The sequence below is a fragment of the Nostoc linckia z4 genome, assembly GCF_002608075.1.
GTDB classification, from domain to species: domain Bacteria; phylum Cyanobacteriota; class Cyanobacteriia; order Cyanobacteriales; family Nostocaceae; genus Nostoc; species Nostoc linckia.
The window spans coordinates 1-57,226 of the sequence record NZ_LAHA01000023.1 but is presented as its reverse complement, the minus strand read 5'-3'; the positions used below and the strand labels follow the sequence as shown (position 1 = coordinate 57,226).

The 57,226-nt window shown below is 41.9% G+C and carries 59 protein-coding genes (1 of these 59 cut by a window edge); 34 read left to right on the top strand and 25 right to left on the bottom strand.

The features are described from left to right. Positions 1-782 carry the 5' portion of a serine/threonine-protein kinase gene (locus tag VF06_RS42780; RefSeq protein WP_244918002.1) on the bottom strand. Its footprint begins 1,144 nt before the window's first position, so only the first 782 of its 1,926 coding nucleotides appear in the window; its start codon is at positions 780-782; its stop codon lies off the left edge, out of view. A 431-nt stretch (positions 783-1,213) separates the two neighbouring features. On the opposite strand from VF06_RS42780, the gene VF06_RS18740 reads away from it, so the two are divergent. Beyond that, the gene (locus VF06_RS18740; protein WP_099069487.1) at positions 1,214-4,834 is read left to right on the top strand and encodes a HEAT repeat domain-containing protein; all 3,621 of its coding nucleotides are present in this window, start codon (positions 1,214-1,216) and stop codon (positions 4,832-4,834) included. A 414-nt stretch (positions 4,835-5,248) separates the two neighbouring features. Here the strand turns inward: VF06_RS18740 and VF06_RS18730 are convergent, their stop codons facing one another. Continuing rightward, positions 5,249-6,046 (bottom strand): Rpn family recombination-promoting nuclease/putative transposase, encoded by a 798-nt coding sequence (locus VF06_RS18730; RefSeq protein ID WP_099069489.1) that lies wholly within the window; start codon positions 6,044-6,046, stop codon positions 5,249-5,251. Between the two features lie 252 nt (positions 6,047-6,298). Here VF06_RS18730 and VF06_RS18725 point away from each other — a divergent pair, with 252 nt between their 5' ends. From VF06_RS18725 to VF06_RS18685, 9 genes are all read left to right on the top strand, one after another. Then, on the top strand, positions 6,299-6,775 hold the full coding sequence (locus VF06_RS18725; protein WP_099069490.1) for a hypothetical protein: 477 nt from the start codon (positions 6,299-6,301) through the stop codon (positions 6,773-6,775). A gap of 1,113 nt (positions 6,776-7,888) precedes the next feature. Then, positions 7,889-8,638 (top strand): serine O-acetyltransferase, encoded by a 750-nt coding sequence (gene cysE / locus VF06_RS18715; protein WP_099069491.1) that lies wholly within the window; start codon positions 7,889-7,891, stop codon positions 8,636-8,638. 145 nt (positions 8,639-8,783) lie between these two features. After that, the gene (locus tag VF06_RS18710; protein WP_099069492.1) at positions 8,784-9,044 is read left to right on the top strand and encodes an Asr1405/Asl0597 family protein; all 261 of its coding nucleotides are present in this window, start codon (positions 8,784-8,786) and stop codon (positions 9,042-9,044) included. Between the two features lie 292 nt (positions 9,045-9,336). Further along, complete coding sequence (locus tag VF06_RS42100; protein ID WP_180267342.1) at positions 9,337-9,513, top strand: hypothetical protein; 177 nt, start codon at positions 9,337-9,339, stop codon at positions 9,511-9,513. Positions 9,514-9,547: 34 nt separating this feature from the next. Further along, positions 9,548-9,745 carry a DUF2949 domain-containing protein gene (locus tag VF06_RS18705; RefSeq protein WP_099069521.1) on the top strand — a complete coding sequence of 66 codons (198 nt, stop codon included), beginning with the start codon at positions 9,548-9,550 and terminating at the stop codon, positions 9,743-9,745. Between the two features lie 387 nt (positions 9,746-10,132). After that, positions 10,133-11,263 carry a homocitrate synthase gene (gene nifV, locus VF06_RS18700; RefSeq protein WP_099069493.1) on the top strand — a complete coding sequence of 377 codons (1,131 nt, stop codon included), beginning with the start codon at positions 10,133-10,135 and terminating at the stop codon, positions 11,261-11,263. After that, the gene (locus VF06_RS18695) at positions 11,253-11,540 is read left to right on the top strand and encodes a nitrogen fixation protein NifZ (RefSeq protein WP_096534564.1); all 288 of its coding nucleotides are present in this window, start codon (positions 11,253-11,255) and stop codon (positions 11,538-11,540) included. The genes nifV and VF06_RS18695 overlap by 11 nt, the downstream gene beginning before the upstream one ends. Then, positions 11,515-11,718 (top strand): putative nitrogen fixation protein NifT, encoded by a 204-nt coding sequence (nifT, locus tag VF06_RS18690; RefSeq protein ID WP_099069494.1) that lies wholly within the window; start codon positions 11,515-11,517, stop codon positions 11,716-11,718. Before VF06_RS18695 ends, nifT begins: the two co-directional genes overlap by 26 nt. A 120-nt stretch (positions 11,719-11,838) precedes the next feature. Next, positions 11,839-12,390: a (2Fe-2S) ferredoxin domain-containing protein gene (locus tag VF06_RS18685; RefSeq protein WP_099069495.1), complete on the top strand. Its 552-nt coding sequence runs from the start codon at positions 11,839-11,841 to the stop codon at positions 12,388-12,390. Between the two features lie 73 nt (positions 12,391-12,463). Here the strand turns inward: VF06_RS18685 and VF06_RS18680 are convergent, their stop codons facing one another. The 3 genes from VF06_RS18680 to VF06_RS18670 all read right to left on the bottom strand — a co-directional run bounded on the left by VF06_RS18680 (position 12,464) and on the right by VF06_RS18670 (position 15,389). Next, positions 12,464-13,033 (bottom strand): carboxymuconolactone decarboxylase family protein, encoded by a 570-nt coding sequence (locus VF06_RS18680; protein ID WP_099069496.1) that lies wholly within the window; start codon positions 13,031-13,033, stop codon positions 12,464-12,466. A 16-nt stretch (positions 13,034-13,049) separates the two neighbouring features. Next, positions 13,050-13,613, bottom strand: a complete 564-nt coding sequence (locus VF06_RS18675; RefSeq protein WP_099069497.1) for a cupin domain-containing protein — start codon at positions 13,611-13,613, stop codon at positions 13,050-13,052. A 384-nt stretch (positions 13,614-13,997) separates the two neighbouring features. Beyond that, the gene (locus VF06_RS18670; RefSeq protein WP_099069498.1) at positions 13,998-15,389 is read right to left on the bottom strand and encodes a lysophospholipid acyltransferase family protein; all 1,392 of its coding nucleotides are present in this window, start codon (positions 15,387-15,389) and stop codon (positions 13,998-14,000) included. Between the two features lie 250 nt (positions 15,390-15,639). Here VF06_RS18670 and VF06_RS18665 point away from each other — a divergent pair, with 250 nt between their 5' ends. Then, positions 15,640-17,448, top strand: a complete 1,809-nt coding sequence (locus VF06_RS18665; protein ID WP_099069499.1) for a proline--tRNA ligase — start codon at positions 15,640-15,642, stop codon at positions 17,446-17,448. On the opposite strand, the gene VF06_RS40970 is transcribed toward VF06_RS18665, so the two are convergent. Next, on the bottom strand, positions 17,414-17,542 hold the full coding sequence (locus VF06_RS40970; protein WP_143874628.1) for a histidine kinase: 129 nt from the start codon (positions 17,540-17,542) through the stop codon (positions 17,414-17,416). The genes VF06_RS18665 and VF06_RS40970 overlap by 35 nt on opposite strands. Before the next feature lie 226 nt (positions 17,543-17,768). On the opposite strand from VF06_RS40970, the gene VF06_RS18660 reads away from it, so the two are divergent. Beyond that, entirely contained in the window at positions 17,769-18,380 is a 612-nt protein-coding gene (locus tag VF06_RS18660; RefSeq protein WP_099069500.1) for a GerMN domain-containing protein, read from the top strand. 169 nt (positions 18,381-18,549) lie between these two features. On the opposite strand, the gene VF06_RS18655 is transcribed toward VF06_RS18660, so the two are convergent. The 3 genes from VF06_RS18655 to efp form a co-directional block, all read right to left on the bottom strand. Continuing rightward, positions 18,550-18,897 carry an ArsR/SmtB family transcription factor gene (locus tag VF06_RS18655; protein ID WP_099069501.1) on the bottom strand — a complete coding sequence of 116 codons (348 nt, stop codon included), beginning with the start codon at positions 18,895-18,897 and terminating at the stop codon, positions 18,550-18,552. Between the two features lie 63 nt (positions 18,898-18,960). After that, complete coding sequence (gene accB / locus VF06_RS18650; RefSeq protein WP_099069502.1) at positions 18,961-19,518, bottom strand: acetyl-CoA carboxylase biotin carboxyl carrier protein; 558 nt, start codon at positions 19,516-19,518, stop codon at positions 18,961-18,963. A gap of 109 nt (positions 19,519-19,627) precedes the next feature. Continuing rightward, positions 19,628-20,185 carry an elongation factor P gene (efp, locus tag VF06_RS18645; protein WP_099069503.1) on the bottom strand — a complete coding sequence of 186 codons (558 nt, stop codon included), beginning with the start codon at positions 20,183-20,185 and terminating at the stop codon, positions 19,628-19,630. 415 nt (positions 20,186-20,600) lie between these two features. Here efp and VF06_RS18640 point away from each other — a divergent pair, with 415 nt between their 5' ends. The 3 genes from VF06_RS18640 to thiL are packed head-to-tail and all read left to right on the top strand — an operon-like array spanning position 20,601 to position 22,856. Then, a complete protein-coding gene (locus VF06_RS18640; RefSeq protein WP_180267615.1) occupies positions 20,601-21,707 on the top strand; it encodes a peptidylprolyl isomerase in 1,107 nt (368 codons plus the stop codon). Positions 21,708-21,733: 26 nt separating this feature from the next. Continuing rightward, entirely contained in the window at positions 21,734-21,838 is a 105-nt protein-coding gene (locus VF06_RS39305; RefSeq protein WP_143861797.1) for a histidine kinase, read from the top strand. Next, the gene (gene thiL, locus VF06_RS18635) at positions 21,831-22,856 is read left to right on the top strand and encodes a thiamine-phosphate kinase (protein WP_099069505.1); all 1,026 of its coding nucleotides are present in this window, start codon (positions 21,831-21,833) and stop codon (positions 22,854-22,856) included. The genes VF06_RS39305 and thiL overlap by 8 nt, the downstream gene beginning before the upstream one ends. Before the next feature lie 102 nt (positions 22,857-22,958). Here thiL and VF06_RS18630 read toward each other — a convergent pair whose 3' ends face one another. Beyond that, positions 22,959-23,972, bottom strand: a complete 1,014-nt coding sequence (locus tag VF06_RS18630) for a type I glyceraldehyde-3-phosphate dehydrogenase (protein WP_099069506.1) — start codon at positions 23,970-23,972, stop codon at positions 22,959-22,961. 126 nt (positions 23,973-24,098) lie between these two features. Continuing rightward, positions 24,099-24,716, bottom strand: a complete 618-nt coding sequence (nadD, locus tag VF06_RS18625; protein ID WP_099069507.1) for a nicotinate (nicotinamide) nucleotide adenylyltransferase — start codon at positions 24,714-24,716, stop codon at positions 24,099-24,101. A 406-nt stretch (positions 24,717-25,122) separates the two neighbouring features. On the opposite strand from nadD, the gene murC reads away from it, so the two are divergent. The 4 genes from murC to VF06_RS18600 all read left to right on the top strand — a co-directional run bounded on the left by murC (position 25,123) and on the right by VF06_RS18600 (position 28,874). Then, positions 25,123-26,583, top strand: a complete 1,461-nt coding sequence (gene murC / locus VF06_RS18615; RefSeq protein ID WP_099069509.1) for a UDP-N-acetylmuramate--L-alanine ligase — start codon at positions 25,123-25,125, stop codon at positions 26,581-26,583. A 120-nt stretch (positions 26,584-26,703) separates the two neighbouring features. Continuing rightward, a complete protein-coding gene (murB, locus tag VF06_RS18610; RefSeq protein WP_099069510.1) occupies positions 26,704-27,705 on the top strand; it encodes a UDP-N-acetylmuramate dehydrogenase in 1,002 nt (333 codons plus the stop codon). A gap of 258 nt (positions 27,706-27,963) precedes the next feature. Further along, positions 27,964-28,314: a YbaB/EbfC family nucleoid-associated protein gene (locus tag VF06_RS18605; RefSeq protein ID WP_099069511.1), complete on the top strand. Its 351-nt coding sequence runs from the start codon at positions 27,964-27,966 to the stop codon at positions 28,312-28,314. A 74-nt stretch (positions 28,315-28,388) separates the two neighbouring features. After that, positions 28,389-28,874, top strand: a complete 486-nt coding sequence (locus VF06_RS18600; protein WP_099069512.1) for a low molecular weight protein-tyrosine-phosphatase — start codon at positions 28,389-28,391, stop codon at positions 28,872-28,874. 199 nt (positions 28,875-29,073) lie between these two features. Here the strand turns inward: VF06_RS18600 and VF06_RS18595 are convergent, their stop codons facing one another. Beyond that, a complete protein-coding gene (locus VF06_RS18595; protein ID WP_099069513.1) occupies positions 29,074-29,757 on the bottom strand; it encodes a response regulator transcription factor in 684 nt (227 codons plus the stop codon). 791 nt (positions 29,758-30,548) lie between these two features. Between VF06_RS18595 and smpB the strand changes: the two genes are divergently transcribed. Next, positions 30,549-31,016 (top strand): SsrA-binding protein SmpB, encoded by a 468-nt coding sequence (smpB, locus tag VF06_RS18590; protein ID WP_099069514.1) that lies wholly within the window; start codon positions 30,549-30,551, stop codon positions 31,014-31,016. A gap of 180 nt (positions 31,017-31,196) precedes the next feature. Further along, positions 31,197-31,472 carry a WGxxGxxG family protein gene (locus VF06_RS18585; protein WP_099069515.1) on the top strand — a complete coding sequence of 92 codons (276 nt, stop codon included), beginning with the start codon at positions 31,197-31,199 and terminating at the stop codon, positions 31,470-31,472. Between the two features lie 105 nt (positions 31,473-31,577). On the opposite strand, the gene VF06_RS18580 is transcribed toward VF06_RS18585, so the two are convergent. After that, positions 31,578-32,993: an IctB family putative bicarbonate transporter gene (locus tag VF06_RS18580; protein ID WP_099069516.1), complete on the bottom strand. Its 1,416-nt coding sequence runs from the start codon at positions 32,991-32,993 to the stop codon at positions 31,578-31,580. 346 nt (positions 32,994-33,339) lie between these two features. After that, positions 33,340-34,890, bottom strand: coding sequence for a GAF domain-containing sensor histidine kinase (locus VF06_RS18575; RefSeq protein WP_099069517.1), 1,551 nt, complete (start codon positions 34,888-34,890; stop codon positions 33,340-33,342). A gap of 863 nt (positions 34,891-35,753) precedes the next feature. Here VF06_RS18575 and VF06_RS18570 point away from each other — a divergent pair. Continuing rightward, entirely contained in the window at positions 35,754-36,917 is a 1,164-nt protein-coding gene (locus VF06_RS18570) for a DegT/DnrJ/EryC1/StrS family aminotransferase (RefSeq protein WP_099069522.1), read from the top strand. A gap of 142 nt (positions 36,918-37,059) precedes the next feature. Continuing rightward, entirely contained in the window at positions 37,060-37,947 is an 888-nt protein-coding gene (gene crtB, locus VF06_RS18565) for a cyanoexosortase B (protein WP_099073002.1), read from the top strand. Here crtB and VF06_RS40965 read toward each other — a convergent pair. Further along, on the bottom strand, positions 37,901-38,062 hold the full coding sequence (locus VF06_RS40965; RefSeq protein WP_180267614.1) for a hypothetical protein: 162 nt from the start codon (positions 38,060-38,062) through the stop codon (positions 37,901-37,903). The two genes, crtB and VF06_RS40965, sit on opposite strands and share 47 nt — an antisense overlap. 373 nt (positions 38,063-38,435) lie before the next feature. Here VF06_RS40965 and VF06_RS18560 point away from each other — a divergent pair, with 373 nt between their 5' ends. From VF06_RS18560 to VF06_RS42775, 5 genes are all read left to right on the top strand, one after another. Continuing rightward, entirely contained in the window at positions 38,436-39,161 is a 726-nt protein-coding gene (locus VF06_RS18560) for a cyanoexosortase B system-associated protein (protein ID WP_099073003.1), read from the top strand. Positions 39,162-39,392: 231 nt separating this feature from the next. Beyond that, on the top strand, positions 39,393-40,745 hold the full coding sequence (locus tag VF06_RS18555; RefSeq protein ID WP_099073007.1) for a polysaccharide biosynthesis/export family protein: 1,353 nt from the start codon (positions 39,393-39,395) through the stop codon (positions 40,743-40,745). A 20-nt stretch (positions 40,746-40,765) separates the two neighbouring features. After that, the gene (locus VF06_RS39300) at positions 40,766-40,885 is read left to right on the top strand and encodes a histidine kinase (protein WP_143861799.1); all 120 of its coding nucleotides are present in this window, start codon (positions 40,766-40,768) and stop codon (positions 40,883-40,885) included. A gap of 15 nt (positions 40,886-40,900) precedes the next feature. After that, positions 40,901-43,069: a GumC family protein gene (locus VF06_RS18545; protein WP_099073005.1), complete on the top strand. Its 2,169-nt coding sequence runs from the start codon at positions 40,901-40,903 to the stop codon at positions 43,067-43,069. Further along, positions 43,059-43,193, top strand: a complete 135-nt coding sequence (locus tag VF06_RS42775) for a hypothetical protein (protein WP_257207695.1) — start codon at positions 43,059-43,061, stop codon at positions 43,191-43,193. The genes VF06_RS18545 and VF06_RS42775 overlap by 11 nt, the downstream gene beginning before the upstream one ends. On the opposite strand, the gene VF06_RS18540 is transcribed toward VF06_RS42775, so the two are convergent. The 3 genes from VF06_RS18540 to VF06_RS18530 all read right to left on the bottom strand — a co-directional run bounded on the left by VF06_RS18540 (position 43,190) and on the right by VF06_RS18530 (position 45,786). Beyond that, positions 43,190-43,861 carry a rhomboid family intramembrane serine protease gene (locus tag VF06_RS18540; RefSeq protein WP_099073006.1) on the bottom strand — a complete coding sequence of 224 codons (672 nt, stop codon included), beginning with the start codon at positions 43,859-43,861 and terminating at the stop codon, positions 43,190-43,192. The genes VF06_RS42775 and VF06_RS18540 overlap by 4 nt on opposite strands. Before the next feature lie 348 nt (positions 43,862-44,209). Then, positions 44,210-44,926, bottom strand: coding sequence for a rhomboid family intramembrane serine protease (locus tag VF06_RS18535; RefSeq protein WP_099071163.1), 717 nt, complete (start codon positions 44,924-44,926; stop codon positions 44,210-44,212). Positions 44,927-45,018: 92 nt separating this feature from the next. After that, entirely contained in the window at positions 45,019-45,786 is a 768-nt protein-coding gene (locus VF06_RS18530) for an SDR family oxidoreductase (RefSeq protein WP_099071164.1), read from the bottom strand. Positions 45,787-45,922: 136 nt separating this feature from the next. Here VF06_RS18530 and VF06_RS18525 point away from each other — a divergent pair, with 136 nt between their 5' ends. Beyond that, positions 45,923-46,543: a tetratricopeptide repeat protein gene (locus VF06_RS18525; protein WP_099071165.1), complete on the top strand. Its 621-nt coding sequence runs from the start codon at positions 45,923-45,925 to the stop codon at positions 46,541-46,543. Positions 46,544-46,661: 118 nt separating this feature from the next. Here VF06_RS18525 and VF06_RS18520 read toward each other — a convergent pair whose 3' ends face one another. The 6 genes from VF06_RS18520 to uvrB form a co-directional block, all read right to left on the bottom strand. After that, entirely contained in the window at positions 46,662-47,021 is a 360-nt protein-coding gene (locus VF06_RS18520) for a DUF5615 family PIN-like protein (protein WP_244918001.1), read from the bottom strand. Continuing rightward, positions 47,018-47,365 carry a DUF433 domain-containing protein gene (locus tag VF06_RS18515; protein WP_244918000.1) on the bottom strand — a complete coding sequence of 116 codons (348 nt, stop codon included), beginning with the start codon at positions 47,363-47,365 and terminating at the stop codon, positions 47,018-47,020. Before VF06_RS18515 ends, VF06_RS18520 begins: the two co-directional genes overlap by 4 nt. Before the next feature lie 4 nt (positions 47,366-47,369). Further along, a complete protein-coding gene (locus VF06_RS18510; protein ID WP_099071167.1) occupies positions 47,370-47,951 on the bottom strand; it encodes a Uma2 family endonuclease in 582 nt (193 codons plus the stop codon). Between the two features lie 69 nt (positions 47,952-48,020). Beyond that, a complete protein-coding gene (locus VF06_RS18505) occupies positions 48,021-48,248 on the bottom strand; it encodes an addiction module protein (protein ID WP_099071168.1) in 228 nt (75 codons plus the stop codon). A gap of 147 nt (positions 48,249-48,395) precedes the next feature. After that, positions 48,396-48,956 carry a Uma2 family endonuclease gene (locus VF06_RS18500; protein ID WP_099071169.1) on the bottom strand — a complete coding sequence of 187 codons (561 nt, stop codon included), beginning with the start codon at positions 48,954-48,956 and terminating at the stop codon, positions 48,396-48,398. 10 nt (positions 48,957-48,966) lie between these two features. Further along, positions 48,967-50,964 carry an excinuclease ABC subunit UvrB gene (gene uvrB, locus VF06_RS18495; protein WP_099071170.1) on the bottom strand — a complete coding sequence of 666 codons (1,998 nt, stop codon included), beginning with the start codon at positions 50,962-50,964 and terminating at the stop codon, positions 48,967-48,969. A 248-nt stretch (positions 50,965-51,212) separates the two neighbouring features. On the opposite strand from uvrB, the gene VF06_RS18490 reads away from it, so the two are divergent. From VF06_RS18490 to VF06_RS18470, 5 genes are all read left to right on the top strand, one after another. Continuing rightward, a complete protein-coding gene (locus VF06_RS18490) occupies positions 51,213-51,680 on the top strand; it encodes a hypothetical protein (protein ID WP_099071171.1) in 468 nt (155 codons plus the stop codon). Between the two features lie 322 nt (positions 51,681-52,002). Further along, on the top strand, positions 52,003-52,185 hold the full coding sequence (locus tag VF06_RS18485; RefSeq protein WP_099071172.1) for a CsbD family protein: 183 nt from the start codon (positions 52,003-52,005) through the stop codon (positions 52,183-52,185). A 369-nt stretch (positions 52,186-52,554) separates the two neighbouring features. After that, positions 52,555-52,995, top strand: a complete 441-nt coding sequence (locus tag VF06_RS18480; RefSeq protein WP_099071173.1) for a hypothetical protein — start codon at positions 52,555-52,557, stop codon at positions 52,993-52,995. Positions 52,996-53,090: 95 nt separating this feature from the next. Beyond that, positions 53,091-53,612, top strand: a complete 522-nt coding sequence (locus tag VF06_RS18475; protein ID WP_099071174.1) for a hypothetical protein — start codon at positions 53,091-53,093, stop codon at positions 53,610-53,612. A gap of 516 nt (positions 53,613-54,128) precedes the next feature. Further along, on the top strand, positions 54,129-54,767 hold the full coding sequence (locus VF06_RS18470) for a histidine phosphatase family protein (RefSeq protein ID WP_099071175.1): 639 nt from the start codon (positions 54,129-54,131) through the stop codon (positions 54,765-54,767). Positions 54,768-55,056: 289 nt separating this feature from the next. Here the strand turns inward: VF06_RS18470 and VF06_RS18465 are convergent, their stop codons facing one another. After that, entirely contained in the window at positions 55,057-56,799 is a 1,743-nt protein-coding gene (locus VF06_RS18465) for a serine/threonine-protein kinase (RefSeq protein WP_099071176.1), read from the bottom strand. Between the last annotated feature and the right edge of the window lie 427 nt (positions 56,800-57,226).

The window sequence follows — 57,226 nt, the reverse complement described above, 5'->3', positions numbered from 1 at the left end:
ACTGGTTGTTGCAAATATTGTCGCCAATTAGTAACCCAACCATAACCTTGTCTTTGCCAAAGTTCCCAAGGGTGAATTCCACTCAACAGGTGAAAGCAAGTTGCACCGACACCATATAAATCACTGGCTGGGTAAGCTTCACCACCTTGCATTTGTTCCAGTGACGCATAACCAAAAGAGCCGATGGTTGTTCCTATTTGCGTTATCACCGTTGCAGTCAGTTGCTTGGATGCACCAAAGTCAATTAGTACCAATTTTCCATCGCTGCGACGAATGATATTCTCTGGCTTGATATCCCGGTGAATAACTTTGTGTTGATGAACTGTTTTGAGAATATCTAACAAATCCAGTAATAATTGTTTTATTTTTTGCTCGTTGAAATTTCCCTGCTGTTGCAATTCTGTCAATAAATTCTGTCCGTCGATAAACTCCTGCACCAAATACAGGTGATTATCTTCCTTAAAATAAGCTAACAGCGTGGGAATTTGAGAATGTTTTCCTAACTGTTGCAGTCGCTTTGCTTCTTGCTCAAATAGTTCTGTGGCTTTGTTGAGTGCATCTGTACCCTGCATTTGCGGTGCAAACTGCTTGATGACACAATGCTCCTGAAGTTTATCGATATCTTCTGCTAAATAAGTTTTACCAAATCCCCCGCCACCTAATGATTTAATTGGGCGATAGCGGTTTCTCAGCACTACCAACCTTGTACCGCATTTGGAGCAAAACAGGGTGCCATCGGGATTGGGCGGATTGTGGCAAACTGGATTTAGGCAGCAGGTCATAAACTATGCTTCTGTGGGGAAATGTATCTATTATGGCTTAAGCACAACCCACTGTTTATATAGCAATCCGATTTGATTTGTGAACTTACTTGTGAAACTCCAAGGCAACTTGGCGGGGAAAAGGGGAAGGGGGAAAGGGAAAAGGTTTTTTCTTCCTTCCCCTTTTCCCTTTAACCTTTACCCAATCTCCACCCACAATAGCGGATTACTTACCATCATCCCTCTTTTTTCCCTTTCCCTTTAACCTTTACCCAACTCAACCTCCGTCTAACATTTTTGGGTTGGCAGACTACTAGCTTCACAATAATTAAATAGGAGTCCTGTAAGAAACGCAAAATTAAGGTTTATTTCGACAATAAGTCTGAAATTTGGAAATATTACTCTAGCTGGTGTATATACTCGTAATCAAAATCTCAACAGACGCGAGTATTATGCTGGATTTGTTAGCTATTTGGGGTGTGACTCAAGCTGCTGGGTTGATTTTTAAACCCATTCTCGAAGACTTAGCCAGAGATGCTGCGAAAGATTGGGCTAAAGATTTATTAAAAGGCATCCCCGGCAAGATTTTTCAGAAACTTCAGAAAGAAGATATAGAAATTGCTGCGGGGAAAGCATTAAAGGAATTTTTACAACTGGTGCAGCAGCAGTTAAAGGTTCGTTGCAAACTTAGTGAAACTGAAATTAAAAATTATACCAAAGACCTCAAAAAATTTATCAGCGATAAGTTAGTTATAGAAATTTTGGGCAAGGCTTTTGATATTAACTGTGAATCTTTAGACGCTAAAAAGCTGGAAGAAAGTTGGAAGAGACTGCAACTACAACCTCTACCACCTAAGTTTAATTGGCAATCTATTACGGAACAGTATTTGACACAAGTCCAAGAACTGCTTTTAGATTCCCAAGAATTACACCATATCTTACAATTACAAAAATTATCTAGCATTGAAACAAATATCAAACAACTTTCTGGTGTTACTCCAGATTTTAATTTAATTAAATATCAAGAAGGAATTCTAGAACGTTATGGCAATGTTAAATTAGATAGCTTAGATACTAGCGGCTATGCCTATAACGAACTGAAATTATGGCGGATTTTCACGGCTCAAAATGTCCGGGAAACTCATCAAGTTTTACCACAAGTTCACGAACTGCCGAAAGAACATCTTAGAAGGCTGCGAGAAAGCGACCAAGTAGAAGCAGAAATTGAATTAGCAGAATTAGAACGCCACAAACGAGTTTATTTTGAACAGCCGATATTTTGTGTTTTAGATGTTGTCAATAAAAAGCAAGATTATAAATATATTGTGATTTTGGGCGACCCTGGTTCTGGGAAGTCTACTTTGTTGCAATTTCTCGCTTTGAATTGGGCACAGTCACCGCTAGATAATGCGATATCTTTACCAATTCCCTTGCTCATTGAGTTACGCACTTATATGCGGCGACGGGAAGATAAAGAGTGCAAGAATTTTATCGAGTTTTTTCATCAATGTAGCGGTGCAATTACTCATCTCAATCAACTTGAATTAGATGAACAATTAAAAGCTGGTAATGCCTTGGTGATGTTTGATGGTTTAGATGAAGTCTTTGACCAAGGTCAGCGAGAAGATGTCATTACTGATATTCATCGCTTTACTAATGACTATCCCAACGTGCAGGTAATTGTCACTTCTCGGATTATTGGCTATAAACCCCAACGATTGCGCGATGCTGAGTTTCGCCACTTTATTTTACAAGATTTAGACTCAGAACAAATTCAGGATTTTATCAACCGTTGGCATGAGTTAACTTTTTCTGATGCAGCAGAAAAAGTGAGAAAACGGGAACGGTTGCAAAGAGGAATTGCAGCTTCCAAAGCTATTGCAGAATTGGCGGGTAATCCTTTGTTGTTGACGATGATGGCAATTTTGAATCGCAATCAAGAACTGCCAAGAGATAGAGCCGAACTTTATAATCAAGCTTCGCGGGTACTGCTACATCAATGGGATGTGGAACGCGCTTTGACAGAAGATAACAGGTTAGATCCGAAGACGATTGATTATAAAGATAAACAAGCGATGCTGCGTCAGGTTGCTTATCAGATGCAGACAGGTGAGAAAGGTTTGGCAGGGAATTTAATTAATGAAAATGATTTAGTCAAAGTTCTGATTGATTATCTCAAAACCATAGAATTTGATAAACCCAGAGAAGTAGCGCGGGTGATGATTAATCAACTGCGGACTCGCAACTTTATGTTATGTTTCCTGGGTGCGGATTATTATGCTTTTGTGCATCGGACATTTTTAGAATATTTCTGTGCTTGGGAGTTTGTCTGGCAGTTTAAAGAAACGCAAACGCTGAGTATTGAGGAACTGAAGAATGAGGTTTTTGGCAAACACTGGCAAGATGAAAGTTGGCATGAAGTTTTGCTGTTAATTGCAGGAATGATTGAGCCAAGATTTGTTGGTGAAATTCTGGAATATTTAATGGCGCAAGATGGCGAAGAGGAAAAGTTTGTCAATCTCTTTTTAGCGGCTAAGTGTCTTGTAGAACTGAGAAATCGTTCAGTGATTGCGTCAATAGCGAATAAATTACTTGACAAGCTTAAAGACTTAACTAAATATGACCTCTGGTATTATTACAACCCCCGGCTATATAAAGAAACAAAGCTAGTTCGAGAAATTCGCACTCAAGCAGTTACAGCAATTGCATCTACCTGGCAAGAATCTCTCGTCACCAAATCCTTCCTCAAAGAACGCGCTACCCAGGATGATGACAACGATGTGCGAAGTGCAGCAGTCAAAGAATTAGCCAAAAACTTCAAAGATGACCCCGACACCAAAATTTGGCTCAAAGAACGCGCTACCCAGGATGATAATGAATATGTGGGATATGCAGCAGTCAAAGAATTAGCCAACAACTTCAAAGATGACCCCGACACCAAAATCTGGCTCAAACACCGTTCTACTCAGGATGATAAGGAATATGTGCGATGTTCAGCAGTCCGAGGATTAGCTAAGAACTTCAAAGATGACCCCGACACCAAATCCATCCTCAAACAACGCGCTACCCAGGATGATGACTGGGATGTGCGGCGTGCAGCAGTCCATGAATTAGCCAAGAACTTCAAAGATGACCCCGAAACCAAATCCTTCCTTAAACAACGCGCTACCCAAGATGATAACTGGAAGGTGCGACGTGGAGCAGTCCAAGAATTAGCCAAGAACTTCAAAGATGACCCCGAAACCAAAACCTGGTTCAAAGAACGCGTTGCCCAGGATGATAACTGGGATGTGCGAGATACAGCAGTCGAAGAATTAGCCGACAACTTCAAAGATGACCCGGACACCAAATCTATCCTCAAACAACGCGCTACTGAGGATGATAACAACAATGTGAAATATACAGCAGTCCGAGTATTAGCCAAGAACTTCAAAGATGACCCCGACACCAAAACCTGGCTCAAAGAACGCGCTACCCAGGATGATAACGACGAGGTGCGACGTGCAGCAGTCGAAGGATTAGCCGACAACTTCAAAGATGATCCTGACACCAAATCCATCCTCAAACAACGCGCTACCCAGGATGATAACGACGAGGTACGACGTGCAGCAGTCCAAGGATTAGCCGACAACTTCAAAGATGACCCCGACACCAAATCCATCCTCAAACAACGCGCCAAGGATGATAACTGGGTTGTGCGAGATGCAGCAGTCGAAGGATTAGCCAACAACTTCAAAGATGACCTCGAAACCAAAACCTTCCTCAAACAACGCGCTACCCAGGATGATAACTATAATGTGCGAGGTGCAGCAGTCCAAGAATTAGCTAAGCACTTTAAATATCAGCTTGAGTTGTTTGAAATTTACTACCACTGCGCTGTTAATGACCCCTTTAAGGATAGCCATGAGCCTTTCTTTAAACCCAATCCTCGGCGCATTGCACTTGAGATAATTATCAAGCAATTTCCTCAGCATGACCAGACTTTACCACTGTTGCGCGACAGAGCAGAGAATGACCCAGATGAGCAAGTGCGGGAATTTGCTCAGAAGAAGTTGGCAGAATTAGAGAAGTAAAAGAGTGGTGATACCAATTCTGTATGAAGATGCACCAAACTATATGAGGAACAAACCGCAAAGGGCGCATTCGCGCAGCGTCTCGTCAGAGAAGGACACAAAGAAAGAAAGAAAGAAAGAAAGAAAGAAAGAAAGAAAGAAAGAAAGAAAGAAAGAAAATTTGGCGCAGCCTCACAAAGAAATGGTATGAAAATATGAAAATTCGGTCTGATGTATAGAAGCCCTGGCGAATGAAATTCGCGGCTATACAGACAAAACCCACACTTCGAGTGAACTTCAGTGGCCGCCTCCGTGGGTTTCAAATTCTTTGAGTCGGCGCAGGCGAATTTGTTTTGTGTAGCTGCGATTTCTAATCGCTTGGTATATTTGGTATTGCTCATCGACGAGAAGCTTATAAATTGCTTGAGAGTGCGTTCAAATTCTTTCTTGTTGTGCTACTTCTTGGACTTGTGCAAGATCTAAATCTAAAGCCTGTGCTATCTGTTCTACAGTTAAACCCAATGCTAAAAGCTTAGGTACAGCTTCTAATTTTGCTTGTATGCGTCCTTTTTGTTCACCTTCTTCTCTAGCTTCTTGATAAACCCGCGTTTGCTTCAATTCACTTAATCCAAACATTGCTTCTATCTCCTTTTGACTCATCTGCGGAAATTTGTAAACTAAGATTGTCTCTATTAATTCTAGTAATTGTTTTTGTGGTAGTTGCAAATCTACCGCTTGCTGTGTACGGTTGATTAATTCTCTGGCGGTACTAATGGCTGTATCTTCGTGTTCAATGATTAATTTTATCGTAGCAATTCCTATCGGCAAGGATGCAGTTGAGCCTAATTCATCTAAGTAAATTACACGAATACGCTGGCTGTGAAAAAATTCTATGAAATCTTCTTTCTCACCTATATCGATATCTGAGGTTGGATAAATCACTACTCCTCGCCAAGGATTTTTACGTTGATTTTGGCGTAAGTATAAAGAAATTTCTGAAATCAAGCGCAAGTAAATTTCTGCATCTGGTTGAAATTGAACTTCCACAAAATAAATCGGACTTTTTTCATCTGGGATGGGAAGAAATACACCGTCGATTCTAAAAGCTGTTTGTTTGATTTCAACTGAAGCAAATTGATAGATGTTGGCAGTTTCGGGAGGGTTACCAATTAGTTCAAAGAAGATGCTAGGAAATTCTTGAAATAGGCGATAAAATATGCTGTCGGTTTTCACGCAGAGGTTTCAGCAGATGTTTGACTATGCTGATTTTACCAATAGCAGGCAATAGGCAAATAAAGTCTGTTGGCATTGGGTTTCTTACAATTAAAATATCCCCGTGTCACTGTGTCCCCGCGTGGGTGCGTCGGTCTAAACAATAAGTTTTCAAGTAAACTCGATATAATGTGCGATCGCTCTTACTAATGGGAATTATATACTTAGCAAATTTTGCTACTTCACCATCTTCATTCCCAAGGTAAATATACGATGGCTTCTCAAAATATTACAGGCTCGCTTTCGGCACAAGATATCCAAGAAATTAAAGTCGCGCTACAAAAAATCGAACAGAAGCTTCCTTTTTTAGTCACTCTCAGTCCTGATGAACGGCGCAAGTTAGTCAAAATGGGTGATAAAAGCCTCGCTTTTGTCAACAATAGCATTACGGCTGCTCAATCTAACCGGGAAATTCTACCAGCCACTTTTGATGTTGATGAACTTGTTCGGGATTATCAATTAGCGACTGCGTTGACTGAGCTTTTAGTTTCTATACAGCAACTTAGCGAACAAGTAGATGATACCCTAATGGCTGTCGGTAGTGAAGCTATGACTGGCAGTTTAACTGTTTATGATTACGTCAAGACTGCATCAAAAAAGACTCCAGGGTTAAAGGTTGTCGCTGAACAGTTAGGCGAACGGTTTAAGGCTATCAAAGGTAGACCTAATAAAGTTGCGTCTGGTTCTTAAAAAATTAAATTAACTTGCACAAGAATAAACTACTGTAGGGGCGCATAGCTGTACGCCCCTACGATATTTTAATTTTTAAAGGTGTATTTTATTGAATTGAAAATCGCTGTAATGGTTGTTAATGAGGCTCTGAACTCCATTAATGAGTATTTGAACTCCGTTAATGAGTATTTGAACTCCATTAATGAGGCTTTGAACTCCGTTAATGAGTATTTGAACTCCATTAATGAGTATTTGAACTCCATTAATGAGGCTTTGAACTCCGTTAATGAGGCTTTGAACTCCATTAATGAGTATTTAAACTCCATTAATGAGGCTTTGAACTCCGTTAATGAGTATTTGAACTCCATTAAGGGATTAGCAAGAAATAAATTATTCAATCTTGTGGGGTGGACATCTTGTCCGCCCTTCTTTACGGGCGGGCGAGACGCCCACCCCACAAGAAAAGTTGAATATTTTTCTATTTGTAAGTTTTTTAATGAGTCTTTAAAAGTTTTGTGGCTAGGTTAGCATGGCTTTACGCCTCTACAGCAATTAGTTATTGTTCAACTGCTATGAGAATATTTACTTATTATACAGTTCTGAAATTTTGTGTTGGCTATTCCCACACATCTATATAATAAGAAAACATCTCTGATGAGCGATAGCGATATTTGAAAACGTATATATACATACAGACAGCAAATCATAAAAGAAAATAAAGAAACTTGTTTTTTATTGAGGCAAATATTAAGATACTAATAGTAATACGAGATACAGAAATTTGACTTTTATCCTTATCTAAGGTAGATTTGAGTGCATTTGAGTACAGCTTAATAAATCTCAAAATATAGTGCATAAATCTTTGTAAAGTCTTACAAGTAAAGTTTCTTGTAGCGAGTACAGAAAATCTTAAACCCTGCCCTAAAAATACCAGTACCCCTATCATTAAATACTAGTACCCCTACCCCAAGAGAAATTTTTAATTGATTTGAGGTGGGGGTTTTGGTGTTTGAGTACAACCTTAATAAATCCAATAAATCCAATCAACATTGGGTTCGCTAGGGAGTTGGAAGTGGCCTGATATAAGCATAAAAATAGCACATGGCTCTTTTAACCAGATAGACACTAGCGATGCAACAGTCTTTAGACAGAATTACGAATCCTCAAACTTTGAAAATACAGGATTCAAAACAGAAATCCTTGCTCAAGACATTACTCTCTGGAGATTTTTTTGAGCCATTATTGAGTGATTTTCGCATTATCTTTGAGCGCGATCCAGCTGCACGCAATTGGTTAGAAGTTGTGTTTTGCTATCCTGGGTTGCACGCATTGTGTTTGCATCGTCTTGCTCACTGGTTACATTGTCGAAGAGTAGCTTTTATTCCCCGTTTAATTTCTCACTTGGGACGATTTTTAACCGGAATTGAAATTCATCCAGGTGCAGAGATTGGGAAGGGTGTATTCATCGACCACGGAATGGGAGTTGTGATTGGCGAAACTGCGATTGTGGGAGACTATACGCTGATTTATCAAGGCGTCACCCTTGGCGGAACTGGTAAAGAAAGCGGTAAGCGTCATCCCACAGTGGGTAAAAATGTTGTGGTGGGTGCGGGTGCGAAGGTTTTGGGTAATCTGCAAATTGGCGATCGCGTCCGGATTGGCGCGGGTTCCATTGTTTTGCGGAATGTACCCAGCGATTGTACTGTGGTGGGAGTTCCCGGCCGAATTATTTCTCGCGATGGAAACGCCAGCGTTTCTCCTTTAGAACATGGAAAGCTACCCGATGTAGAAGCAAGCGTGATTCGTTCTTTGCTTTCGCGCATCGAACAACTGGAAAAACAACTGCAAACTTTAAGACAGGAGTTAGGAGTTAGGAGGTAGGAGTTAGAAGTTAGGAGTTAAGAGTTAGGGGTTAGGAGTTAGTAATTATTCTGTCCGATCTCCCACTCTGCGGGTTCGCGCTAGCGTCTCTCAAAGAGAAGCTCAAGTTACATCCTTCTCATCTTCCTTATCCCCTTTTGCCACTATGAAAAAATTAAATCCTTCACAAATTAATTCCGAGCCTTCAGGCGAACAAGTTTTGCAGATTCCTTTGAGCGATCGCTGGCGAATTTATCACCGTTTGCAAGAATTAAAAATTCAAAGTTCCTGTCTTCCGGATGGTTCTTTACGGGTGCAAGTCAATAATTTGCTAGAAGGGATTCTAATTCGCAGTACGGTTATGCAATTTCTCGCTTCTCGTCACGAATTAGTCGAGTGGTTAGAGCGTTGCTGGCAATATAAGTGATGAGTGTTAAGTCATAAATATTGTTGACAAACATTATCTAGACCAATAAGCTATGAGGCTTTTAAATTGCACAGTTATTTTCTAAGTTTGTTGACCCCTAACCATTCACTGTCAACAGTTAACAACCAAGAGCAAAAGATGTGCAAGGTCAAATCTACTAGAGCTTATTAATCTTGAATTCATCACACAAGCATAGCTCTTTGCAGGGATGCATAAATATTGAATAGGTTTAGAAGTTGAAGTTACTGTCTGCTAGCAAATTCTATTGCAAACTGAGAAGAATTCCTACTGCATGGCGGAAGTAAAGGAGAATTCAGAATTCAGAATTCAGGAGTCAGGAGTCACGAAAAACTTTCTGTTTCTCTTCTGTCCCATGCCCAATGACGCCACTTGCTCCACTTGGGGAGACCCCAAGACCGCAGTGGCTCCCCAATGCCCCATCCCCCATGCCCAAGCTAGGAATTTTTAATTCTTTTCCAACTGAAGAAATTGAAAGTTCAACTATGTCAACTCGTAACCGAGATATTCAACTCATCAAATTTTTACACCATGAACTTGAACTTTCAAATGCTGATATTGCTGTAGCGCTACGACACCGTGAGTTAAACAATGGCCCGTTACCGATGCTTCTCTGGCAGTATGGTTTAGTTAACTTAGACCAGTTAGGAAAAATTTTTGACTGGTTAGCAGAACAAAGTTAACTAATTTGTAACTGAGAATTCATGATTGAGAATTCAGAATTCTTTTTTACTGAGATTAAACTACACACCAATGCTATAAAAAATATGAGGTTCCTGAGATGATTACTACATTAATTGCTGGGTTCTGTATGTTAATTTTTTCCGGGCTTGCTAATAGCTATATTAGTTATTTACTACTTGAACAATTTACAACTGACATCGGTAAAAAAGATTAGTAAATTATACCAATTTTTAGTTCTTTGTCATACAGATGTGATATTGCTAAATGAGCAATAATTGAGGATCATGTATCCTGCTTATGTATTGTGATATTTTTAGCATTTACCATCACTAAGAATTGTAGAGAGAAAGGATATTGAGAATACTTCCAAGAGAGGGATATTTGCAATGAATCAAATCATAATTAATGACACTACATTGCGTGATGGTGAACAAGCGGCGGGTGTTGCTTTCAACTTAAAAGAAAAAGTAGCGATCGCCAAGTTTCTCGATGCCATTGGTATCCCTGAATTAGAAGTGGGGATACCAGCAATGGGTGGTGAAGAAACACAAGCGATTGCTGCAATTTCTGACTTGGGTTTGCAAGCAAAACTGTTGGGATGGAACCGCGCTGTAATCTCAGATATTAAGGCTTCCATCGCCTGCGGTCTCAACCGAGTCCATATTGCCATCCCCGTCTCTGGTATTCAAATTGCCACTAAATTTCATGGTCAGTGGCGGATAAGTTTACAAAAACTCAAAGATTCCATCAGCTTTGCTGTCGATCGCGGTCTTTGGGTAGCAGTGGGAGGAGAAGATTCTTCTAGAGCTGATGAAAGTTTCCTGTTGGATGTAGCACTTTCCGCCCAAGAATGGGGTGCATCTCGCTTCCGCTTCTGCGACACCGTAGGAGTTCTCGATCCCTTCACCACTTACACAAAGGTGAAGCAACTCGTTTCGGCTTTGACAATTCCTCTGGAAATTCACACCCACAATGATTTTGGTTTAGCAACCGCCAACGCCTTGGCGGGGATCAAAGCCGGAGCCACATCTGTGAATACCACAGTCAACGGCTTGGGTGAAAGAGCGGGAAATGCAGCCTTAGAAGAAGTTGTTATGGCCATCAAACGCATCTATGGCGTTGATTTAGGCATTGACACATCTCATTTGCTGGGACTGTCTCAACTAGTTGCTTCTGCATCCGGCGCTGAAGTACCACCTTGGAAAGCGATCGTTGGGGAAAACACCTTCGCCCACGAATCCGGAATCCATGCTCACGGCGTCCTGCACAATCCCCTCACCTACGAACCATTTGCCCCCGAAGAAGTCGGTTGCGAACGCCGCTTAGTAGTGGGTAAACATTCTGGAAGACATTCTGTTTCCAACTTACTACAACAGCATGGAATTTTCTTGAACCCACAAGAAACCCAATCAGTTTTAGATGCAGTGCGCCATCAGTCAGTAAAGAAAAAACGTAGTTTAACCACAGAAGAAGTCTTAAATTTGGCCAGAGAACAGAGGTATTCTCATGCAACGTGATGAATTAGAGTTAGACTTACCACCTGCTTTTGAAATTGGTGAAAAAGTCAGACTTCGCAAACTAATTAAAAACGATGGTACCTTTCCTGGTAAAGAAATCGGCCAAGTTTTAGCTAAGAAAGGAGATATCGGCTACATAGCAAGTATAGGCACATATTTGCAGAGTTCCTATATATATGCTGTGCATTTCATAGAAACAGGGATTGTCGTCGGCTGTAAGAAAAAAGAACTAGAATCTGTTGAGGAGTCTCATGAAAGTAATGTTACGCGTGAATGATGCCGGCACTTTAGTAGTCTACGTTGCTAAAAAAGACCTGGAAGAAGAAGTAGTCAAACAAACTGATGGCAGCGAAGGTAAGATTTTGACCTTAGCAAATGGCTGGGAATTAGAATTTCGTGAATTACCAGATGTAGCCAATCTACCGCAAACTGTGGAAGCAAAACGCCTCGCGTAAGAGGCAGGGGACTGGGGGAGACAAGGGGGACAAGGGGACAAGGTAGCAATCTTTCTCCCTCTCCCTTGTCTACCTTGTCTACCTTGTCCTTTTTCCATGCCCAATTACTTTTAATCAATCATGGGTAGAAAGTATTTTACGTTATCAGAATTGAACCTTGAAGGACAGTTTTTAGGTTTTGTTGGTGCAGAACCCAAAAAATATAAATATTTGCAACTGGCAGTTTCAGATGGAACTATGGAAATTAAATTGCCAAAAGAGTTGCGTCGTCCTCTGAGTTTGTTGTTAGTTCCTGGTGAAGAAATTCGCGTTTTTGCTTATAGTGAGTTAGACTCGCACACAGGTGAAATTAAAATCAAAGCCTGTCAAGTCACGCCAATTGGTACTTGTCCAATTCAAAATTTGCCACTCACACCAAAAGCCAAAATTATGGTGTGTCAAAAGTCCGGTTGTCTCAAACGTGGCGGTAAAGGCTTATTATCAGAATTAGAAAAAACTTTGTGCGATCGCGGTTTGTTAGACAAAGTTACCATCGAACATACCAGTTGCCAAAAATGTTGCAGCAGCGCTCCCAACTGTGTTTTACAGCTTGGTAAAAAGAAATATAAGAACATTCATCCAGAAGCGATCGCATCTTTGCTAGAAACTCATTTAGAGACTTCCAAAGAATAAAAGGCGTTGCTGATCAGAGTATGAATTGACATTTTTGATATAACTACATGCTTGGATGAAAGCAAAACCCCGGTCAGGAATCGACGCCGGGCACTGGCACGTCGAAGCAGTTCAAAACCATTGCGATGAGAGAGTAACCGCCGATCAAAAACACAAGTTCGCCGACTCCATCCCGGCCCAACAATTCCGTTGCGCGTTCATAGGTAGAGGCTGGCAAGATGTGTCCGGCAACCAACGCCCGTGCAACATCGTGGGCGATGGCTTCTTCGTTGCTCAGATCCGTAGGCCGTCCACCAGCCGCCAATGTCGCAACTTGAGAGGGCGACAGGCCAACTTCCGCAGCCGTGATTTCGTGCGCGTAGAGTTCGTAGCGGGCGCTATAGGCTCCGCCGACGGTCAGGATTGCTACCTCGCGGACTGTTTTGGGGAGGCACGCCTCGGCCGCGAGTGCCCTTTGGAGCAGCATGGCTGGCACACCGAACTTCGGGAAGTGCAGCATAGCCGGGAACGGGCCGATCAATGCGCCCTGTTCGTTGAGGATGACGATCCGGCTCTGTTTTTGCGAGACCAAGCTGGCGATGCCGTCATGTACCTCGCGGAGTTGAGGACTCAGGTTTTCAGGAAGAATCGGAGGTAGACGCATGAAAGGCTCCTGTGAATCATAATCCGTCCGTGAACTGACCGTCGATCAGGATAAAGGCGACACGGCAGTTCTTGTTCGAGCGGTTCGCCCATGCATGATTGGTTCCGCGCTGGATCACGATGTCGCCCGCGTGGATGGTCGTCTCGCCGCGATCCACAACCAGCGTCAGTTCACCCTCTAGCACGATCGCGTAATCGATGGTCTGCGTGCGATGCATCAAAGGATGCGGAGCGCCTGCCTTGGATCGCGCGGCGTCAGCGCCACCCATCTCGCCAAATTTCTCGGCGGCTTCGGTCTCCGTCAACTTGCGAATCGCGTCGCCTTCAGGCGGGAAGTCCATGACGCGGATGCGTGTACCGCCCTTGGGAGGAGCCAGCACCAAGCCGCTTTCGGCAGGCTCACCGGACTGCCGATCGATGATGGCGGGTGTTTCGCGAGTGCTCCACACTTCAAAGAAAGTTGGGCCACCTGGGCCACCCACTTGTTGCACGCGGGTGGGTGGCGCGTCTGAAACAATCACTGCGTGGCCAGCGTCGTCATGGCCGGTCACGATTCTCCGGAATGTTTGAGTTGGATTCATACCGATTCGCCTAGTCTTGAATCTATGCAAGCACCCGCCAGAAAGAGGATGTCTTAGCTGTAGTTGAAGGTTAAGACGGCGAGCTAGGTAGATGTTACCTTGCCTTCCTGTCTTTGGCAAGAGCAGAGCATTGTTATTGTGCGTTTTTCCGCCCCAGATACAGAAAAATCAGTAAGTATAGGTAAATAAACTAGACATAACTTGATGTTTATATGAGTCAAAAATAGTCTTAGATTTAAACCCCATTAAAAGTTTACTTGACATCAAAGAAAGATTAACTGTTACGATTAGTATCCCAAGCATAAGCTATTTCCTCAGCCGTCGATTGGATTTTAACTTTCATACGATAAGAGCCAATAGTAGTCAATACTGTAATTTTCCTTTTTAAATCAATTTTTCCAACCCTTGTTGCAAATCATTGGTTACATCAGCAACAGCTTGTCTAGCACCCAAACGATTTTCTTTATATGCTGGGTAACGTTCAGAAATAGATATAGGTTCGCCCACAGTTAATTTGACTTTTTCCTTTCCTAAATTAGGACGTTGGAGAGCTTTATCGCCTTGAATTTTAGCAATCATTTTCCATAAAATTAGAGTTGTTTCGGCAAATCTTTCTACCGTTGGTTTTTCTTTAATATAATTACCAGAAACCGCCACAAAGCTTTCCACTAAACGCATGTGCCACATTCTTGCATTGGCTTCTTCGGCAACGCGATCGCCTAAAGCTTTTTCCACAGCAGATACTCCTTTCACATCCTTAAATTCTTCTCTAAATATATAATTCCACCCTGCTTGTTCTACTCGCCGACAACGGTCAGTTAAAGTACCTTTGGATTGCAAATCAAAATATTGTTCTGATATTAACAGGGCTGCATTCAACAAAGCTTGTAAACGCACTGCTAACGCTTGATTTCTATCTGGAATTTGCTCAGCAACAGTTTTGGCATCTGGTAGTTTTTGATGATAGAAACGCGTGTAAAATACTTCCATCAGCGAAAGTAAATGTTCTGCCAAAGTTAATAATCGCGGATATAGCGTTTCTACAGTAGCAACATTACCTGGTTGTGGTGCATTTACAGGTAAACCACTAGCAGCTTCTAATTCACCTAAAAGATTAGCGATCGCATCCCAAGGAGCATCAACATAACTATATTTAATTCCAACTGGTACAATTAAAACCTGTTCGTCCCGTCCAGCTTTTTGCAAATCCTCAGCACACCAAAAGCCTAACTGGGCAATACCTGGTTCTAGGGGGCTGATAATCTCCGACAAACCATTGGTAGCGCCTTCTGGCGACGCAGCCATTGGAAATTTTCCATTAGCAAACAAATCACGCGCCGAACGTAACCCAGTCCAATCAGCCTTACCCCGTTGAATCGGAGTACCACCCAAACCAGACATAATCCAGCCAAGGTGAGAACCAGCCCATAGAGGAATACCGCGATCGTAGATAAAATGAGCGTGAATCGGAAATTGTAACGCTGTACCTTGCGATCGTGCTACCTTTGGCACGAGTTGAGACAGCAAGTAACCCAAACCAAAGGGATCGTCAGTTTTAGGATGGCGAAAAGCCAGCAGAAAACGGATCTTACCCTCCTGGAACTGACGATACAGGTCTACCAGAACTTCTACATTGTCTGCTTCAATTTTGGTAATGGGTGTTTGCCATTTGATGAAACTTGGTAACAACAAATGAACAACTCGTAGGAATAACGGGTTGAATGCTGGAGGAATAAATTCTAAAGGTGGCTGTGCTTGATAAATTACATTAGACAAGGTTGTTTTCTCCTAAAGTGATTGGGGAATGGGGAGATGGCTTCGGGTAGGGGAAAGGATCAAGGGAAAAGGAGAAAGGTAAAACGAGGGGTCTTTGCTTCTTCCTATGACCTTTGCCCTTTTCCCTACCCGAAGGGTTTTGCCCTTTTCCCTACCCGAAGGGTTTTGCCCCAGTCCCTTTGTACTTTATCCTTGATAATTCAAACTTTAGTTGACATAGAAATTAGCGATTTTGGAAAGGTAATAAACGATGCGACTATCACAAATGTTATTTGTTACACTGCGGGACGATCCAGCTGATGCTGAGATTCCCAGCCATAAATTATTACTCCGTGCAGGTTACATTCGTCGCATCGGTAGTGGTGTCTATGCTTATCTCCCCTTAATGTGGCGGGTACTGCAAAAGGTTTCCCAAATTGTGCGTGAAGAAATGAACGCTACAGGCGCACAAGAATGTCTTTTACCGCAATTACAACCAGCTGATTTATGGAAGGAATCGGGACGTTGGGATACTTACACCAAAGCTGAGGGAATAATGTTTTCCCTAATTGACCGCCGCGAACAACAATTAGGATTAGGCCCGACTCATGAAGAAGTAATCACAGCGATCGCTCGTGATATGATTCGTTCCTACCGCCAATTACCTCTGCATCTTTACCAAATTCAAACTAAATTCCGCGATGAAATTCGTCCCCGCTTTGGTTTAATGCGCGGACGCGAATTCATTATGAAAGACGGCTACTCCTTCCACGTCGATGAAGCTAGCCTCAAAAAAACTTACGACGATATGTATCAAGCTTACAGTAATATGTTAAGGCGTTGCGGCTTGGCTTTTCGGGCAGTGGAAGCTGATTCTGGCGCAATTGGCGGTTCTGGTTCCACAGAATTTATGGTGTTGGCGGAAGCTGGCGAAGACGAAGTTCTCTACACTGAAGATGGTAAATACGCCGCTAACGTAGAAAAGGCTGTTTCTTTACCAGCCGATATCGAACCCTCACGGTTTACAACCTACGAAAAACGCGATACACCTGGAACAGAAACCATTGAAACAGTTTCGAGATTCCTCCAATGTTCTCCCACCCAAGTGGTGAAAAATGTCCTTTACCAAACAGTATATAACAATGGTGTGACGGTATTGGTTTTGGTGAGCATCCGAGGCGACCAAGAAGTTAATGAAGTCAAATTGCAAAATGAATTGACCAAATTAGCTTCTAACTATGGCGCTCAAACCATTCTCAATTTGAGCGTACCAAATTCCCAAGTGCAGCAAACATGGACAGCGAAATCTCTGCCTTTAGGCTACATTGCGCCAGACATTCCAGATGACTATATTGCCGCTAATAAACAGATTCATCCTCAATTTTTGCGCTTGGTGGATCGAACAGCCGTTGATTTAAAAAACTTTGTCACAGGGGCGAATGAAACTGGCTATCACGTAGTAGGTGCGAACTGGGGCGAGCAATTTAAATTACCAGAATTAGTCGTAGATGTGCGTAAATCTAGACCAGGCGATCGCGCCATTCATAACCCAGAACAAACCCTACAAAGCGCTAGGGGAATTGAAGCAGGTCACATCTTCCAATTAGGCACTAAATATTCCCAAAGCATGGGAGCAACTTATACCAATGAACAGGGTGAAGAAAAACCACTAGTCATGGGTTGTTTTGGTGTAGGCGTATCGCGTCTAGCCCAAGCTGCCGTCGAGCAATCTTATGATAAAGATGGAATTATTTGGCCAGTAGCGATCGCACCTTATCACGCCATCGTCACAATTCCTAACATTAATGATACTCAACAAGTGGAAATTGCCGAAAAACTTTACGCCCAACTCAATCAAGCCGGCATCGAAACCTTACTCGATGACCGCGACGAACGAGCTGGAGTGAAATTCAAAGATGCAGACTTGATAGGCATCCCATACAGGATTGTAACCGGGCGAGCGATCGCCAACGGCAAAGTCGAAGTAGTAGAAAGAGCAACCCGTAAATCCCAAGAAATTCCCATTGAAGAAGTTATCGCAACCCTCAAACAGTGGGTTGAAGAGGCAATAGGCAAATAGACAATGGGCATGGGGCATGGGGCATTGGGCATTGGGCAGAGGGTAAAAACTCATCTCCCCACCTCCCCACCTCCCCATCTCCCCACCTCCCCATCTCCCCACTCCCCATCTCCCAAAATTTAAACAATTCGACAGTGACGGACTAGAAGTGCAAATTCTAAAATTGAATTAGGGACTTGCAGGATTAAAAAAATAATCGGATTTTGAGGCACGAAGCCTCGTCTAAATTGTGGGAAACTCTCCACATGTCAGTATCGTCTTTAACCAGGCTGCTCCTCACATAACTACCATCTCAGCCCTCAGTCAGGAAGGTTTTGAACATGAAAGACCAACAAGGATCTAATCGTATTTCTTCAGGCATAATTGCAGGTGTCGCAGCAGCAGTTGTAGCGGTAGGTGGCGGTGTGGCTTGGTTAACTTCACAATCTAACAATACCCCTACACCGTCAAAACCCTCTCAAGGTATTGAACAGCCAGGACAGCCATCAACTAGACAGCCAGCTAATGAACAAACTGCCAATGTTTATTGGCTAAGACCAAAGAATAAAAATATTGCTTTGGTTCCCCATTCTGTGAAAGTAGCTGCTGTACGACCCAACCAAGCTTTAGAAGCAGCTTTTGAAAGCTTGTTAGCAGGCCCAACAGAAGGAACAGATTCCACAACTATTCCCAAGGGAACTAAATTATTAGGACTGAAAGCGGACAGCGATGAAGTTCGCGTGAATTTATCTGAAGAATTTACTCGCGGTGGTGGTAGTGCCTCAATGATAGGTCGTGTGGGGCAAGTTGTTTATACTGCAACAAGTTTAAATCCAAAAGCCAAAGTTTACATCGACGTGAATGGTAAACCCTTGGATGTTTTGGGTGGTGAAGGTATAGAGTTACAGCAACCACTAACTCGTGAAAGCTTCGACAAAAACTATCCGCTTTAAAAAAGTTAAGAGTTAGGAGTGAGAAGTTAAGAGTTAGGAGTTAGGAGTGAGAAGTTAAGAGTTAGGAGTTAGGAGTGAGGAGTTTTAACTCACAACTCATAACTTACAACTCACAACTCATAACTCATAACTCACAACTCATAACTCATAACTCATAACTTTTTCAGACTTACCGTTTGGTATTCAAGACACGAAAATTACGGGCTTGCTGTTCTAACCTTGTGGCGAGGCGATCGCAAACCCGATTACACAACTCAAAAATCGTTTGATCTTCTACCCTGTAATAGGCGCAAGTCCCTTCACTGCGGCGGCTAAGGATTCCTGCTTGCCACATTATCTTCAGGTGTTTTGACACATTTGCCTGAGAAGTCTGTGTTGCCTCTACCAACTCTTGCACGCATTTTTCTTCATCCCGCAGTAAGTGTAGCAGCCGTAGGCGCATTGGCTCACTTAACAGGCCGAAGTATTCAGCTACTTGTTGCACCACTTCTGGTGGTAAAGGCAACGTTTGTTTCATCAGGATTAACCCGCAAGGATTGAAAGTTTTAACAATGACTCACTTCATAATCTAGATTAATACTTAATCAGGGTTTATTCGCATCAAAGGTTGACCATATTCTACTGGTTCGCCATTTTGGAGGAGAATTTCCATCACTTGCCCTGATACTTCGGCTTCGATTTCATTCATCAGCTTCATGGCTTCGATGATACAGACTGTTTGACCCTTGCGGACGCGATCGCCCACTTCTACAAATGGTGCTTCACCTGGTGCAGGAGCGCGATAAAATGTTCCCACCATCGGAGAAGGCACCTCTACTAATCTCTGGTCAATGGTTGAGGGGGCATTAACTGACAACTGCAATTGCCCTCCTGTTGCAGCATTATCAAACAGGCGACCTGTAGCCACCTCTGTTACCTGACTTGTAGCCACTTGGTTTGCCGTAGCTAAACCCGATGACAAGCCCGAACCTACCACACCGCCTAAGGTCGCTTGACCTACCGACAACATATGATTGCTGAGGCTCACAGCCTTACGAACTGTTAGTTCAAAATCATCGCTTTTGAGCGTGACTTCTGCAATGTCAGTTTGTGCGATAGTTGCCAGTAATTGGCGGATTTCATTAAAGTCCAATGGCACAGTTTTTATTACCTCGACCTATCCGTAAATTAGCATTTTTAAGTGTGGCAGGGATTTAATCCCTAAAGAGGGATTTAAATCGGGATTTGTTTGAGAGCGAAATCCAAACTTATTCCCTGCCTAAATATTTATCATCACGGGTATCAATTTTGATGCGCTCCCCTTGAGAAATAAACAAGGGAACCATCACAGTTGCACCAGTTTCGAGAATAGCTGGCTTAGTACCACCTGTTGCAGTGTCACCTTTTACACCAGGATCTGTTTGTACAACTTCTAGAACCACAGAGTTGGGCAGTTCCACTTCTAGGACTTGTTCGCCCCAACGAATGACATTAGCTTCCATACCTTCCTTGAGGTATTTTACGCGATCGCCAATTTGTGCAGCACTCAATCTGCCTTCTTCATAGGTTTCCATATCCATAAAGACAAACTCATCGCCTTCTTTATAGGTATGCTGCATCGTACTTTTTTCTAAAGTGGCTTGGGGTACTGTTTCCCCTGCCCGGAAGGTTTTTTCCACCACACTCCCATTCTGAACATTTTTCAGTTTGGTTCGTACAAAGGCAGAACCTTTCCCTGGCTTAACGTGGAGGAATTCCACCACTCGCCATACAGATCCATCTAATACAATTGAGACACCAGGTCGAAAGTCGTTGCTGGAGATCATGAAACTTTCAAGTTTTGGAAGACAATCGGCATTTATTGTACCCTTCAAGCGGAGTAATTAGTTATTCATTTTGGGCATTGGGTATGGGGCATGGGGCATCGGGCATGGGGGAAAGGGGAAAGGGGAAGGGGGAAAGGAAAGATTTCTCTTTACCCTTTAACCTTTACCCTTTAACCTTTAACCTTTACCCTTTCCCCTTTACCCTTTAACCTTTACCCTTTAACCTTTACCCTTTACCCTTTACCCTTTAACCTTTACCCTTTAACCTTTACCCTTTAACCTTTACCCTTTCCCCTTTACCCTTTGCGAAGCCATGTCCCCAGTCAACACTCTGCACTGGGCACTCCTACTGTGGGAAGATTATTGATGGGTTACGTCCAGTTAACAATAATCAATGCTGCATTTGAGTTATTCCATGTTTAAGTTATTAAAATCCTGGCTGAAGAACAGCCTAATGGCAATACTCCTGGTAACAATATTTTTAGGCATAACTACAGCTGGGTGGACTCCCTCTAGTAGCGCCGCGCTGCCAGCTGGCAATGCAATTACTGACGGTAATGCTTTGTTGCGGTATGCACTCCCGATAAATAACAAACCTGTGCGGCAATTACAAGCCTCTTTAGAGGACATCTCTAACCAAATGCGGGCAAATCGCCGCTGGGGTGCTGTTTCCAAAGATATCAGCCAAGCATCTCGCATTCTCGATAAACCCTCCCAAATCCTAGCAAGTGTTCCCGAAGAACGCCAACCCCAAGCAGAAGCTTGGATTAACGAATTAAAATCTGGTGTGCTTCAACTGCAAGAATTGGCAAACAATAAAGATAAACAACAAATTTTGCAGCAGAGAACTAAATTGCTGAATCTTGTCACTCAGCTAGAAGAATCAATGGTCAAGGAATTTCCCTTTGAGGTTCCTGCTGAGTATAGTAATTTGCCACAACTTAAAGGTCGTGCCACTGTGGAATTAAAAACCAACAAAGGCGACCTCACCCTTGTAGTAGATGGTTACAGCGCCCCCGTCACTGCTGGTAATTTTATAGATTTAGTGCAGAGGGGTTTTTATAATGGCTTAGAATTTACCCGTTCTGAAGAATCTTACTTTCTGCAAACCGGAGATCCACCAGGAAAAGAAGTCGGTTTTATTGACCCAAAAACAGGCAAATACCGCGCTATCCCCTTAGAAATCTTGGTTGAAGGCGACAAGGAGCCTACCTATGGCATTACCCTAGAAGAAGCTGGTCGTTATATTGATATGCCAGTTCTACCTTTTTCTGCTTTTGGTGCAGTAGTTATGGCTCGTCCTGAAAGTGAAGTGAACGGAGGTTCTTCACAATTTTTCTTCTTTCTCTTTGAACCAGAACTTACTCCCGCCGGACGGAACCTACTAGATGGTCGCTACGCCGTTTTTGGCTATCTCACTGAAGGCAAGGAAGTTTTGGATAAACTCAAGGCTGGTGACAAAATTGAGTCAGCAACAGTAGTCCAAGGAATAGAAAATCTGGTTGAACCGCAAGCTGCGTAAAGATGAGGGACTGGGGAGATGGGAAGATGGGGAGATGGGGAGATAAGGGAGACAAGGGAGACATTGCCCTGTTTGCCCTGTTTGCCCCATGCCCCATGCCCAATGCCCAATGCCCCATAACAAATGACTAAAGTCAAAGATATTGGCGAACAAGGTCTTCTGGCAAGATTACACCGTTTTTGTCCACCAGAAATTATTGGCGATGATGCAGCAGTATTGGTGACAGCACCAGAGCAATCTTTAGTGGTTACCACTGATGTGCTGGTTGATGGTGTACATTTTAGTAACCTTACCACTTCCCCAGAAGATGCGGGTTGGCGTGCTGCGGCTGCCAACTTGTCTGATTTAGCAGCGATGGGTGCTTCACCATTGGGGATCGCCGTTGGACTGGGACTTCCTGGAGATTTGAGTGTGAGTTGGGTTGAAAGCTTGTATCAAGGAATGACACAATGCCTGCAACAGTACAATACCCCAATTGTTGGCGGTGATGTGGTGCGATCGCCTGTGACTACTTTGGCAATTACCGCTTTTGGTCAAGTTCACCCTCATAGAATTATCCGGCGTTCTGCTGCTGTTGTGGGAGATGCCATTGTCGTTACTGGCGTTCACGGAGCCTCCCACGCTGGCTTACAACTGCTTTTGCATCCCGAATTAGGACAAAAACTCAACGAGGAACAAAAGACGGCTCTCATAGCCGCACATCAGCGTCCCCAGCCACGGTTAGATGTCTTACCCATCCTCGAAAAAATTTTCAATTGCGAATCTAAAATCCAAAATCTAAAATCCAAAATTCCTGTTGCTGGTATGGATAGCAGTGACGGTTTAGCAGATGCTGTCATCCAAATTTGTCGCGCCAGCAGCGTTGGTGCGGTCTTACAACTGAGGCAAATTCCCTTACCAACAGCTTTTAGCCATTGGTTAACACTAGAGCAGGCATTAGAATATGCTCTATACGGTGGCGAAGACTTTGAATTAATACTGTGCTTGCCACAAGAATCAGCATCAGCTTTAGTAAAACATCTTGGTGGAGGTGCTGCCATCGTTGGCAGAATTACATCAGGTTCAACGATACTATTACACGACGAACTAAAAAAATTCCCCGACCAAGTTCTCACTCTAAGCCAGGGATTTCAACACTTTAACAGTTAGAAGTTAGGAGTTAGGAGTTAGAAATTAGGAGTTTTAATTCCTCACTCCTCATTCTTCAGCCTTTATTCCTAACTCTTCACTCCTAAATCTTAACTTTATTAATTAAACCCACTTCTCGGCTACCAATTCCGCTAAATCCAAGACTCGTTGACTGTAACCCCACTCGTTGTCATACCAAGCCATGACTTTTACTAGGTCATTGCCCATAACCAAAGTCAAGCTGGCATCAACAATTGACGAAGCGTCAGTACCTTGATAATCTGACGAAACTAGTTGTAGTTCGCTGTAGTCCAAAATGCCTTTAAGTGGGCCTTCAGAGGCGTCTTTAAGGGCTTGATTAACTTCTTCAGTAATAGTACGCTTCTCAACTTGAACTACGAAATCTACCATTGAAACGTTCGGGGTTGGTACGCGTAAGGCAACGCCATTAAGCTTGCCTTTGAGTTCTGGGATTACGAGTGCCACTGCTTTTGCCGCACCAGTAGAGGTGGGTACAATGTTGATGGCTGCGGCTCTCGCCCGTCGCAAATCTCGGTGAGAAGCGTCTAGTAAGCGCTGGTCACCTGTGTAGCTATGGGTGGTGGTCATCGTGCCTTTGATGATGCCAAATTTTTCGTTCAACACTTTGGCAATGGGAGCCAAGCAGTTGGTAGTACAGCTGGCGTTACTGATAATGTGGTGTTTGTTGTGGTCATAATCATGATGATTCACACCAACCACAAAGGTGCCATCCTCATTTTTTCCAGGAGCGGTAATCAGAACTTTCTTGGCCCCAGCATTCACATGCTTGAGCGCTCCTTCTTTGCTGGTAAATACCCCAGTTGCTTCGATAATTAAGTCAATTTCCCACTCCTTCCAGGGCAAGTTTTCTGGATTGCGATCGGATACGCACTTAACGGTTTTACCGTTAATGATGATGGAGTTATCATCAGCAGTGATGTCAACATCCTTTAACTTCCCTAGCATTGAGTCATACTTTAGCAGGTGAGCATTGGTTCTAGGATCTGATGTGTCATTGATGGCTACAAGCTCAATCTTGCTATTCTCTCTACCCACCCAGCAACGCGCAAAGTTACGTCCAATACGCCCGAAACCGTTGATTGCAACTCTAATCACAGTGTCTTGCCCTCTGTATTTATGCCTATATGTTGATGTCGTTGACCCCAATCATATCGCAAAGGGGGGGATCACTTATAACCATAAAGTGTTAGATCAATAAAAAAACACATAATTTATTCAGATTTATTTGGAGTAAAGATTATTGTTGGCTATATGGGATCTGACCAATTCCGGGACTAGATAACGAATTGAGTGGCCTTCTCGGCAAAACTTCCTAATCAGACTTGACGAAACTCCTACTAAAGGTATATCCAGGAATTGCCAATTAATTATATGTGAGTCTTTGTTTAGTTGTTCTTCGACTTGCTTGCAGATTAACTCACTTTGAGTTATAGTCTCACCACCCAGCAGTCGGGGTGCAATTAACCAATCACACATTTGTGCTAATTCGTGTCCACGGTACCAATGAGGTAAAGTTTGGAAAGCATCCAAGCCTACAATCCAGTACCAGTGAGTATTTGGATAACAAGCAGATAAGTCGATCAGGGTGTTAATGGCATAGGAAGTCCCAGAGCGTTTTTTCTCCACTAGTGAGACAGTAAACGCTGGGTTATCTTTTGTAGCTAATTGCAGCATTTCTACACGATGCTCAAACAAAGCTGCTTCTTTGTGAGGAGGATTTAAAGATGGCACCCAAATTACCTTTTCAAGGGATACTTGATGCAAAGCTGTCTCGGCTACGAGTAGGTGTCCCCAATGAATTGGATCGAATGTGCCACCAAAAATTGCTAGTTGCTGCATCCAGTTATGCCTGGGTTTTATGCAATTGAAAAATAGTTTCATTACCAATGTACTATTGTACTCAATTCTCAAAGTAGACTTGATGCAATTTAAAATCAGTTTCACTAAACAATGTACTATTGCAGTCAATTACAGTAAGGTAGCTAAAAATATGTATTTGTCATTACAAGAATTTCTGTCCCGATGCAGCCAAAATTTTGCGAATAATCATAAGAACAGTTCAGAAATAGCAAAAACCTCCAACCAAGGTAAAATCATTCTAAATTCGCAAAACCAGAGCAGAAAACTCATCCGGGTATTAGGCATGAATATAACGCAGGAGTAATTATGGTAAAAATCAAATTCCTGTTATGATACGCGTGTCATTTGTGATTTATGGTGTGGTGTGGTGTAAGAGGAGCAATAAATGAGTAATTCTGTAGACTTTAGTGGTAGACCATTTCATTTCATTGGCATCGGCGGTATAGGTATGTCTGCTCTGGCATACGTTCTCGCTAAACGTCAATTTCCAGTATCAGGTTCGGACTTGCGTCCAAACCACATTACGCACAAGTTGGAATCTATCGGTGCTCATATTTTTGGTAAACAAGAGGCAAGCAATCTTGAATTCTTTCGCCCCCAAGAATCTCAGACTGTAGCATTAAATTCACCAGAAAAATTAGCTACTACTAGTAACTTAAAACTGCCTCAAGTCATTTGTTCAACAGCAATTAACACGAATAATTTAGAATACAAAGCAGCTTTGGAATTAGGTTGTCCTATTTTGCATCGTTCAGATGTACTAGCAGCCTTAATAGCTGATTATTATAGTATTGCAGTCGCAGGAACCCACGGCAAAACTACAACTAGTAGTATGATTGGTTATATGTTGCTGGAAGCAGGACTAGACCCAACGATTTTAGTTGGTGGTGAAGTCAATGCTTGGGAAGGCAATGCTCGACTGGGACAAAGCCAATATTTGGTAGCTGAAGCAGATGAATCAGATGGTTCTTTAGTAAAACACGCTCCGGAAATTGGCATCATTACGAATATTGAACTCGATCATCCCGACCACTACGATACATTAGAAGAAGTAGTTGATATCTTCCAGACATTTGCCAAAGGTTGCAAAACTTTGGTAGGTAGTATTGACTGTGCTACAGTGCGCGATCGCTTGCAACCAACAATTAGCTACAGCTTACACTCAGATAGTGACGCTGACTACACTGTTACTAATATTGATTATCGTGCTGATGGCACCACAGCTTTAGTTTGGGAAAGAGGCAAAGCTTTAGGCGTCTTGAAGTTGCGCCTGCTAAGTCGGCACAATCTCAGTAATGCTTTAGCAGCAGTAGCTGTTGGTCGTGTCTTAGGCTTAGAATTTGGAGAAATTGCCAAAGGAATCGCCACCTTTGAGGGATCGAGACGCCGCTTTGAGTTTCGGGGTGAAGTCGATGGTATTACTTTCATCGATGACTATGCTCATCATCCAACCGAGATTCGCGCTACTCTAGCTGCTGCACGTTTACAGGCAAGACCAGGACAAAGAGTGGTAGCCATCTTCCAGCCCCATCGCTATAGCCGTACACTGACGTTTTTAGAAGAATTTGCCCAGTCCTTTAGTCATGCTGATTTAGTCGTGCTAACTGATATTTACAGCGCAGGCGAACCTAATTTAGGACAAATCAGTGGCGAGCATCTAAGGGCGGAAATTGCCAAGCAACATTCCCAGGTAGTTTATCAACCATCTTTATGCTCAGTGCGTGAGTTCCTACTACAAACACTGCGTCCGGGAGACTTGGCGCTGTTTTTGGGCGCAGGGAACTTAAATCAAGTCATTCCTGAAATAATTGCAACACTCCGTGAGCCTGCCAAAGCCACATCCTGATTGTGGAGTTGGCGAAGTTCTATTTTTCACCAAAGCGAATTTTCGTAACGGTTTGATGTGAATCTAATACCGTAGTTTTACGGTAAATAAATGTAAAAATTTAACCAATAAAAAGTAAAAATGACCATTTCCCAGGCAGTAGGAAACGTCTGCACAGCTTCTGGTTTGAATACAAAGAAACAACAAACAGCTAATTCCGTGGAGAACGAGGTAATTTATTTACCCAATACTGATTGTGCGATCAAGTCTCAGGCTTCCTTGTCGGCATTTACTTCTTATCGGGTAGGGGGAGCGGCCCAATGGTATGTTGCCCCTCGAAACATAGAAGCACTACAAGCAAGTCTTAAATACGCAAAAGAACACGATTTAAGAGTGACAACACTGGGGGCGGGTTCTAACTTGCTGGTGAGCGATCGCGGGATATCAGGCTTAGTAATTGCCACTCGTCATCTCCGCTTCAGCCACTTTGACCACGAAACAGGCCAATTAACCGTTGCTGCGGGAGAATCAATTCCCAGCTTAGCATGGGAAGTGGCATCATTGGGATGGCAAGGATTAGAATGGGCTGTTGGCATTCCTGGCACAGTCGGAGGAGCTGTGGTGATGAATGCAGGGGCACATAATAGCTGTATCGCAGATATGTTAGTTAGCGCCGAGGTTTTATCACCCGACGGAACCCTAGAAATTCTCACCCCCGATAAACTAGGTTATAGCTACCGGACTTCTTTATTGCAAGGTGGCGATCGCATAGTCACCCAAGCCACTTTCCAGCTCAGACCAGGTGCAGATCCAGCAAAAGTTATAGCAATCACAAAAGAACACAAAAAACATCGGTTAAACACCCAACCGTACAACTTCCCTAGTTGTGGTAGCGTGTTCCGCAATCCTAAACCCTATACCGCAGGCTGGTTAATTGAACAAACCGGACTCAAAGGCTACCAAATTGGTGGGGCACAAGTAGCACAACTCCATGCTAACTTCATCGTTAACCGTGGAGGGGCAAAAGCCAGTGATATCTTCTGTCTGATTCGCCACATCCAAAGTCAGGTACAAGATCGTTGGTCTATTCGCTTAGAACCAGAAGTCAAAATGCTTGGAGAATTTCAAGCTGCTTGTGGGTAGGAAGTGGGGATATGGGAAGATGGGGAAATGAAGGAGATGTGGTTTGACTTCGCGGTAGTTGAGCGTAGTCGAAACTCAACAACGGGGGGATAAGGGAGTCAGGGAGTCAGAACAACTCCTCACTCGTAACTCTTAATTCCCAATCCCCCATATCCTATTTACGAATGCATTAATTATTGGTAAAAAAATAGGCAAATTACTTACCGCATCTATAATTGAATTTGATTTGTTATTCAACGCACACGCGTAAAACCAATTATGACAGGTAAAGGACAAGGATTCGGCTTTGGCTTGGGAAAAATGAAGGAATTAGCTGAAGCTTTTAAGAAAGCACAGCAAGTTCAAGAAGGCGCAAAGCGACTCCAAGAAGAATTGGAGCAAATGGAAATTCAAGGAGAGTCCGGCGGTGGTCTGGTCAAGGTAATTGTCAGTGGTAACCAAGAACCCAGGCGAGTGGAAATTTCTCCAGATGCTTTATCAGAAGGCGCAGAAGTACTCTCCGATCTCGTAACCGCAGCCATGAAAGAAGCCTACAATAAGTCCACAACAACCATGCGGGAACGTATGGAAGACTTGACCAGTGGACTTGAGCTTCCTGGATTTCAATAGTCATTAGTCATTGGTCATTAGTCATTGGTCATTGCAAAGAACAAAGGACGAATGACAAAGGACAACAGATATTTATGACTTACAAACTTTTGTTTGTCTGCTTAGGTAACATCTGCCGATCGCCATCGGCAGAGAATATTATGAATCATCTTATTGAGCAGGCTGACTTGAGCGAACACATCCTCTGTGACTCTGCTGGTACATCCAGCTATCACATTGGTAGTCCACCCGATAGACGCATGAGTGCTGCGGCTACTACAAAGTTAGGAATAAAGCTGCGTGGTCACGCACGCCAATTTCAAAAATCAGACTTTCAAGATTTTGATTTAATTTTGGCAATGGATCGAGAGAATTATGACGATATTCTTACTCTTGACCCAACTGGGCAGTATCATCACAAAGTGCGTTTGATGTGCGATTTTTGCTCTCGACACAGCCTCAAGGAAGTTCCAGACCCTTATTATGGAGGCCAAGAAGGATTTAATCAGGTGATTGATTTACTGATTGATGCTTGTGAAGGCCTCCTAAGCTACGTTACCAGCCAAAAAACAATCATCTAAAGTTGTGAGTTAGGGGTTAGGAGTTAGGAGTTAGGGGTTAGGGGTTAGGGGTTAGAAGTTAGGAGTTAGGAGTTAGAAGTTAGGGGTTTGGAGTTAGGAGTTAGGATTTAGGGGTTTGGAGCTAAATTTTTCACTATTTGCTACTAATTTTTAACTCTTAACTCCTCATTCTTAACTCCTCACTCTTAACTCCTGACTTTTATTCAACTAGACCATGTTTAATTGCAAAACGGACTAATTCTGCCCGGTTGCTGGTTGAGGTTTTTCTCAATAGGCTGCTAACGTACTTTTCCACTGTTCGAGGACTCAGATGTAGCTGATGACCCATTTCAACATTAGAAAGACCATGAGTTAACAGTTCTAAAACTTCTTGTTCTCTGTGAGTCAGGGATGAGTATAAGTGGGGTTTCTGAATTTGAGTGGATAGAGAATTATGAGCATCTACTGTTTTTGTAGAAGGGTAAATTTCTAAACTGTCTTTATGAGAAAAGCGGTACTCTGATTGGATAATTTGCGATCGCTCTAAAAGATTACGGATTGCTGCTGCTAACTCTTCTAGTTCAAAAGGCTTGGGCAAGTATAAATCGCAGCCCGACTGATAGCCCAAAATTCTTTCTTGGGTCTTAGTTCGTGCTGTCAATAAAATTACAGGTAACAGACGAAACATAGGTTGTTGACGCACCCGGCGCACTAGTTCATAGCCGTTCATCTGTGGCATGACGATATCCGTAACAATTAAGTCAGGATGGTACTCATCTACCATAAGTAAAGCTTCTTGACCGTCATTAGCCGTAATCACAGAGTAGCCAGACAGTTCAAGATAGTCGCTAACAGACAAACGAGTGCCCAGATCGTCATCCACTACAAGGATCTTCAAGGGCATGGACAGTACACCCCTAGCATTTTTTTACTCAGCCCCTCCACTTCGTGACGCTGCGCGAACACAGGGGAAACAGGGTTGGGGGTTGGACGAACACAAGAGAGAATTAGCCCCGAAGTAAGGTTTAAAGCCTTGCCCCTTGTAGGTGGCTTATTTCCCTGTTGCCTGTTACCCGTTCCCTTTTCCCTTTGATTCAGAAATTTGGTTTTACAGCTCCATAAGTGAACACAGGCAGTAATAGTGTTCTTATGTTTCATACTATGACAGGATTACCAGCTAATGACTGCCTCAGGGTTGATTTATAAAGAAAGTATTAATCCTGAGGAAGGGTTAACGAAGTGTAACTCAGCTTCTATTTCCTAATATTTACGAGGCATAAACAGCTTTGTAATTTGTAACAAGTCATTAATAAGCTAGAGTAAATGCTCACGATTATGTAAATTAATATTGATTGCAACAATAATTTTTCAGTAGCGATCGCCATAAATATCCTTTCTCCTTTGTAACCGTACTCCTATGGGAAAGCGAGCTAGCAAAAGCGTCTTGCTAAAGAGGAGTTTCCCAACCAGGAAGCCTTAGCTGAGACTCCTGTGTTTGTCCTTTGTTCAATGACCAATGATTAATGAGTAAAATCTAGGTAATTTAAGGTTACTAGAAAATTTTTAATTACAAAGTTAGAAAAGCTAAATTAGTAATATACAGTCTAGCATTTATAGGGGTTATAAAATACACCTTATAATTTATAAACCAATCCGAACAATTTTTTAAGTACATCTCAAGTACACAAATTATCAATGAGCGACAAGAACGAAGGTTACAAAGTTATTAGCGATAATCGCCAAGCCCGTTATTTGTATGAAATTCTGGAAACTTACGAAGCTGGAATTCAGTTGACAGGTACTGAGGTTAAGTCTATTCGTGCAGGTAAAGTTAATCTCCAAGATGGCTATGCTTTACTTCGTAATGGTGAAGCATGGTTAATCAATGTCCATATTTCACCTTATACAGCTAGTGGGCAATATTTTAATCATGAACCACGCCGTACACGCAAATTGTTGCTACATCGCCAAGAACTCCGCAAGTTAATTGGCAAAGTGGAACAGCAGGGTTTAACTTTAGTTCCTTTGAAAATGTATCTCAAACGAGGCTGGGTAAAAATCAGTATAGCCCTTGGCAAAGGTAAAAAGTTGCATGATAAGCGAGAAGACCTGAAACGTCGCCAAGATCAGCGTGACATACAACGGGCGATGAAAAACTACTAACACTAAAAGGTGCCTAACTACTACATCAGAGTGATAAATCCATTGCTCCCCACAAACATGTTATATACCTACAGCGTGAATTGTGAAAATCTCTAGTTTCTAGCCGCAGATTGATTTAGCCAATATTGGAACTCGATACATTAGTGGGTAACTTTGGATGGCATCAGGGATTTTTACAAGATGAAAAGTTATTTGATTACAGCTCTTGGCGCTGGAGTACTCACCTTGAGTATGGGAATTTTGCCTTTAAGTTTATCTGCCCAAGCTCAAACAACTACCGATCCTGGAACTACTACCACCCCAAGAACAACCACTTACGATCGCAACGATTTTGATTGGGGTTGGTTGGGATTAATTGGTCTATTGGGTCTAGCTGGTTTGGCTGGGAAAAAGCGTGATGACGAACCAGCCCGTTATCGTGACCCCAATACTCCTGGGGCTACTTATAGAGACTAGTGGGATTTTGAATTCGGGACAATCTGCTATCGGTGGTTGACTGTTGACTGTTGACTGTGAACCGTCAACAGTCTTATGCTTGAATATTTTTTACTTGGAAATCCCTTAGTTTGCAGGCAATTCCGAGTTAGATGAATTTGCCTGGTTTTGAGCTAGAGGTGTCCAATAGCTAGCAATTAAAGCAACTATCAGCCACCAGAGGGTATTGACTTCAGGACGATACCAGACAGTATCTACAGTGCCGTGAGCTAGCATACCGAACAGGATGGCGATCGCTCCAATTAACCATAATCCCTCTACATTTCTCAGTTGTCGCAATCGTCGCATTTGGATAAATGCTGTATTAAATGATACGATAATCAACCAAAGAAAACAGGCTAAACCAACAAATCCAGTTTCTACAGCCACCTCTAGCAAAATTGAATAAGCACTTAAAGCAGTGTAACGAGGGCGTTGATACAGCGGGTAAACTTTATTAAAAGAGTTGTGACCAGGGCCAATGCCGAGAATGGGGCGATCGGCAATCATCTCAAAAACAGCATCCCACACATTGCGGCGAAAATTATTACTGCTATCTTGTCGGTCAGCAAAAATACTAAATACCCGCAAGCGCACTGGCTCTACAAATATTACTGCTAGCAGCAATACCCCGATTAAACCTCCTAACACAATCGGTAGCGACCAAGTACGCCAAAAAGGTGGCATTTCTATACTCTTCCAATAAACTAGCAATGCCATCGCAACTAAAATTGACACCACGAGTCCAATCCAACCGCCACGACTAAAAGTAAGAACCAAGCAAGCAGTATTGACAATAAACATGGTTAATGCTAAAGCTTTTTTGAGCCAACTTTGCCATGCGAAAATTGCCACTAAGCTAAAAATGACTGCTGGTAGTAGGTATCCAGCCAATAAATTGGGGTTGCCTAAATAACTGTAGACCCTTGTGGTTTTAGACAAAGGAGATTCCGGGTCAACCCAAGTTGCTAGTGCTGTGGCTCCAAAAAACCATTGGCGCAAACCATACACACTGACAATTAATGAAATGTGCAAATAAATAACGATAATCCCAGACCGCAGGCGGGGTGATCTCAACACCCTGGCACAAAGGGCAAATAGTAACAAATACAGGCTCAAGGTTACCAAATCGGTAAGGGCAGCTTTTTTGACTGGTGATAACGCTGTTGCAATTGCGGCAATTGACCAGTAGAGCAATACCAACAAGTGAATGGGAGTAACTGAGGAAACATTTGTTGTTGGTTCATCAGATAAAGTTAACAGTAGCCAAAATCCTGCACAAGCTACCAGCAACAAACCAACTAATGTACTCGAACTAAAAGGTGCAAGGGCATACACCAAACACAGTAAAGCAGCTGCGATGGCATCTCCCCACTGTATTAAGATGCTAGTTTGCCGCCAAGAACTCAACAGTCCCACCATATAGCGGTGGACGTAACTGCTAGCGAGATATTCTTTGATCGGTAAAGATGATAAGGTAAATCGTTGCCAGACTAAATTCATAAAAAACATTGCGATCGATGAGCCTGCCGACGCAGAACTTGGAATCGATCATAATGTGTATAGTGATAAAAAGGTAATAACGTAATAACGTAGATTACAAATTATACCAAATTAGCATAGTAAGTATTGTTTGAAATTTTTGGAATAGCTTTGTAGCAAAGGCTTTTAATCCAAAATCCTTTCATCTAAAATCTAAAATTGGTATTGGCGATGGCACTTTTATTCATAGCCATCAGTTTCACCTTTTATTCCAAAACACTTCAATAAATACTAAAAAAAGACAGCTATTGATTAACCCTTCATCTATCTCACGGACTTTCCATTTAGCGATCGCTATCGCTTAAAATCAAACATCGCTAGTTGCTTGTGGAGAAGTTGCTAGTTGCAATGGTAAAGAAAGCACATAACGATATCCTGATTCCGGTGAACCTTGAACCAAAATTTGTCCGCCATGCAACTCTGCAAGCTGACAGCTTAGCAATAAACCCAAGCTTTCACGAGAAAGACTTCCATTGCCTTTGGCTAAATTCATATCTGAATTAGGAGCAAATAAATTGGAGTGGGAATCACTCAAGTTTTTTAACTTGTCTACTGCCACGGGTGAAATATCCGGTTGCTCCTGGCTTTCTTTGCGAGTATTGTAGCTTGCGACTTCACCTGTGAGTTCTAACAAAGATAGAGAATTCAGGCGGAAGTAGGGATCGACCTCAGTAATGCCATCTCCCAGCCAAGGATGGGACACCCAAATAGTCACATTAAGGGTATCTTCTTTATAAGAGACATGAATGCGAACAACACTACCTGTAGCCGAAAGCTGAATCACACTAAAAATTAGATGATACAGGATTTGCCGTACCTTGTCTTTATCTAAAGGCCAAATACGGTTGCGTCCTGGTTCGATAGACAGGCGAATATCTTGGTCTCGGCGATTAGCCGCTTCTTCTAGAGTATTGATAGCCTGTTGGCAGAGCATTTCAATATCCACAGGAGCCAAATTTAGCACAATGGAGTTGTCATCTATGGTTCCAAGTTCAGTAATTTCGTTGACTAAAGAAAGTAAATAACGACCACTGTGTTGGATAATTTCTAAATATTCTCTCTGTTTACTCGTTAAAGGCCCATAAATTTCCCGCCCCAAAACGCTAGCCATGCCAAGTACAGATGTTAGCGGTGTGCGTAACTCCTGAGTTAGCTGTTCTAAAAGTTGCAGTTTCAGTTGCTTAGTAGAAACAGAGTCATTTTCTAAATGAGATGCCGCGATTTTAATTTCAGTGTTGCGTTCATCGTTGAGTGAAAATATAGGAGCTACAGGAGTATTTGATTCGAGTTTTCCTTGTAAAAGTCGATTACGCTCAAATTCACTCATGCTCCAACGAGCTATGATTTGTAAAAACTCAATATCTCGGTTGGTAAAATTGCGCGGTACTAAATCCATTACCGCTAATGCACCTAAACAATTTCCTGAAGCATCAATCAGGGGCGCTCCCAAGTAAGCACGGATACCATACTCCTGAACTAACTTACTGTTAGCCAATACTGTATCTGTAAGTTTATGCGTATCATTAATAACAAATATTTGATAACTCTCCACTACCTGACTACAAAAAGATTCTCTAGGTGAGAGTTGGCGGCTTTGTGCCAAATGATTCATTAGTCCTAGTCTAGATAAGCCCACTGCTGACTTAAACCAGTGGCGTTCTCGATCCACAAATCCCAAAATGGAAATTGGTGCTTCCAAAAAGTGGGCAGCAGTTTGAGTAGCTTCTTCAAAAACCGGAATTGTTTCTGGTTGCCGTAAACCTAGATCTGACAAAGCTTTAAGACGTTGTTGTTCTCTTGTTTCCTGAGAAGTCCAACCATCCTTTAAGGCAAATAATTTGTTTTCAGGCTCTACCATTGCCACTGCTACCTTAATAATTTCTCGATACTGTAAATTGATATATGCCCTATTTGTGGGTTATCAATTGCTATTTTTAAGCATTCCCCAATTTTGCCTCTGACAAACAATTTTGAGGCAAAAATTTTTTACCTCTTGTATTAAGTCGGCTACGGAGTCTACTCCAGTTACTATTTACTGGTACTGAATGTTCTCTATCCTTAGCTTGTGTAGTCTCTATTACTTGAGATTTGGTAATCAGATTACGTTAGATTTTGATTCAGTCAGGGTAACCTAACCTCAAGGATATAACAAAGAGTCTATGATTCTTAATGTACAGAAGGGAAATTTCTGTTACTACATTTAGCGTAATTTTACTTAATAACGTCTAAATTAATGTAATTTTTGTTAGCAAAAATTACTGATAACAGCTACTACCACTGCACCGAATTCCAAATTCAAAATTGATGCTGAATACTTGAGGCACTGTATTGGAGAGTAAACACAGTTTTTTTGCGTTCCACAAAAGAACTACTGACATCGGTATTTTGGCTCAAAATAAATGGCATCTGAAATATTTAGAAAATAACCTACCCTACTTTCAGCAAACTAGAGAATTTTTGTAAATTTGCAAAATCTGATGTTTTCTGGCGTGCAGAGTGTTATCAATACCAAATACTACAAAGTAGTTTATAGAAATCAATTAAACCTATGACAATTTAATGGCAAAAACTGTGCGTAATTTTAATTTTTCCATAAAAATAATTTTTTTGTGGCAAACAACAGTAGCCAACTAAATAAAAAAGTTTAAATTTATTTGGCAACAAGTTAAAAATAAACACGACTAAATAGTGAATGTGAGGAGAACTTAAATCATGAATCAAATGGCTATTAGAGTTCCTTTTGTAGACTTGAAGTTCCAACACGAACCAATTCAAGTACAACTGCAAAATGCCATTCAATCTGTTTTGGAACGAGGGGATTTTGTTTTAGGTCAAGCACTTTCAGAATTTGAAGTGGCATTTGCAGCAGTGTCTGGGGCAGAATATGGAGTTGGTGTGGCATCAGGAACGGATGCCATCGCTTTAGGATTGCAAGCCTGTAATATTGGTGCTGGTGATGAAGTGATATTACCAGCAAACACTTTTATCGCCACCTTAATTGGAGTTTTACGTACTGGTGCTAAACCCATTTTAGTTGATTGCGATCGCCAAACAGCTTTAATTGACTTAGAGGCAGCAGCAAAAGCAATTACGCCTCATACTAAAGCGATTATTCCTGTGCATCTCTATGGCCAAATGGTATCACCACAGAAGTTATTTGATTTTGCTGATAGCTACAAATTACTAATTTTTGAAGATGCAGCACAAGCACATTTAGCCCAAAGAGACGGATATTACGCTGGTTCAGTAGGAATTGCAGCAGCTTTTAGTTTCTATCCCAGCAAAAATTTGGGAGCATTTGGGGATGGGGGAATGCTACTCACAAAAAATCCTGACATAGCTCAAAAAATGGTGCGATTGCGAAATTATGGCGCATCACAAAAATATTTTCACACTGAGCCAGGGACAAATAGCCGCCTAGATACCCTGCAAGCAGCGATCCTGCACCAGAAACTACCATATTTGCCAAAGTGGAATCGCGATCGCTTGACAATCGCTCAAGAATATGATTCAGAATTAGCACCTTTAGCAACTGCTGGCATTATCCCCATCGAAAACCAAAGTGGTACAGGACATGTGTATCATCTTTATGTGATAAAAGTTGATGATTCTTGTCCCATAGAACGTCAGCAACTCCAAGAACAATTAACAGCAGTGGGAATTCAAACTGGAATTCATTACCCAATTCCTTGTCATCTCCAGCCAGCATTTAGCTATTTAGGCTATCAACAAGGAGATTTTCCCCAAGCAGAAAAGTTATCAAAGCAAATATTATCATTACCTATGTATCCTGGTTTGAGCAGTAGCCAAATCAAAGAAGTTGTAGCAGCCATCGCCAATGGAGTTGCAACCAACTCTCAGGAGTCATTGGTTGTTAGTCATTAGAGTGTTGACTGTTGACTGTTGACTGTTGACTGGGGAGTTATTATTCTCCCCTACCCCATGCCCAATGMCCAATGCCCAATGCCCAATGCCCMATGCCCCACGCCCATGCCCCATGCCCCACGCCCATTAATCAATTAAAATCATGGCACTACAGCAACAGATTAAAAATACAAACGTGTCAGGTTTGTTAAATTTAGCTATTTTAGGTATTCTATTGCTGCTTTATGCCCCCATACTCCTACATTGGCTGGATGGCTGGCTGCACAAAAATATTAGTACGGAACACGAATATTTTAGTCACGGCATTATTGGTTTGCCATTTGCTGGTTATTTGAGCTGGCTGAAGCGGAAACAATGGGTACGTTTACCAGATACTATCCATCCTTTAGGTGCAGTTTTGTTGTTATTGGGGGGAGTATTTTATCTTAGCGGTGTTAGAGAGTGGGTTAATCTTTCGCTACCCTTTATTCTGAGTGGATTGTGCTTATGGTTTAAGGGAATATCTGGTTTGCGATCGCAAGCATTCCCCTTGTTATTGGTATTTTTAGCCACTCCAACATCAGTACCTTATCTCATTGCTCCCTATACTTTACCTCTTCAAAGCTTCATCGCTGGTAGCGCAGGCTTCATACTGAATCAATTTGGTATGGAAGTAACTGTCGATGAGATCAATCTCTACGTAGGAGGACGAATTGTCGAAGTTGCTCCCTATTGTGCAGGGCTGAAAATGTTATTCACCACCCTCTACGTCGGTTTAATGCTGCTTTATTGGACAGGTGCTTTATCTTCACGTAACACAAGCATATCGTTTTTATTTATTGCTGCCATCGTCAGTACTACTGCCAATATTATTCGCAACACTTTACTCACTTTCTTTCATGGAACAGGTCAAGAAGCAGCTTTTAAATGGCTCCATGATAGTTGGGGTGGTGACCTTTACTCAGCTTTGATGCTCGTGTCACTAGTGCCCTTGCTTAATTGGATTAATAACTATTTTTCTGCATCTGGGGAAGTTGGGGATGATGCATAGGGCATGGGGCATTGGGCATAGGGCATGGGGCATAGGGCATAGGGCATGGGGCATTGGGCATTGGGCATGAAGCAGAAGAGGCGGAGGTGCGGAGGGGCAGAGGGGAAAAACTCATCTCCCCTGCTCCCCCAGGGCTGTTTCATTCCATTTCAAACCGGATTTGTCAAGATGGTTAGCGAAAAAATTATAAGTAAGGGTGACGATGTGATGAACTTTTAAGCACTTAAACAACAGTAAAATAGTTCGTTTTCTCCGCACGCTGGTAACAAAATAACCAATTTTTAATTGCTAGAATCCTTGATTTTTAAAGCTCTTTGGGGAATGAAACAGCCCTGCCTGCTCCCTTGTCTCCCTTGTCTCCCTTGCCTCCCTTGTCTCCCATGCCCAATGCCCAATGCCCCAACCCCCACTTAAAGTCCTAAATATCACTGAACTCATGGTGTTATTTTGTAAAGTAAAATTTTGCGTAAGTATTGAAAATTTTACTGATGATTTCGTTCTCTAAGTTTTTTAAAGAAAATCAATTGAGTAAGGTAGCAGCACTTTTGTTATTGCTACTGTTGTTGGTGATGGGAGGAATTCCAGGATACCTGACGGGACACTGGCAATGGAAACAACTACCACCTGTGGCTAGTCTTAAGGAATTAAGACAAATCCGCAAAACTGGGTTAACTGTTCCTGGTTGGCAAACTATTGAACAAGCACAACAGCAAATTGGCGAACATAAATGGTCTGTGCAGGTTCTTCAAAAAGAAGGCTCAAAGGACACTCAAGCAATTTTACTTTTGCTACCGCAAAACGGGCCTATGGATCAACCAGAGGTGGAGTGGACAGAGGTTAATGGCTGGGGAAGGTTGCGCTGGGGAAAATGGGATGTAGCTCAATACCGTAGTGCGGAATTTACTGTCAAACCTTCTGCAAACTTGGCTGCTGATGTTGAAACGAAAGTAGAAGCTAGATTCTTTCGTGGCTCCACACAACAACAAACCTTTGCTGTCTTGCAATGGTACGCTATGCCAAAGGCTGGAAATCCATCGCCATTTAATTGGTTTGTGGCAGACCAGTTGGCACAGTGGCGTAAGCAACGCACTCCTTGGGTGGGTGTAAGTATTTTGATTCCAATGGAACCTTTAGGACAAGTAGAAAAATCTTGGTCTCTAGCCCAGTCTCTTGGGGAAACTGTACAAAGTGCATTGATGACTGCCGCTTTTTAGCTATGTTACAGCGATATTGAGGGAGAAATTGAGAAAAATATTTGGAGCGATCGCTCTTTAGTTCAAACTGATTTCAAAAATCTGCAAAATTATGAAGTTGAAAATTCAAATTGACATGATTTTTCGCCTTTTCCCTGGTAAATACTTGTAGATAAAAGAGACACCAAGGATATTTTTAGAGTAAAATAACGAGTCGGCGCGACTAATTCTTACATGAGTTTTCCTGCACCGATGTTGATAACTCCCAGATCTTATATGCGTGCATTTAGCGCCCTGTGTTTTGTCAGCCTTCAAGTAGGATTTTTTTTAACAGCACCTATCCAGCTTGTTGTTGCTCAGCCTTTCCCATCTCAAGGGCAACCCCCCTCCCCGGTACCTGGTACTGAGGATGTTGTACCTCCAAGTCCAAACAACGAAATTTCTCCGCAACTGAGCCGCTATTTTTTGGGGCCAGGAGATAGTATTGGGGTTGTGCTTCAGCGTCCTCCTGGCCCTTATCGTTTGGGAATCGGAGATGCAATTAGCGTTTCGGTTCAGCGCTTTCCAGAGTTAAGCTTTCAAGCTGTAATCAATCCAGAAGGTAACATTGTGGTGCCGCTACTGGGAACAGTTTCCTTGCAAGGTTTAACTTTGGAAGAAGCTCAAGAAAAAATTCGCTTGGGTTTAAATCGTTATGTCGTCGATCCAGTAATAGTTTTAGCCCTAGCAAGCCAGCGTCAAGATTTAGCTTTTCAAGCTGTAATCAGTCCAGAAGGTAACGTTGTAGTGCCACAAGTGGGAACAGTGTCTTTACAAGGTTTAACTTTGGAAGAAGCTCAAGAAAAAATTCGCTTGGGTTTAAGTCGGATTTTTCCAGATCCCATCGTGGTAGTATCGTTGATCGGAACGCGACCAGTCCAAGTTACCATTAGCGGCGAAATATTTCGACCAGGAATTTATCCAATTAATTCACCAACGCCCCGTGTTGCTGATGCTTTGTTAATCTCCGGTGGTTCAACACTGAATGCAGACCTCCGACAAGTGCAAATACGCCGTAAGTTAGTTGATGGTTCAGTGGTTTCGCAAACCATTGATTTGTATGCAACGCTGCAAAATGGTGGTTCAATCCCTAATTTACGCTTACAAGACGGAGATGCAATCTTTATACCTCGTCGCGAAGTTGGTAATGAAGATGGTTATGACCGTAATTTGGTAGCACGTTCATCCTTGGCTACACCACAGATCAGAGTCCGAGTTTTAAACTATGCTGCGGGAGGTATTTCTACTCAAGCCCTGCCTAATGGTAGTACATTTGTAGATGCCTTGGGAGGAGTAAATCTCGATACAGCTAATCTCCGGAGTATCGCTTTAGTTCGGTTCGATCCCGAACGAGGTAGAGCCATTACTCAAAAACTAGATGCGAAAAAAGCTCTGGGAGGCGATGCATCTCAAAACGTGCCACTTCAAGATAATGATGTTATTGTTGTTGGTCGAAACCTTGTCGGTAGAATTACGAATTTACTGAGTACCATTACCCAACCTTTCTTTAATGTGCAATCTTTTCTCCGATTTTTTGATAACTTCGGTGGCGGTGGTTCTAATTAGGGAGATGGGAAGATGGGGAGGTGGGGAGATGGGGAGACGCGGGGACGCGAAGAGATGAATTAATAACCAATGCCCAATGCCCGATGCCCAATGCCCAATGCCCAATGCCCAATGCCCAATGCCCAATGCCCAATGACTAACTATATGCCCTTACTATGACCCCACCAATTGTTAAGCGCTATCTTATTGCTTTTGAAAAATACAAGTGGATTGGACTAGCTAGTTTTTGTTTAGTTATAGCGGGGTCAACGGTGGTGGCTATGCAACCAGATCCACCTCCTAGCTACATAGCATCAGCGGCGCTGACATATAGTGGGCCACCTGTTTCTTTCTCTGCAACTGGTAGTGAAATCCAACAGCAAGGAAAGGAACTAAATGAGGAAGTTTTACTATCAAATCAGATAATTGCAGCAGTGGCAGAGAAAGTAAATCTCAGGCCGAAACAACTCGGTGCAAGTATTGTCCTTTCTCTACCGAAGAAAAATCCCAGGACTGGAGATTTTGAAACTACTACTTTTGAACTGAAGTATGTAGATACTGACCCGAAACGAGCTATAGAAGTTTTGGCTGAATTGATGCAATCAATGGTCAAGTTGAGCAGTGATATCAATACGGGACGATTGCAAGCAATTATTCAAAAAATAAACGAGCGCTTACCACAAGCTAAACGGGAATTGCAAATTGCTGAAAAGAGGTTGGAACAGTACGATCGCATTGAGCGTACAGCAATATTAGCAGCAGAAAATGGTAGTTTGCTCAGCGCCATTACTGCCAGCCAAAATCTCCAACGGCAAATTCAATTAACTATTTCTGGGGTTGATGGTCAAATTCGCAGTTTACAAAATAAGTTGGGCTTAACAGTTGGAGAGGCTTATATTTCTTCGGCTTTAAGTGCCGATCCCATTATTGCTAATTTGCGATCGCAAATTTATCAAACTGAATCGCAAATCGCTTTACTCAGAAAAGATTTACGACTCGAACACCCAACCATGATTCAGTTGCTACGCCAAAAACAAGCTGCTGAAGAATTACTCCAACAACGTGCAGCTGAAGTTTTAGGCGGTAATGGAATGGCAGCTCCACTGCGGGGTGACATCGCTGGTATTCGCACTTCATCAAGTTTAGACCCAGCACGCCAACAACTGGCAAACCAAATGGTGTCTTTACAAACCCAACGGGAGACACTCCAACAACAACTCGCTCAAGAAATCCGACAAGAAGCACGGCTACGTCAAGAGTATTCTTTAATACCCAATAAACAATTAGAGCGATCGCGTTTAGAACAGGAGGTTGGACTCAAAAAAGCCATCTACGAACAAATGCAGGCCAAGCTAACGGATGCTAAAACCGCAGAAGCCGAAACAACCAGCAGCCTCAGCGTTGCCAGACGCCCCACAGTTACTCCTGATATTAAACCTCCCAAGAGTATACCTATTACCTTGGCTGTGGGTGGCATCTTGGGTGTGGTAGTTGGTGGTGGGGTGATATTTTTATTAGGATCGCTGGAAGGAACTTTCAAAACCAGAGAAGATATCCGCGAAAGCCTCAAACAACGAGAAGTGGTGCTGTTGGGAGAGTTGCCTTTAATGTTAGTTGATGATTTAGACCGAGAATCAGTGCCAGTGGTACTTTCTCCAGAATCTCCCTACTTAGAATTTTATGAAAAGTTCCGTAGTAATCTGCGGCGGATTGGTGGTAAAAACTTAAAGGTAGTTTTAATTACTAGTACCAGCAGCCTAGAAGGTAAAACCGCAAGCGCTTATAACTTGGGTATTGCTTCTGCTCGTGCAGGGAAAAGAACCTTGATTATTGAAACAGATTTGCGATCGCCTTCTCGTTGCAACTCCCTGAAAGTAATTCCCGATCCCGACGCCACCATTGAACCCCTGCGTTATTACGCTGACTTGAGTGAATGTATTCGTTTAGTTCCTGATGTCGAAAATTTATACATTCTTCCCAGTCCTGGCCCCGTGCGGCAATCTGCTGCTATCTTGGAATCTAGTGAAATACGGCGGCTGATGGATGATGTCCGCGAACGTTTTGATTTAGTAATTTTAGATACTAGTCCCTTAAGTTTATCTAATGACCCATTGTTAATCCAACCCTACAGCGATGGCATCGTACTAGTGGCGCGACCCCATTATACAGAAGAGAACATGTTAGGGGAGGCGATCGATCAATTGGTTGAATCAGAACTGGGGTTATTAGGAGCAATCATTAACGGCGCTGATATCGTTGTTACTCTACCTCCACCACCGTTTCCAGCTGAAGTAGAACCAGAAAATGTTCAAGAGTCAGAAGAAGTTTCAGCAGGTGCGAGTTGAATCGCGGCTGGGGGTAGGGACAAGGGAGACAAGGGAGACAAGGGAGACAAGGAGACAAATTGCAACAATTCTTTTCCCATGCCCAATGCCCAATGCCCCATGCCCCATGCCCAATCCCCATTAATCCCTTCTAAACAACCCAAATAGAGGAGCCAGAATTATGCCAAAAACAAAACCACCGATGTGTGCCCAGTAGGCAACTCCACCACTTTCTACGCTCATGTTGGCGGCTGTTTGTAGGCTTACAAGACCGGATATGACATTTTGTACAAAGAAAAGTCCAATTATTACTAATGCTGGTACTCGGATAGTGGTGATGAAAATCCCCAAAAAGACTAAAGTCATCACTCTAGCTTGGGGAAAACGAATAATGTACGCACCTAATACTCCGGAAATTGAACCACTTGCACCTAATGAAGGAATCTCAGAATTAATGCTAATAAACCATTGGCACAATGCAGCTAAAGCACCACACGCCAAATAAAAAATTAAATATCTAAAATGGCCTAAACGCTCTTCAATATTGTTGCCAAAAATCCAGAGAAACAGCATATTTGAGATTAAATGCCACCATCCGCCGTGTAAGAATTGTGACGTAAATAAAGTTATCCATTCCTCAGAGAAATTGGTGGTTAACTGTTGAGGGATTACTGCATACTGACTTAAAAATAAATTCAATCGTGCATTTGACAGGCTCACCTCGTGAAGAAAAACTAAAATATTCATGCCAATTAACCCGTAGGTGAAATACGGGGTAATACGCGTGGGATTTTCATCGTAAAGAGGAAACACTGGTGTTTTTCCTAAATTATTAACTAACTGCAATATAGCTTGTATTACTGGCAGTTGTTGAGTTTAGGTATTTTAACTCAGAGTTAGAGGCATTTTTAATTCACATCAGACGTAGACTTCTAAGAGAAGTCGGGAAAAGGGGAAGGGGGAAAGGGGAAAGGGGAAAGGGGGAAAGGGGAAAGGGKAAARGGGGAAAGGGTAAAGGGGAAAGGGTAATGTATCCCTTTGACCACAAGAGTGCAAAAAGCACTCTTGTGCAAGAGGTCTGATGTATTTGAAACCTTTCCCCTTTTCCCTTTAACCTTTTCCCTTTCCCCCCTCTTGCAAAAGTAACTTTTGCAAGAGGTCTTATGACCAAGATTCTTCTGGGGATTTATCGCTGAATAAACCCAAGAGTGGCCCAAGAATTGCGCCGAAGATAAACCCGCCTGCATGGGCCCAGTAGGCAATACCGCCGCTTTCCATACCGATGTTGGTGGGTGTTTCAAGGCTAACAAGTCCGTAGAAGGCTTGTTCGAGAAACCAAAATCCCAGAAAGAAGTATGCAGGGACGCGGAAAGTCGGGAAGAAAAATCCTAAGGGTACAACACCAATAACTTCGGCTTTGGGAAAGCGAAGAATGTACGCTCCCATAACACCTGCGATCGCACCACTCGCACCCAATGAAGGAATGCTAGAATCTTGACCGAAGTACCACTGCGTTAATGATGCTAAAACGCCACAAGCTAAATAGAACAATAAAAATTTAGCATGACCCAATTTATCTTCAATGTTATTACCAAAAATCCAGAGAAACAACATATTGCCGGCTAGGTGCAACAAACCGCCGTGCAAAAATTGTGAGGTAATCAAAGTGGCCCACTCTGGAACCGGTTGATGTAGAGAAATACCAGCAAAGCTTAAGGTAAGTTCGCTAGGAACCACAGCTGCAAGGTGTAAAAATCCATTTAATGCTCGTGGGGGAAGACTTGATTCATAAATAAATGCAAGGACGTTGGCAGCAACCAGTCCATAAGTCACATAAGGGGTAATTTTTGTAGGATTATTATCTCTAATTGGAACCACGGGCGTTTTTCCTGACTTGAAGACACAAACTCTACATTACTGAATTGTGCAAGTAGTTTCTTCTACCTCGTGGATAGATCCCAGTTTGAGATTTAAAATCCGAAAGCTAAAAATCCACCATCAACGGTGATGCATTGTCCAGTGATGAAAGATGCCACAGGCATACAAAGAAATGCCACTATACCTGCGACTTCTTCTGGTTGACCAACTCTTCCCATAGGTGTTTGGGACAGAACTAATTTGAGAAAATCTTGGTTATCGAGTACAGACTCCGTTAGAGGGGTGCGAATAGCCCAAGGTGCTACGGTGTTTACTCTAATATTATCTGAAGCCCATTCAACTGATAGCGATCGCGTCAGTTGATTTATAGCCGCTTTAGTCATACCATAGGGTGCGCCTGTACGATTAGAGACTAAACCGGCCACAGAACTGATATTAACAATGCTGCCGTTTTTGCTATTTTGCAGCAAAGGGTAAAACAGACGGCACATTTCAAAAATTGATGTCTGGTTTGTCTGGATGATAAATTGATACTCAGTTAGCGTATAGTCTACGAGTTTTTTACTAATATTAGTTCCAACATTGTTGACCAGAATATCTAATTTATCCCAGGATTTGCTAACCTGCTCAAAGATGAGTTGACGACCATCACAGGTTGCAACATCCGCTGTCATCCCAGATGCAAGTAATCCAGCCTCTTGCCAAATACTTACTTGTCGCTCTACATCTTCAGAATTCCGTGCCACAATTTTTACTTCTGCGCCTAAAGATAAAAACTCATTGGCAACAGCTAGTCCAATGCCTTTGGTTGCACCTGTAATCAGCGCTTTCTTTCCTGTCAGTGTCCAGCGTTCGCTCATTTAAATTAGAGGGATTTTTTATTTTCAAGCTCTCAATGACCATTCGAGTTTATCTTGCAGGTGTCCAATGCGATCGCCTTTTGTCGTAATCTAGACGATCGCAATTCGATAGCTAACCCAACCCACTGACGAACTCATGTTTTTTGCAAATTCTCTGGAAAATCAACTCCAACGCTGGAACGAAACCATTCGCAATCAACCGCAAAATCCCAATGCTTACATTCGGCGAGGTATGGTGAAGTTTCAACTAGCCAAAATTGATGAATCTATTGAAGATTTTGATAAGGCAGAGCAATTGGATGCCCGTATCAAACCTTACCTATGGCAGCGTGGATTATCGTACTATTATGCAGAAAGATTTGCCGAGGGCGCTCAACAGTTTGAAATAGATTTGACTGTGAATGCTCAAGATGTGGAAGAAACAGTATGGCGATATCTCTGCATTGCTCGTTTGTCAGGTGTTGAAGAGGCACGTAATTCTTTACTAACTGTGAAAAATGACCCCCGGTCTGTTATGCGGCGCGTATATGATTTGTATGCAGGAGATTGTACGCCAGATGATGTTTTAAATGTTGGGCGATCGCAAGGGATAAATGGAAATTTTTACGGTCATCTTTATTTGGGATTATATTACGAAGCTGAGAATAATCTTGATTTAGCTCAGGAATATATAGTTAAAGCTGCTGATAATTATAAGATTGATGATTATATGTGGTATTTGGCACAGGTACATAAAAAGCTGCGAGGATGGATATAGTTTAGTAATTAAAAGCACCAAGGGCTTTCGTCTGTAAGCTGGGCTGAATTGTTAGGTTAGAAATATGCTATTTAAGCATTTGTTGGTACAAGCGATCGCTGCTGAGAAAGAAGGTAAACTAAGGCAATGGGCGCTGACGTAACTGTGTACGCTCCAGAACGGTAAAACTTGCTTCTAATGATATGCCTTCCATACTCAGCAGGCGTAGCAAGTCTTCAGCAGGTTCCTCTGGTGAAGCAGGAAAATAACGGAAATAAACCACACCAACTGGCGATGGCATTCGCAGGCGGTAAATTAATTCACCATAATCTCGGTCAAATGTTAAAATAATTCGCCCCTCACGAACTACGCGTGTCAAAACCTCAGAATCTTCTGCACCTGGCGCGTCTTCACTTCCATAGGCTACATCGTAACCACTAGAGCGCAAATATCTAACGCTCATCACAGGAAAGTTTTCATTTGCTAGAAACCGCATCATCCCGCCTCGGACAACAGCGGTAGGGTGTATAAAGATTCTTCACGCATACACTCTGCTGTAAAAGTAAATACTGCCCTTAGTGCTTCTGAACTTAGGGTAGGATAGTTTTCTAGCACTTGTTGTTGTGTCCATCCCGCAGCAAACAAACCCAACAAGAACTCTACAGATAAACGAGTTCCTTTCACAGTCGGCTTACCCAACAAAATTTTTGGGTCTGAATGAATGTACTGTCGCCAGTCCATAGTTTTTACTCCGACAAAGCTACAGCTATTGTTGCACAAGATGATTTTTGTTTGGTTGTTGAGTGGGGTGTGGGTTTGCAGATGCTTAATGCGATCGCTCACCTATTCAATTTTCGCTGGCTTCACTTTCAAACTGCACTTGACGATACAAATCAGCGATCGCAATTTCCACATCCACCGATTCCAGTCGCAATATTTCGTCCAAATTATACTCAGACAGCACCCATTTTCCCTGTTCGTTGCGCCGAAACACTTCCACACTTGGTTGCTCTACTTGTACTAAAACATATTCTTGCAAGGTTGGAAATTGGCGATATTTGGCAAACTTTTTTCCCCTATCGGCTGCTTCTGTTGAAGGTGATACCACTTCAATAATTAAACAGGGAAATTGTATTAATTGTGGATCGGTATCGCGCTCATCGCAAGTCACTACAACATCAGGATAAAAATACTTTTGCCCCGGTTCTACCTGTACCTTCACATCTACAATGTATACTTCACAGGAGCGATCCGTTAGGGCATTATCTAAGAGCTTCGAGAAATTGAAAGAAACCCGATTATGGTTGCGCGTACCACCACTCATTGCTACAACTTCGCCATCCCAATATTCGTAGCGTTGCTCTTGGGTGGGTTCCCAAACTAGATATTCTTCAGCACTCATTAAAATGCGATCGGGTAAAGCAACCATTGGGGCGGTCGGGGAATGATTTACTTTATTTAGGATAGCGAAAACAGGGCATTCTCCTGTTTCCTATCCTTATTCAAGCAGTTGCCTTACTTGAGCTAATGCTTCATCCCCCGGAATTCCTTGTACTGAGCTGCTTCGGATCTCGTCACGCCGTCTCTTTGCTTCATTTGTCCAAGCTGTCTGAATTTTTGGATCGATATCGAATTCTAAACTTTCTACTAGCTTTTCTGCCAAAAGCGCTCTTGATGCACTAGGCAGAGATAAAAGCTCTTGTGTCAGTTGTTCAATTGACCGCATAGCTCCTCTCCAACTGCTGAATGTAGATTGTAGTCTAACAAATATAGCTATTTCAAGCCGCCAAACTTATACGTGGGAATGATTACAAACTAACTCAAGACCAACGTCCGAGCATTTTATCTCGCAAATGTTTAATACGATCGCTCCTTACATTTTCCCCAATAATTCCCGAATTACGATCGCACAATCTCCAAAAGCTAAAGGTGAAATCGTCACATCCTCTGCAAATATACTCTCACTGCGATAGCCATCTTGACTCGGAAGACGATACATATACAACTTCCGTCCATTGACATCTAAAATCCAGTACTCAATAATACCTGATTTAGAATATGCCATCGCTTTGACTTCGCGATCGTACTTCAAACTGGAATCAGCTATTTCAATAACTAAAAACACTTCCGAAGCATTGGGATGATGGTCTTCATAATCCAATGGATTCGGCTTTACCACTGAAATATCTGGTTCTGGTTCCGAGTAATCATCAAGTCGCACTGGTGACTGAATTCTTAACAAAACTTTGTCACCCAAACGTTGACGTAATAGCCTTTCTGTGCGGGTAATTGCGGATTCGTGAGCAGTTCCTTTTGCTGACATTTTAATGATTTGTCCCGCTATTAATTCTAAGCGTTCCTCAGGATGAAAAATTCCCGTTTCCGCCATTTTGTGATATTCTTGGACACTAATTAGGCGAATATTGGTCAGCATAAGAATCACGTTAACGTCCTAGCATTTTATCCCGCAAATGTTTAATGCGATCGCGCAGTTTTGCGGCTTCTTCAAATTCCAATTTTTTCGCCGCTTCTTTCATCTGTGTTTCTAACAAAGTAATCAATTCTGGAATTTGTTCTAAAGGTAGTTCATCGAGATGTTCTTCTACAACTTTTAAGTCAGTTGCATTCAAGCGTCGGGATACATCTAAAAACGACAAAATCGCATTACTCGATTTTTTCGTAATTGGTTTTGGTGTAATTCCATGCAGTTTGTTATACGCCATTTGAATTCCCCGCCGTCTGTCTGTTTCATCAATGGCTTTAATCATACTGTCGGTTAAATTATCAGCATATAAAATTGCTTGTCCCTGGACGTGACGCGCAGCTCTACCAATGGTTTGAATTAAAGAACGTTCGGCTCGCAAAAAACCTTCTTTGTCTGCGTCCATAATTACTACTAAGGAAACTTCGGGTAAATCCAAACCTTCCCGCAGTAAGTTTACTCCCACCAAAACATCGAAGTTACCTTCGCGTAAGTTCTGTAAAATTTCAATTCGCTCAATGGAATTAATTTCAGAATGTAAATACCGCACTCGAATACTGTGGTCTTGGAGATATTCGGTTAAATCTTCCGCCATACGCTTGGTTAATGTGGTAATTAGCACGCGTTCGTGGCGGTCAATTCTATCTTTAATTTCTCCTAATAAATCATCAATTTGTCCTTCTGTGGGACGCACAGAAATTTCTGGATCAATTACCCCAGTTGGTCGAATTACTTGTTCTATTATCTGATTTTCAGAAATTTCTAATTCCCAATTTCCTGGAGTTGCGGAAACAAAAATACACTGATTTACTTTTTGCCAAAATTCTTCTGCTTTTAAAGGACGATTATCAGCAGCACTAGGAAGTCGAAATCCATGCTCGATTAAAACTTTTTTTCTTGCTTGGTCGCCGTTATACATCCCCCGAATTTGAGGGACAGTAACGTGAGATTCATCAATAACTAACAACCAATCTTTGGGAAAATAATCAATTAAACATTCTGGTGGTTCTCCAGGTTTTCTGCCGGCTAAGTGACGCGAGTAGTTTTCCACGCCATTACAATAACCAACTTGCTGCAACATTTCTAAGTCGTAGCGCGTTCGTTGGTCTATGCGTTGTGCTTCTAATAATTTTCCGGCTGCTTCTAAGTAAGCTTTTTGCTCTTTTAATTCGGCGGCAATGTCTTGACAAGCTATTTCTAAGCGTTCTTCTGGGGTGACAAAGTGACGCGCAGGATAAACATTTACGGCTTCTAAACTTTTGAGAATTTCACCTGTTACAGGGTCAATATAACGAATTGCATCTATTTCATCACCAAAAAATTCGACGCGAATAATTCGGTCTTCATAAGCCGGGCCAATTTCTAAAACATCACCCCGGACGCGAAATTTTCCCCGTCCCATTTCTAAGTCGTTGCGGCTATATTGCACATTTGTCAAATCCCGCAAAACTTGACGTTGATTTACTTCCATGCCTATCTGGAGAGGAATGGCAGCTTTGAGATATTCTGCTGGCATTCCTAAGCCGTAAATGCAACTAATGGAAGCAACCACAATAACATCACGGCGTTCAAAAAGCGATCGCGTCGCTGAATGCCGCAACATATCTATTTCATCATTAATTGCTGCTGTTTTTTCAATATAAGTATCGGTGACGGGAATATATGCTTCTGGCTGATAATAATCGTAATAACTGACGAAATACTCCACTGCATTGTGGGGAAAGAATTCTCGGAGTTCGTTACAAAGTTGTGCGGCTAGGGTTTTGTTATGCGCCAAGACTAAAGTAGGTTTGCCAATTTTCTCAATTACTGCTGCTACTGAAAATGTCTTGCCTGTTCCTGTGGCACCCAGTAAAGTTTGGTAATGATTGCCAGCTTTGATACTAGCAGTTAATTGGGCGATCGCTTGCGGTTGATCGCCTGTGGGACTAAAAGGAGCTTGAAGACAAAATTCTGTCATACAGTTTTGCTGAAAATACCCTGCCTGATTGTGACGATTTCACGCCCTATATATTGTAGCTCGCTAATTAAAGCACGAAATATTCATAATCCTTTACAAAATTTTACTCTTACAATTTACTTATGTATAAGTTTTAAAGATTCTTATATCTATATGAGGATTTTTAAGGTTAAACTTTGATACATAGGAAAAATTCATCTTTCCTTAATTATTGTAAAATTCAATTAATAAACCAGAGGTATTCAGTTATGGCTGTTAGCAGTGGTGCTAAAGCAATCAATCCTCGGCAGAAGTACGCAAAACTGAAAGGGGAAACTACAGTGGAAGTTGAAAATCACCAAGGCGAGAGTGTGAATAAAGATCAAGTCGAGCAAACTAGCGAACAGTCAGCACCAGAAACTCGTGGAACACTGACCATTGCTGGAGTTCGTCCCATAGGCAGTAGCGACTTGCAAGTTGCGGAAAAACTTTCAATTTCTGGAGTGCGTCCCGTTAGTACCAGTAACTTGGAAGTTGTGGAAACCTACAACGCAATGGGTATTCGTCCAATTGGTGCTAATACATTCAAAGTCGTTGAAAGTATTAATCTCTCTGGTATTCGTCCAGTTAGCTCAAGTTCGTTAGTAGTAGCCGAAAGCTATTCAGTATTTGGTAACCGTCCAGTGGCATCAAACGATATAGACGACTCTGCAAACCTTATGGGTTTTCTGGATTAAACCAAAAGAATATCCCCATCAATTGATTCACCCAGTTTCTTTACGGAACTGGGTTTTTTATTTGTATTTGTCTACGTCTTTTAGCATAGGTAACTAAGCTTAATTGATTTGAAATCACATTTCAATAATAGCTAGGATGTTTACTGCAATTACTTTTAAGAATTTTGAATTTTGAATTTTGAATTTTGAATTCTTTAATATACCTTGTGGTGGAAGGCTTTGCTAAAAACCTTAAGTTAGGGTGTAAGGGTAATAACAAAGAATTTCAAAGTTAATTTATAGCTTTGAAACAAACTTTTGATAAAATAAACAGGAGTATCCAATGAGCTTAGAAGAACGCGCTAAAGCTGCCGCTAAGAATATTGAAGGTAAAGCTCAAGAAGTAGCAGGAAATGTTACTGGCGACCCAGAAGATAAAGCCGAAGGTAAAGCAAAGCAAGCTGAAAGTGAAGTGCGTCACGGCATCGAAGACGTGAAAGACAATATCAAGAAAAAGATTGATTAGAGTGCATATTTGTTAGCAAAAGCTTTCAAAAAAAATTCAGGTGCATCGAAGTTTTGTAGAACAGGTATGAAATGTCTAGGAGCTAACTTAAACTCATTTTAAACTCCGTCTATCAAGGAGTAAAATAGTATTAATTTGGCTTGTAGAACTTATGTAGAGACGAAACTAATCACGTCTCTACACTCTTTACACTTTAGTTTAAATTTATTATAGGAATCATGCTTAATGGGGTGAAAAAATCACTCTGAGATAGAAAAACTTGATTCCCTACTCCCCATTCACTAACTACCTAAATAATTTCATCAATCAAATTACATTGCTATAACTATTTAACTTGTTACTCAAGGCGTTTGATTAGGAGCGAAAATAATGAGTCTACTGCAACAAAGTCGCAAAATATTAGCGACTTTAGTTTTAATAGCAGTTCTGATGATAACTACTGCTTGTGCTGGTGGTACAGTGTCAGAAGTTGACCGCACAGCAAACCCGCCAGCAGTTAGTAGAGATGTAGCTTATGCAGAGTTAGAACGTGGTAATAGCCCAAAAGGACAAACTTTTGGTAATTGGGTTGTGCAAACATCAAGAGGATTAATCCAAGACGCTTATGTTCGTGATAACAACAAATTAGGTGTTGTGATTTCTCCTCAAGTTCGTCCTAACGAAGTCCGACCATTAGCAAAATCCTTAGTTCAAGGTTTTCGCAAGAATTTCCCCAATCAAGATTTAAAAGTTTTGGTTTATGGCCCTGACAAGCAATTGATTTTGACTACTGAATATGACGTTCAAACTAATCAAGTCAAATATACTTAATTGCTGAGTTGGTGATGAACAAAAGGGCAAGTAAGTAGAGACGCGATAAATCGCGTCTGTAGGGAAATTGAGCCATAAAAAAGGAGATGAATAAAATGACAAGTAGCGAACAATATAGACGGCAAATAATCAAAGATTTGGCTGATGGAAATGTTGAATCTCTGGATGAGCCTACAGCCAATTCAACAACTGAATATCAAAATTTTGATGATTTTGCCCAACGTACAACACCAGATCAACGTCGCCTGTTGTTTGGCCGGTCTTTACATCCAGATCGAATTCCTACTAGCCAAATGGAACCAGAATTACAACAGGCGATCGCTCAAATTAAACCCAATGAACGCGATGATGTAGCAAGGGGCTTTTTCAAACACTTAAAAGAAAGAGGATTAGATGAACGACATCTAGAACAACAGTTGGGTCTTTCTACACATAATCCCAACCGTATGAATGCTGATGATGTTAGCAAACTCGCCTCTTTTGTTTATCACAATCATCCAGACATTTTCCGCGAAGTATTGGCAGATCAACCAGCCATCATCAAATTTCTCAGTAATCCTGTAGTGGCAGGAATTATTGGAATTGCAGCTGCAAAATGGTTAAGTAGTCGCAAATAAATTCTGAGTTCTTACTTCCTTTTCGCTCAAAGAATACCTCAAATTTTTAACTAAAACTCATAGTGCCTGGTGGCAGTCTATCGCCAAAGAGGCAAAGGAAAAAGAGGTAATTATGAAGTATAGCAGGCAAGAGGCAGTAGGCAACAGGCAATAGGGAAAGAAAGTCTTTTGGTGTCTGGATTTTACTGTCAATTTATGTCTTAAACTATGCTTCGACTGCTATGAGGGAGTAATTTGTTGTGTTGCGTAACAAAGTATGGTGGGTATAACCCACCTTTTTTTTGCCTATCTGACTTGAAAATATACTATGATGCCAAGTTGGCATAGGAATTATTAGACCTATTGCAAAAGTAACTTTTGCAATAGGGGGAAAAGGGAAAAGGGTTTTTATTTGCCCTTTCCCCTTTACCCCTTAACCTTTTCCCCACTTCTCTTAGAAGTCTATTGTTTAAAATTCTGGAACTTTCTGGCAAAAGCTTTTAATCCAAAATCCAAAATCTCAAATTCAAAATTAATATGAGCTTAACTCTTTATTTTCTCCGTCACGGACAGACAGAATGTAGTCGTAATAATTCCTTTTGTGGTTCTATAGACTCAGAACTCACCCCAGAAGGGTTGGAAATGGCCAAAGCTTTTGCAGTTGCATACACTTCTACACCTTGGACAGCTATCTTTTGTAGTCCTATGAAGCGAACTGTGGATACAGCAAAACCTTCATATCAAGCCATAGGGATGGAACCACAACTTAGGGATGGTTTGAAGGAAATTAATTATGGCGAGTGGGAAGGAAAAACCCCAGAAGTAATTAGCCGTGATTATCACGATGATTATATTCGTTGGTCAGCAGATCCGGCTTGGAATGCACCAAATGGTGGAGAAATGGCAGGGACAATTGCTTATCGCGCCATGCAAGTAATTGAAGAAATCAAACAAAATTATAATAGCGGTAATGTTTTAGTAGTATCTCACAAAGCAACTATCAGAATTATTGTATGTAATTTACTAGGAATTGATGTCGGACGCTTCCGGTTTCGTTTGGGATGTCCTGTAGGTTCAGTAAGTGTTGTAGAATTTACCTCCCACGGCCCGTTGTTAAAGGTTTTGGCAGACCGTACTCATTTGGATGAACGTTTGCGAAACTTGCCAGGAACGTGAAGAGGACGCAAGCATGGGGAAAAGCATTTCCTAGTCTGCTGAGGTACAAATCTCTGCATACCTCTGACTTGTAAGTAGGGAACAGACAACAGATAATACATAATAACTACTTACATACATGGTTACGTTGCGCGTAGAAAATGGTATTGAACTCTCCAGAAAAAAATGAAGCTTGAGTGGAAATTTGTCAGCAGATTCAAGCCGCAATTCTTCGATAGAAGATAGAGAAACTTTTCTGCCTGTGCCTTCCCACTTCCAGACCTATTCCCGCATCTGAAAATTACTGTAACTAGCGGATATTAACTTCTTGTAGGTAATTTACTTCCTGAAGATATTTAATTTTGGTATTGGAGTTTTGAGAGACAAAGGAATTTGTTCTTTTTCCAGAAGTTCCCTTTTGATATTCAGCCAATAGGCGTTGCTTGCGAGTATATTCATTTAATTTAACTTGAGCTTCCGCATAAACTAAAGTATCACTGGGAATATTTTTAAGCAACTTGATAGCACTATCAAAATTACCAAGAGATGCTTGATAATAAGCTTTATTTAAAAAGTAAGCTGCTCTGATTTGCCGCTTGCGATGATATTCAGCTAACTTGTCTTGGACTATAGCGCCAGCAGAACTTTCTTTAGGAATTTGACGCAAGTATGTTAATGCTGTTGAAAAATCTTTTATGCTGGCACTTTCATAGGCTTTCGCTAATAAATCTTCGGTTTTTGCTTGAATATTAATGTATGCTTGTTGAACTAATTTATCTGTTTTAGATTGCCAATATAAAATATCTGGAACTTGACGGGCTGCATCAATGACATCTGACCATCTACTTTCATAATAAGCAGTTAAAGCTAATTGATATTGTTGTGCAGCTACTTGCCATTTTCCTTGCCATTCTTCGATTGTAGCTTGAGCCTCTGGATAAATATTGCTGTGGGAGGGAATTGATTTAGCTAGTGCGATCGCTTCTTGTAAATCCCCTGCTTGATATTCTTTTTTGGCTTGAGATAAAGTCTCTGTTTCTGGATTAGTAGGTGAAGTATTAACTAAAGAATATATACTAAATCCCATTAACAAAGAATTCGCCGCTAATCCGACTTTCATTCCTGTGAATAACGGCGATAGTTTTCCAGAATTAGAATTCTGGGAATCATCTTTTATATCTGGTGTTAATATTTGTTTTGGCTCAGGTTCCCAGATGATTTGTTTAAGAACCCGCAGAACTTCACCCACAGATTGAAAACGTTTTTGGTAATCGTAGCGGATCATTTGGCTGAGAACGGCAGCTAAATAATCATTAACTGGCGTATTTGCAGAACGCCAAATAATTTCATTTGTATAAGGATCGACTTTTAGTTGGAGTGGTTCTAGCCCTGTTAACGCTTGGATAGCAATCATTCCCAAAGCGTAAAGGTCGCTATTTGGTTGTGTTTCGCCAATAAATTGTTCTGGTGGTATGTATCCCAAGGAAGTAACGGGAATTCTATGAATAGGTAATTCTGCACCTATACCAAAATCAATCGATTGAATTGAGCCAAAATCAATTAACACTAACTTGCCATCAGCAGCACGTCTAATTAAATTTTCTGGTTTAATATCGCAATGAATAACACCTTGGGAGTGAACAAATTCTAGAATATTCAAGACATCTAATAAAAATTCTACAACTTCTTTTTCACTCCACACAGACCCCCACTCTTGATTAATTGGTAATTCCGCAGTCAGGGCGTGTCCTTCAATATATTCTTGTACCAAATAAAATCGCTTGTTTTCTTCAAAGCAGGCGATGAATTCAGGAATTTGCTGATGGCTTCCTAAAAGCTTAAGAGTTTCAGTTTCAGTTAAAAACAATAGCCTCAGTGTGTCCAAGTAATTAGATTCAAAACTGTTAGCTTTGATCTGTTTAACTACGCATTTGGCTTTATCTGGGTAATTTACATCTAGGGCAATGTATGTTTGTCCAAACACTCCTGCACCCAAGCTTTGGACAATTTGGTAGCGCCCTTGTAATAATTTACCAATTATGTGGTGAATCATAACCTGGTTACTCAGTGAGTCATTTTATTTAGTTTTTCTGACATTACCTCTTAATTTCCGGAAAACATGAGAGATTAACATCCTTCACGTTGATTGTTGAGGGTTGACGGTGTTGGGGCGGTGAGGGAGAGAACCCAACCCTTGTAAAATAAACTACAGTTCAATTTAGAACCCATTGGGCGAATAGAATGAGACTGTTGGCGAATAAGAGAGGGGTATTACCCCTCACAGAAGAAGGGAGTAATTAGTGAGCAGAATGATTGTGTGACAAACATGGCATAAATAATCAAGTATATGACTCTTCATCCGCAAGATAGGTCATCCATTCCAGAAACGACAGCGCAGGTGGCAGGAAAATCCTTTCCCAAAGGAAACGTGTATATGAAAATGCGGGATGAACTTGGAGTAATGTACAAAGACAAGACAA

What these genes read in the sequence shown, in the direction of transcription:
- VF06_RS18560 (WP_099073003.1), top strand. Translation starts at nt 38,436, where the DNA reads ATGATTTCGTTCTCTAAGTTTTTTAAAGAAAATCAATTGAGTAAGGTA.
- VF06_RS18595 (WP_099069513.1), bottom strand. Translation starts at nt 29,757, where the DNA reads ATGCCCTTGAAGATCCTTGTAGTGGATGACGATCTGGGCACTCGTTTG.
- efp (WP_099069503.1), bottom strand. Translation starts at nt 20,185, where the DNA reads ATGATCTCCAGCAACGACTTTCGACCTGGTGTCTCAATTGTATTAGAT.
- VF06_RS18660 (WP_099069500.1), top strand. Translation starts at nt 17,769, where the DNA reads ATGAAAGACCAACAAGGATCTAATCGTATTTCTTCAGGCATAATTGCA.
- VF06_RS42100 (WP_180267342.1), top strand. Translation starts at nt 9,337, where the DNA reads ATGGCGGAAGTAAAGGAGAATTCAGAATTCAGAATTCAGGAGTCAGGA.
- VF06_RS18505 (WP_099071168.1), bottom strand. Translation starts at nt 48,248, where the DNA reads ATGCGGTCAATTGAACAACTGACACAAGAGCTTTTATCTCTGCCTAGT.
- VF06_RS18530 (WP_099071164.1), bottom strand. Translation starts at nt 45,786, where the DNA reads ATGAGCGAACGCTGGACACTGACAGGAAAGAAAGCGCTGATTACAGGT.
- crtB (WP_099073002.1), top strand. Translation starts at nt 37,060, where the DNA reads ATGGCACTACAGCAACAGATTAAAAATACAAACGTGTCAGGTTTGTTA.
- VF06_RS18740 (WP_099069487.1), top strand. Translation starts at nt 1,214, where the DNA reads ATGCTGGATTTGTTAGCTATTTGGGGTGTGACTCAAGCTGCTGGGTTG.
- VF06_RS18510 (WP_099071167.1), bottom strand. Translation starts at nt 47,951, where the DNA reads ATGGTTGCTTTACCCGATCGCATTTTAATGAGTGCTGAAGAATATCTA.
- nadD (WP_099069507.1), bottom strand. Translation starts at nt 24,716, where the DNA reads ATGCAGCAACTAGCAATTTTTGGTGGCACATTCGATCCAATTCATTGG.
- smpB (WP_099069514.1), top strand. Translation starts at nt 30,549, where the DNA reads ATGAGCGACAAGAACGAAGGTTACAAAGTTATTAGCGATAATCGCCAA.
- VF06_RS40970 (WP_143874628.1), bottom strand. Translation starts at nt 17,542, where the DNA reads ATGGGGAGGTGGGGAGATGGGGAGGTGGGGAGGTGGGGAGATGAGTTT.
- VF06_RS18705 (WP_099069521.1), top strand. Translation starts at nt 9,548, where the DNA reads ATGTCAACTCGTAACCGAGATATTCAACTCATCAAATTTTTACACCAT.
- thiL (WP_099069505.1), top strand. Translation starts at nt 21,831, where the DNA reads ATGACTAAAGTCAAAGATATTGGCGAACAAGGTCTTCTGGCAAGATTA.
- VF06_RS18665 (WP_099069499.1), top strand. Translation starts at nt 15,640, where the DNA reads ATGCGACTATCACAAATGTTATTTGTTACACTGCGGGACGATCCAGCT.
- VF06_RS18600 (WP_099069512.1), top strand. Translation starts at nt 28,389, where the DNA reads ATGACTTACAAACTTTTGTTTGTCTGCTTAGGTAACATCTGCCGATCG.
- VF06_RS18580 (WP_099069516.1), bottom strand. Translation starts at nt 32,993, where the DNA reads ATGAATTTAGTCTGGCAACGATTTACCTTATCATCTTTACCGATCAAA.
- VF06_RS18490 (WP_099071171.1), top strand. Translation starts at nt 51,213, where the DNA reads ATGGCTGTTAGCAGTGGTGCTAAAGCAATCAATCCTCGGCAGAAGTAC.
- VF06_RS18585 (WP_099069515.1), top strand. Translation starts at nt 31,197, where the DNA reads ATGAAAAGTTATTTGATTACAGCTCTTGGCGCTGGAGTACTCACCTTG.
- nifV (WP_099069493.1), top strand. Translation starts at nt 10,133, where the DNA reads ATGAATCAAATCATAATTAATGACACTACATTGCGTGATGGTGAACAA.
- VF06_RS18575 (WP_099069517.1), bottom strand. Translation starts at nt 34,890, where the DNA reads ATGGTAGAGCCTGAAAACAAATTATTTGCCTTAAAGGATGGTTGGACT.
- VF06_RS18640 (WP_180267615.1), top strand. Translation starts at nt 20,601, where the DNA reads ATGTTTAAGTTATTAAAATCCTGGCTGAAGAACAGCCTAATGGCAATA.
- VF06_RS18695 (WP_096534564.1), top strand. Translation starts at nt 11,253, where the DNA reads ATGCAACGTGATGAATTAGAGTTAGACTTACCACCTGCTTTTGAAATT.
- VF06_RS18685 (WP_099069495.1), top strand. Translation starts at nt 11,839, where the DNA reads ATGGGTAGAAAGTATTTTACGTTATCAGAATTGAACCTTGAAGGACAG.
- VF06_RS18675 (WP_099069497.1), bottom strand. Translation starts at nt 13,613, where the DNA reads ATGAATCCAACTCAAACATTCCGGAGAATCGTGACCGGCCATGACGAC.
- VF06_RS18475 (WP_099071174.1), top strand. Translation starts at nt 53,091, where the DNA reads ATGACAAGTAGCGAACAATATAGACGGCAAATAATCAAAGATTTGGCT.
- VF06_RS18725 (WP_099069490.1), top strand. Translation starts at nt 6,299, where the DNA reads ATGGCTTCTCAAAATATTACAGGCTCGCTTTCGGCACAAGATATCCAA.
- VF06_RS18545 (WP_099073005.1), top strand. Translation starts at nt 40,901, where the DNA reads ATGACCCCACCAATTGTTAAGCGCTATCTTATTGCTTTTGAAAAATAC.
- nifT (WP_099069494.1), top strand. Translation starts at nt 11,515, where the DNA reads ATGAAAGTAATGTTACGCGTGAATGATGCCGGCACTTTAGTAGTCTAC.
- VF06_RS18465 (WP_099071176.1), bottom strand. Translation starts at nt 56,799, where the DNA reads ATGATTCACCACATAATTGGTAAATTATTACAAGGGCGCTACCAAATT.
- uvrB (WP_099071170.1), bottom strand. Translation starts at nt 50,964, where the DNA reads ATGACAGAATTTTGTCTTCAAGCTCCTTTTAGTCCCACAGGCGATCAA.
- cysE (WP_099069491.1), top strand. Translation starts at nt 7,889, where the DNA reads ATGCAACAGTCTTTAGACAGAATTACGAATCCTCAAACTTTGAAAATA.
- murB (WP_099069510.1), top strand. Translation starts at nt 26,704, where the DNA reads ATGACCATTTCCCAGGCAGTAGGAAACGTCTGCACAGCTTCTGGTTTG.
- VF06_RS18710 (WP_099069492.1), top strand. Translation starts at nt 8,784, where the DNA reads ATGAAAAAATTAAATCCTTCACAAATTAATTCCGAGCCTTCAGGCGAA.
- VF06_RS40965 (WP_180267614.1), bottom strand. Translation starts at nt 38,062, where the DNA reads ATGAGTTTTTCCCCTCTGCCCCTCCGCACCTCCGCCTCTTCTGCTTCA.
- VF06_RS18655 (WP_099069501.1), bottom strand. Translation starts at nt 18,897, where the DNA reads ATGAAACAAACGTTGCCTTTACCACCAGAAGTGGTGCAACAAGTAGCT.
- VF06_RS18605 (WP_099069511.1), top strand. Translation starts at nt 27,964, where the DNA reads ATGACAGGTAAAGGACAAGGATTCGGCTTTGGCTTGGGAAAAATGAAG.
- VF06_RS18500 (WP_099071169.1), bottom strand. Translation starts at nt 48,956, where the DNA reads ATGCTGACCAATATTCGCCTAATTAGTGTCCAAGAATATCACAAAATG.
- VF06_RS18570 (WP_099069522.1), top strand. Translation starts at nt 35,754, where the DNA reads ATGGCTATTAGAGTTCCTTTTGTAGACTTGAAGTTCCAACACGAACCA.
- VF06_RS18485 (WP_099071172.1), top strand. Translation starts at nt 52,003, where the DNA reads ATGAGCTTAGAAGAACGCGCTAAAGCTGCCGCTAAGAATATTGAAGGT.
- VF06_RS18470 (WP_099071175.1), top strand. Translation starts at nt 54,129, where the DNA reads ATGAGCTTAACTCTTTATTTTCTCCGTCACGGACAGACAGAATGTAGT.
- VF06_RS39305 (WP_143861797.1), top strand. Translation starts at nt 21,734, where the DNA reads ATGGGGAGATGGGGAGATAAGGGAGACAAGGGAGACATTGCCCTGTTT.
- murC (WP_099069509.1), top strand. Translation starts at nt 25,123, where the DNA reads ATGAGTAATTCTGTAGACTTTAGTGGTAGACCATTTCATTTCATTGGC.
- VF06_RS18525 (WP_099071165.1), top strand. Translation starts at nt 45,923, where the DNA reads ATGTTTTTTGCAAATTCTCTGGAAAATCAACTCCAACGCTGGAACGAA.
- VF06_RS18520 (WP_244918001.1), bottom strand. Translation starts at nt 47,021, where the DNA reads ATGATGCGGTTTCTAGCAAATGAAAACTTTCCTGTGATGAGCGTTAGA.
- VF06_RS18480 (WP_099071173.1), top strand. Translation starts at nt 52,555, where the DNA reads ATGAGTCTACTGCAACAAAGTCGCAAAATATTAGCGACTTTAGTTTTA.
- VF06_RS18555 (WP_099073007.1), top strand. Translation starts at nt 39,393, where the DNA reads ATGTTGATAACTCCCAGATCTTATATGCGTGCATTTAGCGCCCTGTGT.
- VF06_RS18680 (WP_099069496.1), bottom strand. Translation starts at nt 13,033, where the DNA reads ATGCGTCTACCTCCGATTCTTCCTGAAAACCTGAGTCCTCAACTCCGC.